This window comes from Actinokineospora iranica (genome assembly GCF_900101685.1).
In the GTDB taxonomy this organism is placed as follows: domain Bacteria; phylum Actinomycetota; class Actinomycetes; order Mycobacteriales; family Pseudonocardiaceae; genus Actinokineospora; species Actinokineospora iranica.
This window is the reverse complement of the sequence record NZ_FMZZ01000001.1, coordinates 1089526-1146341: the sequence shown is the minus strand read 5'-3', so window position 1 is coordinate 1146341 and position 56816 is coordinate 1089526. Positions and strand designations below refer to the sequence as shown.

Sequence of the window (56816 nt, the reverse complement as noted above, 5' to 3'; positions counted from 1 at the left end):
CCGCAGGTCGTCGCGTCACCGGACGGGACGATCCTGTGGGTGTCGGGTGATCTGCCGGGCAGCACGCATGACACCGCCGCGGCCAGGATCTGGAACATCCTCGCCGCCCTGCGCGACGCAGGGTTGATCGCCCTGGCCGACAAGGGCTACCACCGATATAACCCCACCGGCCGGCACGTGATCACCCCGTACAAGGGGGCGGAACAAGCCCGAGTCACAGAAGGACGCCAATCGCGCCCACGCCCGCCTGCGCGGCCCCGGCGAACGCGCCAACGCCCAACTCAAGACCTGGCGCGTCCTGCGCAAAGTCCGCGTCAGCCCACGCCGCGTCGGCCGACTCGCCAAAGCCATCCACGTGCTGCAGAACCACGAGACCACACCAGGATGAAAAGGCTCACTGTGCTGGCGCTGGTGCTGGCGGCAGGGGGTGCGCTCGGTGTCGCGGCGCCCGCTTCGGCTGCGGTCGACTACTGCAGCTTCCGGCCGATCTCCGGCTCGGACGGACATGCGGGCGCTGACGTCCTGTGCAAGCAGAGCAGCAGCGGGCAGTACGCGGCCATGGCCGCGTGCGAGCGCCTCGACAACGGCCACCGGTACATGCACTACGGCAACTCGGTTCGCGCCGGGCAGCGCTCGATCGTGTGGTGCGACCGGTACGCCAGGGTGCTGTGGGCCTCCGGCGTCAGCACATGATTTGGTGATCTGACAGGTCGCGCCTCGGCGGCTTCCTGATCTGGCTGAAGCCGCCGAGGCGCGCCCCTGTGACCGTTGGTCTCGATAGCCGCTGAGACTCAGGGTTGCGCCATCTATATCGACTCGTTCAGCAGTTGCTGGACCTCGTGTGCCCTTGGGTCGTTCATCCTCTGGAACGTGTCCATCGCATCGGTCCAGGCTTGTGTCGCCAAGTCTTTTTGGCCGAGGGCGGTACGGATGTGCCCGACCCAGAGCAAGTGCTTGGCCAGGTCGTACCAGGCGCCGAGTGCGCGGAACTCGGCACTAGCCTGCTCGGCGGTGTCAGCGGCCTTGGCCAGGTCGGCGAGGCCGAAGTAGGACTGCGCGATGTTCACCGCGGCAATCGCGCCGTGGAGACGCTTCCCCAGCGTGTGGAACAGTTTTCGGGCGGCCTGGTTGTGGCTGAGGCCTTCGAGGTATCTGCCGATGGCGTTGTAGCCGTCGCCGAGATTGAGCGAATAGACGGCCTCATCGTCCACTGATCCCGCTTGGCGGGCGAGCGTGAGCGCCTGTTCCAGGTAGTCGATGGCGGCCACGGCGTCACCGCTGTTCACGAGGGAGATGCCGATGTTGTTCATCACGATCGCCGTCTTTTCCAGATCGTTGTCGGCCTGGGTGACGACGAGCGCATCCTGATACAAGGCAATCGCCTCGTCCCACCTCTCCGCCGCCATGTAGGCGCCGCCGAGGCAGTTGGCCGCGTGGAACCGCGCCAGGTGGTCGCCGGTCCGGTCCGCGGCGGACACTCCGAGGCGCCCTATTTCGAGCCAGTCCGCTTTGTGCTGACGAGCCCTGAAGAAACCGTGAAGTAGCCAGGCGAATCGCCAAACGTCGTCGTGCCAGCCGTGCTCGGCGAGTGATTTCACCAAGGCGATGAGGTTGGCCCGCTCCGTGTCGAGCCAGTCCAGCGCTTCGGTGCTTTCCTGGAACTCCGGCCAGGAGGGATCGCCGGAGGAGACGTCCACGACCTCGTGAATCCGCGGGCTGAACATCACCTGACTGCGTGCCCGTCCCGCGACAACCAGGTACATGTCGACAAGCCGCCGGAGTGCGGCGTGCCGCGCGGTTCCGTCGATCTCCTTCGCGAGCTCCGTCGCGTACAGCCGGAGAAGATCGTGCATCCGGTAGCGGTTCGGCAGGGTCTGCTCGACAAGGTAGCCGTTCTCCAGTTCACGCATCGGTGCGCGCAGCGTCTCGACAGGCAACGCGGTGAGGCAGTTGACAGCGGTCAGGCTGATGTCGACACCGGGGGCGAGTCCCAGTGCGGCGAACACCTGCCTGGCCGCGGTTGACAGCGCCTGGTAGGACCAGGAGAACACCGAACGCACATCGGTACTGGGTTCAGTGCCCGCCAGCCCGTCCAAGTCGCCGCCTGCCTCGCGCAGCTCCGCGACGAGTGCGCTCAGCGGGAACGTGGGCCTGCTGGCGGCGCGCGCGGCCACAACCGCCAACGCCAGTGGCAGGCGGGCGCAGCGGTCGATGATCTCGGCTACCGGGCCGGGCTCCGCCGCCACCGACCGCGGCCGAGCCGCCTTGCCAGCAACAGCTCCGCGTCGGCCACAGTGAGCAGGTCCAGCGGGAGCAGGTGGGCATTGTGGGTGGCCACCAGGCTCGCCAGGTGGTTGCGGCTGGTGACCACCACCACGCACCCGGCGGTGCCGGGCAGCAACGGGCGCACCTGGTCGGCGTCTCTGGCGTTGTCCAGCATGACGAGCATGTGACGGTCCGCGACCAGACTGCGGTACAGGCCCACTTGGGCGTCGATGCCCACCGGGACGCGCCGCGGAGGCACACCGAGCGCGTCGAGGAAGCCGCGCACCGCTTCGGCGGCCTCCACCATCGCGCCGCGGGCGTCAAAGCCGCGGAGGTTGACATAGAGCTGCCCGTCGGGGAAGCGGTCCGCGGTCCGGTGCGCCCAATGCAGCGCCAACGTCGTCTTCCCCACCCCCGCGGTGCCCGCGACCGCGGAGATCACCACCGCGGACTGCTCTCGGTCCACGCTGTCCAGCATCGCGTCGAGTCGACCAAGCTCGTCGGCGCGACCGACGAAGCCGACCACATCGGGCGGCAGTTGACGGGGAACCGGGCTCACCTGCTCGGGTGCGCCCGTCGCCGCGGCCAGCAGTTCGCTCTGCGTGTGCGGCGGCAGATCCAGCGCGGTGACCAACTGCCGGACCGAGGCGAGTTGCGGGTTGGGCCGGTTGCCGGACTCGATGGCACGGATGGTCCGGACCGAGACGCCGGATCGCTCGGACAGTGCCTCCTGGGTGAGTCCCGCTCGTCGCCGATGGTGCAGCAGGGCAGCGGCCAGTCGATCCCCCATGCGTCATTGGTACCAGCCTGACCGGTCACAGGTTGCCGGTCGGCGACCTGTTCAACCGATCGGTCGAGCACCAGGATCAACCGTGTGGTCCTCCACATCGCTCCGGCGAACTGATTCACTTCGCTTCCGAAGACAGGGGATTCGAGATGGGCACGTTGCGCAGCAGGCTGAATTTGCGTTCGGTCAAGAAGGTCGGGAGCCGCATGGCTTTGGCCACCGCTCTGGGAGCGGCCGCGATTGTCGGCGGCCCCGGCGCGGCTTCCGCGGCCGATGTTCAGCCCCAATACTGGAATTACAAGTGTGACGATGGGAGGGCGTGCGTCTATCACGTCAATGGGGACGTCTGGAACGTCGAGCACTGCGGAGTGACCGGCCTCGACGACTTCTACCGCTACGCCAAGGCACACGGCAATGCTTTCACCATCTTCTACGCGAACATTCCCTCCGTCTTCATTCCAGCGTGGAGCGAGAGGTCGGTGCCGTCCTCCCGGGCAACAGGAGTGCAGGTGTACTGCTGAGGGCTGACGATGGCGACGACCCTTTCACAGGCTCGATCCACTGCGAGCCGATAGCCGGGTGCTGTCGCCCGCGCGGCCCCACAGGTAGACCGGCAGCACCGCGACGGCCCGTTCGGTGGTCTTCGCGGCGAGGTCGTCGTAGTCGAAGTCGAGGGGTCTGCCGTCGTCCTGCCACCCGTCGAGCGTGGATCGGCGACGGTGCCTTCATTGCCTCGCGCAGCGACCTGGGGAACAGGCGAGGCTTTTGGCCAGGTCTGCCTCGTGGGGCGGCTTCGAGCCGAGACCAGCGATCATCCCCTTGATCTTCTCGATCGTTTCCTGGGAGACCGGCGTCCACTGGCTCCCTTTGCGGAAGGCTTGTGACCCAGCCGGGCTATCCTGAGGGCTTCCAGGGCGGACAGGGGCCTGCGGTGGGTTTCAGGGGGATGCGGCTCGCGGTCGCGGTGATGACCGCCGCGGTGCTGGTGGCGGGGTGCGAGGACGAGGCGCCGCCCGCGCCGCGGTCCGCCGGGGAGAGTTCGCCCGCGCCGGACGACGCGGCGCTGGCGGCGCGGTTCGCGCCCCTGGTGTGGCTGGCGGGTGGGGAGGCGTTCCAGCCCGGTGACGCGGGCCGGTTCATCGCGGCGTCGGAGCTGTGGTTCCACGAGCTGTGCGGCACCAAGGACCCGCACCACCGGCTCGCCACCGAAGTGGACCCCGCCCGGTTGGGTGGACGTCCTTCGCCGTACACGAAGACGGCGTGTGTGGACGGTGTCCGCGAGTTCTCGTCCACTGAGGACTTGGACGCCGGGCGCGGTGGCGGAAGCGGTTTCTACCTCGAACTCGACGACAACGACGATGCCCGGCGCGGTGATGTCGGGTCGGCGCCGGTGTATTGGGAGAAGTACGACTCCGGTGACGGCCGCACCGCGTTCGTGTACTGGCTTTTCTACCCCTACAACCAGTTCGTCAACCGCGGCAGGACCGTCAACAAGCACGAGGGCGACTGGGAGCGGGTCGCGGTGCGACTGCGCGGCGCCGAGCCGATCGGGGTGACCTTCTGGAAGCACGGCGAACCGCCGTGCCTGGTCGAATGGGGCGACGTCGAGCAGGCCGACGGCCACCCCGTCGCGTACTCGGCACTGGGCTCGCACGGCTCCTATCACCGCGCGGGCGGCTGGGACGCCACCCCGGCCGAGGTGCTGGAGGTCCCCATCCCCGAGGGCGCGCAGCCCATCACCGACATCACCTCCCCGGGCACCCGATGGCCGACCTGGGAACGCGCCCGCTCGGTGGTGGACGAACCCTGGTGGGGCTACAGAGGCAAGTGGGGCAGCCAGCCTGGCCGCGCAGGCGCCGACGGGCCGCGCGGGCCGTACCCCGGCCGGTCGGAGGCGGTGTTCGCGACGGAGCCGTGCGCGGACCCGCTGCCGCTGCCCACCGCGTCCCCTGGTCCGCCCGTGCCGACCTCTTCCGCGGCGCCCGCGGTCATCGATGGGGCGTACCTGGGCACGTGGCGGTCGCCCGAGCCGGTCGACCAGCCCACCACGGACAAGGAATACCGGGTCGAACTGACGCTCCGGCAAGGCGCGCTCGGCGAGCGTGTCGGGGACATCCGCTATCCGGGTCTGGAGTGCAGTGGATCGCTCAGCCTGGTGGAGGTCCGTCCGACAGAGCTGGTCGTGGCTGAACGCATCGACGCCGAGCCCGTGCACCAGTGCGTCACCGAGGGGATCGTCACGCTGACCCGGACCCCGGACGGCCTTTCCTGGGCCTACATCAGCATCGGCGGGGTCATGGCGAGCGCGAAGCTGGTCCGTTCGTAGGGCTTCGGAACTGGCCAGCGGGGGAGACCGCGGTGGGCGGCTCGGGCAGGGTGAACAACCCCTCGTCCGTGCGGAAGCCTGAACGTCCAACCGCGGCCACACCTGCCACTGCCTCAGGCCTCGCCCCGGTATCCCTCGGACGCCATATCCTGGAGAATGGCGCTCTCAAGCAGTTCCACGGAAACATGCTGGCGTCAACGTCGGTTCCGCATCATCGAGGGCCAATTAATGGGCTTCCGGCGAGCGTCCTCATGACCGAGCGGGTCCTTCACCGTCAGAGAAGGAGTACCGCGCGCGTGTTCGCGGGATGGGACTGGGCCACCGGGTCGGACGATGTGACCGTCATCGACCAGGCCGGGAAGAGGACCGATCGGTGGGCGTCGGCCCACACCGAGACCGGGATCGCAACCATCCTGTCGCGGCTGTGCGGTCACGGCGACCCCGCCGGTCCGCCCGTGGCCATCGAGACCACCAGGGGCCTGGTCGTGGACCGGCTGCTGGCCGCCGGTCACCCCGTGATTCCCATACATCCCAACGCGTTCAACGCGATCCGCCCCCGCTGGGGTGCTGCACGGGCCAAGAGCGATCCCGGTGACTCGTTCAAACTGGCCGACTACCTGCGCACCGACGGCCACCGGTTGCGCACGCTGGCCCCGACCCTGCCCGAGACGCTGGAACTGCAAGCACTGACCCGGCAACGCGCCGACCACATCGAAGCCCGCGTCGCGGCGATCAACCAGCTCGCCGCGCTGCTCGACGAGCACTGGCCCGGCGGCAAAGCGGTGTTCGCCAGCCTGGACTCCGACATCGTTCTGGCCTTCCTGGACCGCTACCCCACGCCGCAGGACGCGGCCGGGCTGACCGCCGTCCGGCTTGAGGCGTTCTGCAAGCGCCACGGCTACTCCGGCAAACGGCCTGGCAGCGTGCTGATCGAGCGGCTGCGCACCGCCCCGGTCACCGCATCCCGGCTGGGCCTGCCAGTGATCGCACGGCTCGTCGGCGTCCAAGTGCGACTGGTGCGGTCCCTGCGCGCCACCATTCGCGAACTCGACACCGCCATCGCCGAAGCGATCAAGACCCACCCCTGGGCCGAGCTGATCGCCGGACTGCCCCGAATCGGCACCGTCAACCTCGGCCAGGTCATCGGTGAGATCGGACCCATGCTCGAACGCGCCACCAGTGGCACGCAACTGGCCGCCGAGACCGGCGCCGCACCGGTCACCAAGGAATCCGGCAAACACCGCACTGTCAACTTCCGACACGCAGTCAACCGACGCGCCCGCCAAGCCCTCACGACCTGGGCCGACAACAGCAGACACGGCAACGACTGGGCCGCGCGGATCTACAACGACGCCCGCGCCCGCGGCAAACGACATCCCCACGCCGTCCGCATCCTCGCCCGCGCCTGGCTGCGCATCATCTGGGCCTGCTGGCGCGACAAAGCCTGCTACGACCCCAACCTCCACCACGCCACCAACAAGATCAACACAACCCAGGGGTTGACTTAGGAAACTCACGCCGCCACCCTACGAGACGAGTCCGCCGTGTGTCCCACTGCGATTCGGGGCTGTCACCTGTGATTCGGCTGCACTCCCAGTGCGGCCAGGTGCACGACGGCGGCGAACCCACGCAACGGGTCCACTGTGATGTCGGCGAACAAACCGCCGACGACGTCGTGGCCCGCATCCGCGAGGACGGCCCCAGACAACCTTGGTGGCCTCTCAGGAGAATCCGCACAAGCTGGGCCATAGGCGCGTGTAGGCAGGTGAAACAGGTCGGCGCCGAGCGGCGAAACGCTCGCACTACGCTGGATCGCGTGGTTTCCCGAGCGCTGCAGGAGCTATCCGACGAGCTGGTCGCTGTCGCTGGTCTGCCGCAGGTCGTGGAGGCGACCCCGCTGACCGGTCGCGGTTTCGAGAACACGATCGTGGTGTTGACCTTCGCGGATCGGTCCAAGGCCGTCCTGCGCGCGTTCAGAGAGCCCCGGATGCCCGAGACCCCTAGGGCGGTCTTCCTTGCCCAGCAGGGTGTGCCCGCCCCCGCGCTGCTCGCCGCGAACGACCGCGCCTCGCTGGTGGAGTTCGCCGAGGGCGCGCCGCTCGGCGACCACATCGAGAATCGGACCGACACCGAACAGGTGTGGCGTCTGGTCGGCGCCGCGTACGCGCGGGTGCACGCGGTCTCCTTCCCCACCGGGCTCGCGGGCGAGGACCTCGGCCCGGCGCGGTTCGTGCTGACCCCTCGCGACCCGGCCGCCGAACTGCACGAGATCGTGGACGAGTCAGTCCCCGGCTTGCGCCGACTGGCGCCGGACTTGGTTCCGCTGCTGGGGGAACTGCACCTGGCGATCGACGCGGTGGCCCCGTCGTTGCGCGAAGCGCGGTCGGCGCTGGGGCACGGTGACATCAACATGTGGAACGTGCTGGTGTCCCAGGACCGCGCGACGCTCATCGACTGGGACTTCCCCCGCGTCGGCGACCCGGCCAAGGAGGTCGCGCTGCTGGACAAGCACGCCTCCCTCTACAACGGGACCGGTCTGCCGCCCGCGTTCTTCGCCGGGTACGGCAAGACACAGGAGCCCAACACCACGCTGCACCGGGTGGTGCAGACACTCGGCTGGGCCACCAGTGGCGACTTCACCCAGATCGACCGCGACCCCGACCTGACCGAGGACCTCAAGCAGCGGGCCAAGAACTGGCTGCCGAAGCTGGTCGCGCACGTGCGCGAGATGCCCGCGCACCTGGAACGGCTGCGCGCGCTGAGCTCGCGCTGACCCACCCGCTCACGCTGATCTACCTGAGGATCGCCCGCGTCTGTCAGCATCCCTGCCATGGCGGCAGTCCCCACCAGCCCGCGCACGTCCGACCGGTGCTGCTCATCGCCGTCATCGTGACGGTGGCGCTACGGCTACCACGGTGACGAGCCGTGCTTCATCTGGGCTGGGCGCAATCCCGATTGGTCCTATCCGGACCAGCCCGCCCTCGTCCCGCTGCTGGCCGCCGCCCTTGGCTGGTCTTACCCCAGTGAGGGGGAGGTTCCCGACCATGTGGCTCTCGATGGTGCTACGGAACAACGGGCACCGCCCGCGGCCCTCGTCCATCGCCTCACCACGACCGCGGATCGCCACCGCATTGTCCTCCGAGCCTGGGAGCGAGGCCGTGCGGGCCGTTCGGTCGAAACGTGTCCTAACTGGAGGGATGGCGGCCCGGTATTCGCTGCCGACCCGGTTCGTGGTGGCGCTTTCAGCGCGTCGCCGCGGGTGGAAGAGGTGAGCGGGCTGGGTTGCCTTCGCCCGGGATTCGTAGCCGTAGTCTCGTTCGGCGTAGTGACGCCGGTCGCTGAAGGGGTTTTGATTACTCGCCGTTTGTGAAGCGGTCTGTTATACCAGCGCGAGTTGCTGCCGTTCGCCGAGGTCGTGTCCCTGGTTCGCGGCAACCAGATCCAGGACGCCGCCAGCGTGATCGCGGTCCTGTTCCATCTGGCCAACCAACGAGGAGTTGATCAGCGTGCGAATCGGCTACGTCCTGATGGAGTTCCCGCCGCTGACCGAGACGTTCATCCGGCGTGAGATCGCCGCCCTGTGCGGGCGGGGCGACAGCGTCGTCGTCTACGCCGAGGCGCTGGTCGACCACCCGCTGTCCGTCACCGCGCCCGGCCCCGGTCTGACCGTCCGCCACGTTCCGTTCCAGCGACGACCGGGCGACCTGTCCGCGGCAGCGCGCCGGGACGGAGTCGCCCACCTCCACGGCAGCCTGAAATCCGACTCGCACCGGGCGACCCAGGCCGCCGCGAACGCCCTCGGCCTGCCCTACACGATCACCGCCTACAGCGGCCGGGACATCTTCACCGTCAGCGAACCCGAGCTGTACCAAGGCATCGCCCGGGACCCGGCCTGCCGGGCGATCGTGGTGGAGGACGAGTTCATGGCAGGCTGGATGGTCGACCGGTTCGCCATTCCCCGGGACCGATTGGCGCTGGTGGCGAACCCGATCGACCTGGAGGTCTACCGGCCCGAGATCCCCCGGCGCGGGATTCCCTCGTCGTCCTCGCCATCGCCCGGTTCATCAGGAAGAAAGGACTGTTCCAGCTCATCAAGGCGTTTCAGCTGCTGTCGGCGGGCCGCGACGACGTCGTCCTGTGGCTGGTCGGACGGGGGCCGCACGAGGACGACCTCCGCGGGCTCGCGGGCGACCACCCGAAAATCAAGTTTCTCGGGGCGATGACCGAGGCGCAGACCGGGAAGGTGTACGCCGACGCCGACATCTTCTGCCTGCCCTGCGTCCAGACCCCGGACGGCAACGCCGACGGCGTCCCGACCGTCGCCCTGGAGGCCATGGCGTACGAACTGCCGATCGTCGCCTCCGACCTGTTGTCGATGCCCTACTACGTCCGGCACGAGCAGGAGGGCCTGCTGGTCCCGCCCCGCGACGTCCCCGCCATCGCGGCGGCCCTGGACCGGCTGTGCGCCGACAGTGAGTTGCGCCACCGGCTCGGCCGCGCGGGCCGCGTCCGCGTCACCGAACTCTGCGACGTCGACCGAACGTCTCGATACTGCGGTCGCTGTTCGGGGAACCCCCGGCCAGAGCCGAGTTCCTGCCCTTCGGGGAGCCATGCCTTGGCGAAGAGGAGGCCACGGAGGTCCTCGACACCCTCCGCTCGAAATGGATCGGCATGGGCCCGAAGGTCGCGCGCTTCGAGCGGGAGTTCGCGCGCTACGTCGGCGCCCGCCACGCCATCGCGGTCGACTCCTGCACCTCGGCCCTGTTCCTCAGCCTGCTGGCCAGCGGCATCGGGCCGGGCGACGAGGTGATCACCACCCCGTTCACCCTCGCCGTCACGGTCAACGTCATCGAACACCTCGGCGCCACACCGGTTTTCGCCGACATCGACCTACCGACCCTCAACCTGGACCCCGACCTCGTCCGCCGCGCGATCAGCCCACGCGCCAAGGCGATCCTGCTGGTCCACTTCGGTGGCCTGGCCTGCGACCTGGACGCCATCGGGTCGATCGCCGACTCGGCCGGGCTGGCGCTGATCGAGGACGCGGCGCACGCGGTGGGCACCCGCCACCGCGGCCGCATGATCGGCGGCACCGGACGGCTCACCGCCTTCTCCTTCTACTCCAACAAGAACCTCACCACCGGCGAAGGCGGGATGATCACCACCGCGGACGACTCGCTGGCCGGGAAACTCGAAACCCTGCGGCTGCACGGCCTTACCAGCGACGCCTGGAAGCGCTTCACCGCCCGGGGCGACGCGGGCTACGAAGCGGTCACCCCGGGCTACAAGTGCAACATGACCGACCTGGCCGCGTCGCTGGGCATCCACCAACTGCGCAAACAGGAAGCGTTCCTCGCCGTCCGCGCCCGCTACGCGCGGTGCTACGACGACGCCTTCGGTCGCGAAACGCCACACCTCCTGACCTGGTCTTTCTGACGCTGGAGTCGGGATTCGAGCGGACCAGCGTCTGGGCGGCGTCAGCGCATCAGCGTGCTCCGCCCGAATCGCTCACTTGCGCGCGTGCTCACCCTTTTGGCGATCGGACACCCGGTGAGGTTGCTTGGCGAAGTGTCCGTCGGCGCGGGCTTTGGTGGTTTTCCGACAGGTTCCCGCGGGTGCGACTCGATCGGCGGCAGGGCGGTGACCGTGGGTGAGTACTGGTGGTGTGCGGTGGTTTTCCGAGGGCTGACGACTCCGCTCCCGGGCCGCTACGGTCGGGTTGTGCCGTTCATCGACATTGTTCCGGTCGGCCCGGCGGGGTCGGGCAAAACCTCTCTGTTGGCTGCGATGCAGCAGGGCCTTGAGGAGTGTGACGCGGGGCTGGCTCCGGTGGTCAGAGCGGACCCGGTGACCGCGGTCCGACTCGCGCAGGTGTGGCGGTCGATGCGGGCCGACGGTCCGGGATGGCCCGCGCGCACAGACCCGGATGCCTTGGTGGACTTGCGTTTCGCTGCGGAGACGGACGGCGAGGAGCCGTTGTACGAGACGCGGTTGGTCGACTACGACGGTTCCCTGGTGACCGGCGATCGGCGGCAGGCGAGCCGGTCGCTGCTCGCCCGGGTCCGCCGGGCCGACGCGCTGTTGTGTGTCTTGGACGGCGGGCGGATCGCGGATCTGCTCGACGGTGACCGCGGCTATTTCGAGCACACCATGGCCGGGGTGTGGCGGTTGGTCGCTGTCCGGGGCAAGGCAGTGCGGTTCGTGGTGACCAAGTGGGATCTGCTGGAGGGGCGGACAACGCTGGCCGAGGTGCGGGACGCGCTGCTGACCGTGCCCGGTTTCGCGGCGGCGGCGCGGCGGCGTGCCGCCTCGGGCTCGGTCGGGCTGATTCCGGTCAGCGTGCTCGGTGAGGCTCCGGTGCGGGATGCGGTGGTGCCGTTGTGGTCGGTGTTTCCGCACGCGTTGCGATCGGCGGCGGGCCGGGTGGGTCAGGCGACCGGCCGAGGCGGCTCGGTGGCCACCGACGTGGGGGCGCGTCTGCTGTCCCAGGCGGTGACCGCGGTGGCGGTGCGGCAGGTGCTGCAGCGGGTCGTGCGCGCTGTGCCGGAGAGGCGCGCGGCGCGGCGGTATGCCGGGCACGCCGCGGTGGGCGTGTCGATGCTGGTCGAGGCGGCGGTCAAGGCCTGGTGTGACCGGACGACGCGGCCCGATGACGATGACGGGGCGCGGGCGCGGCTGCTGGTGCGCGCGGCCGAGGCGTACGAGTGGGAACTCGACGGCTTTCGCCGCAGGTACCCGGACTCGGATCTGACCAGGGCGGTGTCATCGGAGCGGGCGCGTCGCCGGGCTGACTGAACGCCGCCAGGCGCGTGCGCCGAGCAGTGCGCAGGCGAGTGCGCTCGCACCCGCCACGGCTTTGCGCCGGGGTGTCATCGGAGTCAGCGCCGGTCGGCGTCCGTGTCGGCCGGTCCAGGTCGTCAGCCTGCGGCCGAGCACCCATTCGCGGAACAGCCACCACGCGGTCAGTGGCCCGGTGAGGTACTGCAGGGCCAGCCAGCTGGGCAGGCACTTCACCGTCGTGCGCCACCCAAGCTGCCGCGCGGCCACCGCGACGGAGGCGACGGCGATGACGACCCACAGCGGGCTCCACCAGCTGCGCAGTCCGCGCACCACTCCGTGCCGGGCGAGATAGGGCGCCAGCGTGCAGGTGGCCAGTCCGCCCACCAGTGAGTCGACCACCTGGGAGGCGACCACGATGAACGAGCCGCTGTCCATCATCGGGGCGCGGTGCTTGACCATCGTCTGGGCGAACCCGGCGGTCCAGCGGTGCATCTGGGACAGCAGTTCGGCCAGGGACGTGGGCTCCTGGGTGTAGACGAACGCCTCGGGCGTGAACTCGACCCGGTAGCCGCGGCGGTGCAGCGTCCAGGTGAGGTTGAAGTCCTCGGTGATGTTGTCGTCGGGGAAGCCGCCGACCTCGCGCAGGACGTCCATGCGGTGGCAGTTGGCCATGCCGCTGAGGACAAGTTGCCTGCCGAACACATCCTGCAACGGCCGGACCCAGCCGTTGGCGATCGCGTGGTAGAGCGTGCGGTACCGGCTGTAGAAGGTGTCGGTGTCGCGGGGCAGCGCGGACGGGCAGGTTCCCGCGTAACCCCGGCGCAACGTGTCCATCATCTGCTCCACGGCGCGGGTGCTCAGGGTGGCGTCCGCGTCGAGTGCGACCACCGCGTCGCTGGTGATCACCGGCAAGGCCATGTTCTGCGCCGACGCCTTCGAGCCGCCCTTTCCCTCGATCACGACGACCCCCAGTTCGCGGGCGATGTCGGCGGTGCGGTCCGAACAGTTGTCGGCGACCACGATGATCTGGTCAATCGGGTAGCTCTGCGCGCGGCACGACCGAATGGTCGTGGCGATCGACGCCTCTTCGTTGTGCGCCGGAATCACCACCGACACGGTGTCGGGAAACCGCGACCGCCGGGCTTCCGAGGGACCTTCCGACGTCATCCCTCCTGCGCCCGGGATCATGTTCTGGCGGATTTCCGCTGCCCCCATTTGATGCCGCTCCCAATCCGATACGCACCAATGCTGAAACTGTGAGAATGACCACGCCGATTCCGGTGCCGGCCAGCAAAGACATACGCCTCCCCGAATCCCGATCCCACGTCCCAGCATTTGGCACGGCGCCCCGGGTTCACAATGCCACTTTCGGGTGAGGCCGCCGAGCAGGCGTTGAAGTCGCACACAGTGAGAATAAGGGTGTAATCCTGCTCCAGCCTGGTCATCGCACCGATCAGATCTCACCGACATGGCGGAGTTTGAGCTGCGAAGATCATCTTCACTGGCTCGGACAGACTTATCGAAACCGCTGTGCGGGTGATTCCCGGTGAGTGGAATGCAATCGCCGAAATAAACACTTTCGGCTGACAAGCCGGACTGGTTATTCCGTTGTGGGTCCTGAGTCGCAATCCTCGAAGGGAAGCACTGCAAATCAGGGAGTTCAACTCCCGGACGAGGAGGCGCTACACCATGCCCGCGACCACGAATCTGTCCCCGTCGAACATCGAGCTCGCGACAAACCCCGACTCGCTCGACAGCCACCAGGAACCGGTACAGGTGCACCTGGCGGACAGCGGCGTGATCCCCAAGATCGATGTCTATTTCCTGTCAGACAGCACGGGCAGCATGGGCAGCATCATCGCCGCGGTCCGCGCCCGGGTCGAGGAAATCCTGAACAAGCTCGTGGCCGCAGCGAACCAGGTGAACGCCGACGTGCACTTCGGCGTCGGCAACTACCGGGACCTGGACTTCCCGACTGCCGAGCGTTTCCAGAACCAGGTTCCACTGAGCCCGAGCCCGCAAGCGGCCGCGGACGGCATCCGCGCCTGGAGCGTCGCGGGCGGCACGACCACCGCGGAAGGCCAGTTCTACGCCCTCGACCAGCTCGCGCAGCCGCCGGGCGGGTCCATCGGCTGGCGCGCCGAGGCCAAACGGATCATCGTCTGGGTCGGCGACGCACCCGGCCACGACCCGATCAGCCAAGCCGTGTCCGGCTTCGCCTACGACATCACCGAGCATTCGGTCACCGCCAAGCTGCAGGACCAGGGCATCTTCGTTTTGGTGATCAGCACTCCGTCGGGCTCCAGCGGGCCTGGGCTGAACGTCGACCCCGTGCCGTTGTCCAACGGCACCCCTTATGAGGGCAGGGGGCCTATCGGCGGCACAGCGAACCAGGGCTCCAGGGTCGCGGTCGCGACCGGCGGCACGTACCGGGACGGCATCACCCCGGACACCGTCGTCGATACGATCATCGACCTGGGCACCGCGGGAATCACCACCATCGGCAACGTCAGCCTGGCGCCGAACGCCGCGATCGCGCCATTCGTGCGGATCAGCCCGGCAGGGGGGTATGGCCCCTTCACCCCGGGAACCCACCCGGCCACGCTCGACTTCCAGTTGGATTTCCCCGCCGCGAAGACCGTTTCCGGTGCGCCGGTGACGCGAGAAGTCGCCGTCGAAGGCGTGGTCGACGCGGTCGTGGACGGCGTGCGGGCCGGGTCGACCGCCGTGAAGATCATCGTGCCGGACCTGGCAGGCACCTACAAGATCCAGTGCACGCTGAGCGGACTGTACCTGCAACTGGACGACCCCGGGTGGACCGGCGACGGCGGGAACGTCGACCAGAACGTCTACAGGGGCCTGGCCGCGGAGCAGTGGGAGTTGATCCCCATCGCGGGCGGCGGCTACCGCATCAAGAACCTCGACCCCGCTCGCGACCGCTACCTCGAAGTCGTCGGCATGTCCCGGGAAGAGAACGCCGAAGTCCTCACCCGATCCGACCCCAGCGGTCAGCACAAGGAATGGCTGCTCATCCCCGCGGGCTCTTCTGACTCCAGGGGGCCGGTGTTCCGCATCCAGAATCTCCACAGCGGCAAGGTCCTCGACGTCCGCGGTTGCAGTATGGAACCTGACGCCAAGGCGGTCCAGTTCCACTACTGGGGTGACTACCCGACCTACCACGAAGAGCACAACCAGCACTGGCGGCTGGAACGCATCTGACATGACGCTTCCGCAAGACGGGCGACTCGGGCTGGTGAACACCGCCAGCGGCAAGGCTCTCGCAGCAGACGGGCACCGAATCCGCCAGGCCTGGCCCGACAAAGGCGATCCGGCCCAGCAGTGGCGGCTGCGGCCCGCTCATGACGGCAAACACACCGTCGTCGTGGAGAACGCGGCCAACGGCCTCGTTCTGACGGTCACCGGCGGGGACAACGGCGCCGAGGTCGCCCTGGAAGCCGTCCGGGGCACCAGACACCAGCACTGGCGTCTGGTGCCCCTGCGCTCCGGTGAGCACGCGCTGGTCAACCTCGCCAGCGGCAAATACCTGGACCTGTGGAACGGCGACGCAGGGCATGAGGCACGACTCGCCCAGTTCGACTTCTGGCACGGGCCGCAACAGCGGTGGTCGCTGAGACCGGCCACCTGCCACCGCAACACCCGCGCCCTGGTGACCCTCTTCCGCGATGAACCGGACTTCTTCCCCATCTGGCTGCGCTACTACTCCAGATTCTTCGCCCCCGAGGACATCTACGTCCTCGAACACCAACCCGCACCCGACCGCGCACCGGACGACCGCTTCGTCCACATCCCCATCCACCACGACGAGTTCAGCAGCGACTGGCACCGGGACATCGTCCAACGACACCAACACGATCTCATCGACCGCTACGACGTCGTCCTCAGCACGGATGTCGATGAGATCGTCGCCCCCGACCCGCGCTTCTGCGACCTCGGCCAGTACATCGACCAATTCGACCAGGACTTCGTCAACTGCACCGGCTACGAAGTCCTCCACCTCAACGACCGCGAATCCGCGTTCGACCCCGACCAGCGGGTGCTCGCACAACGCTCGACCTGGTTCGCCAACCCCCTGTACTCCAAACCACTGCTGGCCCGCGTGCCGATGACCTGGCTGGGCGGCTTCCACGAACGCCCCGACCACGCCACCAACCACGACCCGAACCTGTACCTCATCCACCTGCACCGCATGGACTACGGCATCTGCCACCGCCGCCACCTCCTGCGCACCACCCACCAGACCGCACAGGACGACATCGACAACTACCGCGGCTACCAAAACCGAATCGTGGAACCAGAACAGTTCCACCACTGGTTCTACCAGGACAGAGTCAACGGAGACCCCATCCACCCCGAACCCGTGCCAGAGCACTGGCGCACCATCGTGTGATTCCGGCTTGCCGAGTCGGTATTCGTAGACGCGGGCACGTTCGCAGATCGGTCTCCTTGCCGTCGGAGGTCAAGAGAGTCCGCCGCCGCTCGCCCGCGCCATCGGTGGTCAGAGCGTGAGCATCGCCGCGGCGACCTCGTCAACGGCCGCGTCGGGGATCGCGGTGGCGGCCTGTTCGAGCACGAGCAGCCGCGCGCCGGGGATCTCGCGGGCGAGCGCCTCGCCGTTGCCGACGGGGAAGAACCGGTTGTGGCGACCGTGCACCACGAGCGCCGGTATCGCGAGTTCGGGCAGGCGCTCGCGCCAGCGTGGCGTGCAGTCGAGCTTGGCGAACACCATGCCGAGTTGGTTGGCCATGTGGACAGCGGGTTCCGAGCCCGGCGTGCGGTCGAAGACCCGCTCGGCGGTCGCCCGTGCCGCGCCGGGGTCGTCGCCGAGGGTTTCCGCTCTGGCTGCGCCGAACTCCGCCACCGCGGCACGGTCGGACCAGTCGGGCGTCGGGAGCGCGAACAGCCGCTCCATCGTCGCCTTGTCGTGGTCGGGCAGGTCGTCGTCGACCGGGCCTGGTGCGACGGGCCGCGTTCCGGCCAGGGTCAGCGCCGCGAACGCGCCCGGGTGGTCGAGCGCGGCGACCTGCGCGACCATCCCGCCGACGCCGACGCCCGCCAGGTGCGCGGGCCGCTCGCCGAGCCCCCGGGCGAGCGCGGCCGCGTCGGCGGCGAGATCGCGCAGCGTGTAGGCAGGCGCCCCGGGGTCGACGGTTGTCGACGCGCCGGAGTCGCGCAGGTCGTAGCGCACGACGTGCCGTCCGCCGCGGGCGAGCGCTTCGCACAGCTTGTCCGGCCAGGAGAGCATGGTCGGGCTGCCCGCGAGCAGCACCAAGGGCGCCGCCGCATCGCCGAAGTGCTCGATCCCCAGCGTGACACCGTCAGGTGTGCGGAACGAGCGGACCGCCGAGTGCATCGCCAACCTCCAGGACAGCTTGGGACCGCGGCCACGCTACCCCGTGACCTATCTGCCCGGCGCCGTCGGTCAGCGGATCGTTCACCACCCGGAGGAGAAGCCGCTCTATGAGTTGCACTATGCCGCCGATCAAATACAACATCTCTCCTGATCGTCGCCGTCCGTGACTTCACTCTCGACAAGGAAGGCGCTGCAGGGCATCGTGATCGGACCATCCGGCGGGACCGGCCAAGGCGCCACGCGGGCGGCGGACGAGGTCTACGCGCTCATCGGTCTACGGTGAGGAACGGGGTGTTCAGGAGATGTGGTGTTTCGCTGCGAGTGGAAGTTCGCTCTCGGCGACCTCGGTGATCACGGCGACCGCACGTCGGAGCGGTGATGCTTGACGAGCACGTCCAAGGCTTGACCGCGGTGCACGGCGAAAAGCTCCAGGGCGGCCTCGCGGTCACGGGCTCGCAGGGACGCGGCGAGTTCGCGGTGCTCGACCGGGACGCAGGCGAGGTAGCCGTCGGTGTTCAGTCCGATCCGGGTCAGCAGGAACAGGTGAACCTGGGACCGGATCGCCTCCCACGCTTCGAGTAGGCGCCGGTGACCCGCGGCGGCGTAGACGGCGTCGTGGAAGTCGATGTCACAGCGCACCATCTCGTGCTCGTCCGCCGCGCGGTCCATCCGCTCGACGGCCTTGTCGATCGCGGTCAGGTCCTCGTCCGTGGCGTGGTCGATCACCAGTCGGACAGCAAGCTGCTCCAGCGCGGCCCGCAGGCTGTCGAGTTCGGTGACGTCTTCGCTCGACAGCGTCGTCACCATGGCGCCGCGGTGCCACTCGCTGCGGACGAGGCCTTCGCGCTCAAGCCTGTGCAGCGCTTCACGCACCGGGCCGCGGCTGACTCCCAGCGCCACGGACAGCTCCACCTCGCGTAGCTGGCTTCCTGGCTCGTAAGAACCGCTGAAGATGGCGTCCCTGATCCGGTCGGCGACCTCGTCGGCCAAGCCGCGGCGCCGCGCGGGCGCCACCCGTCCAGGTTCGCTCATGGTCCGCCTCCATCCGCAACGCCCATAGTAACTTCAGGCTTGCCGCCCTCAGCGGCTGTCAGAGCAGCGCTCAACGGCTTGCCCCGCACGCCGTGCGCCGCGTCACGGGCCGTGCCGGACTCGAACAACTTGTCTGAATGTTAACATTCAGACAAGTTGTTCGACTGCTTCGACCCAAGGGGAAATGCGTTGGAGACGTCCGTGCTCGGCTCGCCCATCCCGCGGTTCCACCTGGCCATGCCGGTCGACGACCTGGCTGCCGCCCGTCATTTCTACGGTGAGGTGCTCGGCCTCGACCAGGGCCGCAGCGCCGAGACGTGGATCGACTGGAACCTGCACGGCCACCAGTTCGTCACCCACCTGGCGCCGAGTCGCGCGCGGCGGACGCGCAACCCTGTCGACGGCCACGACGTCCCGGTTCCGCATTTCGGCCTGATCCTGACCGTCCCGGGATTCCAGAGGCTCGCCGACAGGCTGCGCGGCCTGGAGGTCGAGTTCGTGATCGAGCCGTACGTCCGTTTCGAGGGACAGCCCGGCGAGCAGTGGACGATGTTCCTGCTCGACCCGGCTGGGAACGCCCTGGAGTTCAAGGCTTTCGCTGACGACTCCCAAGTCTTCGCGTCCTGACGGCAGGCCGGTTCACCAGCCAAGCCCCGCCCCGTCAGCGCAGAACGGGTCCGCCCACCGACGTCCAAGCCGACCACTGGCCGCTGGGAGCAAGCTGGTAGCGGCCGCCGAGTGCGCCGTGGGGTGAACCGGTGAGGACCTCCATCCTGCCGTCCACATTGGTGCCGACGTCGAGACCGGACACGCCTGGGCCGAACCTTTCCCAGGCTGACCAGCCGGAGCCGTTCTCCCAGCGATGCTGGATCGTGGCTCCGTCGCCAGCGAAGACCTCCATCCTGCCGTCGGCGTTTCGTCCCAAGTGGATGGTCGAGCGTGGTGGTCCGCCGAAACCTGACCATGGCGACCAAGGGCCGTTCGGGCCTTGCTGGACGCGGTGGATGACGCCGGTGGCGTCTGAGGCGACCAGTTCGAGCGCTCCGTCTGGTCGCCTGTTGACTGCCAGGCCGGTCAGGCTGGGGGCCGTGCCGAACACCTCGAACTCCGGTTGCCATCCGCCGCTCGCCGTGGTCTGGGCGCGTCGGCGCACGGTTCCGTTCGCCGCGGCGAACACCTGGAGCCTGCCCGCGGCGTCGCGTCCGGTGGTGATGGTCGAGTCGGCCGGGCCGCCGAACGCGGTCCAGTCCGACCAGTCGCCGCCAGGTGCGGTCTGCCAGCGGTGGAAGATCCCTATCGGGCCGCTGGCCAGGATCTCCAGCCTGCCGTCGGCGTTCTGGGCCAGGGTCATGCCGTGCGCCGCTGTGCCGAAGGACTCCCAGTCGCCCCAGGCGTTCGGCGCGGACTGCGCCCTGCGGTCCACCCGCCCCTCGCCCGCGGCGAACACCTCCAGCCTGCCATCGGTGTTGCGGGCCGCGGAAAGCACAGCCGAGCGGGGGCCGCCGAACGGGTACCACTGAGACCAGGACCCGTTGGGCGTCACCTGGTAGCGGCCCCACACCTGGTCCGAGCCGCCCGCGAACACCTCCTGCCTGCCGTCCACACCGGACACGACCACCACCCGGTCCGCGGCGGGAGAACTGGCCTCCACGGCGTACTGGCCACTGCCGTCGCCGAAGTCCAGCCCGGCCAGCCACACGCCGCGCTGGCCCCAGCCCGCGTGGCTGACCCACCACCGGCCGCCGTCGGCGACGACTTCCGCGGCGTGCGCGAACACGTGGCCGCTGAGCTGGTCCGGGGCGAACCGGAACGGGTCCGCGCTGGTGAACACGTCGGTGCCCACGTAGCCGCCGCGCGGGCCGAGGAACAGCCGCCAGGCGCCGTCGGCGAACACCACGAACGGGGACTCGGTGTTGCCCGCGCTGGACCCGGACGTCGGGTCGGTGAACGCCACCCCGCGCTCGCTCCAGCGCACCAGGTCGGTGCTCGTGCGGTAGGCCACGATGTGGTTGCCGCCGCTGGGAGAACTCGTCGCCGTGTAGTACATGACCCAGCGGTCGCCGATCCGCACCACGTGCGGATCGCGGGCCACCGCGCCGTCGCGGAACAGCGGCCCGCTGGGCAGCCGGGTCCACGTCTGGAGATCGGTCGACGTGGCGAGGTTGATCGCGTGCCGGGCCGGGTCGGCGCCGCCGCCCGCGTAGAACATGTAGTAGGTCGAGCCGTGCCGGATCACCTGCGGCGCCCACAAATGCGTCTCGCCGTAGGCCGGGTCCGTGCGCAGCGCGGGCGGGCGCTTGGTCCACGGCCCGTGCAAGGCCGGCGCGGTGGCGTGGGCGAAGGAGTCCTCGTCCTCGTCGTCGGCGGGCTCGGCGTGGGTGATGCCGAACAGGTGCCAGGTTCCCGCGCCGTCCTGGATGAACGTGTGGTCGTTGATGTACCAGGCTTGCGCCTCGCCCACGCTGGGGTCGTAGACCTGGACGAACGGCGCGGCCCCGACCTGGCCGGACCGCGCGGCCGCGGCGGACGGCGTCACCGAGGTGAGCGCTGTGATCACCGAGACCGCCGCGACCGCGCAGACGAACACTGTCGACCTCATCGGATCGCCGGCCCCGCCGTGCTGTTGAGCCAAATCCAGTTCGACCAGGTGGTGAAACCGGTCTGCCACTTGTGGAAGACCCCGGCGTTGCCCGCGCCGAACACCTCGACGCGGCCGTCGGCGTTGCCGCCCGCGGCGATCTCCGCGCCGCCGGTGCCGAAGGTCTCCCACGACGAGTAGGGCGCGTTGCGGTTGGTCTGCCAGATGTGCGCGGCGGTGTCCGCGTTGATGGCGAAGACCTCCACCCGGGCGTCGACCGTGCGGGCGCTGGTCAGCTCCGCGTTGGCGGGACCGGCCGTGCCCTCCCAGCCTGACCACGACGTCGGTTCGGGCTGCCACCGGTGGAACACGCCCACCGGGCCGGAGGCGAACACTTCCAGCCTGCCGTCGGCGTTGTGGCTGACCGCGAGATCGTGCCCGCCGCCGCCGAAGTCCTCCCACGCCGACCAGCCGCCGTTGACCGCGGTCTGGAACAGGTGGCCGAACGTGGTGTCGGACAACGCGAACACTTCCAGCCTGCCGTCCGGCGCGGCCTCCATGGCCAGCCGCGAGTTCGCGGGCCCACCGGTGCCCGCCCAGCCGGACCAGGTCGCCGGGCCGGTCTGCCACTTGTGGAAAACGCCATTGAGGTTGGAGGCGAACACTTCGACGCGCCCGTCGGCGTTGTTGCCGACCGCAACGCGGTATCCGCCGCCGCCGAAGTTCGCCCACCCGGACCACCCGGCGCTGGGCGCGTTCTGCCACATGTGGTCGAAAGTGTTCCCGGACAACGCGAACAGCTCCAGGCGGCCGTCCTTGTTGGCCGTGATCGCCAACTGGGCGTCGCGCGGGCCGCCCACGAACTCCCATTCCGACCAGCCGCCGTTCACCGCCGTCTGCCACGCGTGTGAGACGCCGTCCGCGCCCGCGGCGAACACCTCCAGCCGGCCATCGGCCGACCGCGCCGACACCACCCGGCCGCTGGGGTGCGGATGCGCCCCGCGGCGGGACCCGTTCCACAGCGCGTCGGCGATGATCACCGCGTCGCCCGCCTCCACCTCGTACCGGTAGCGTTCCGACTCGAGGTTTTTCTGGACCTGCCCGGCGACCCGGCCGATGGACTCGGTGTTCCACGACCCGCCGGGGAACTCCCGCTCCATGCCGTCGAGGAAGCTGTTCGTGGCGTAGACCGGGTCGACGCACTGCGCGGGCTCGCACCAGCCCATGCTCGGCCGCTGCTGGAACAGCCCGAGCGAGTCGTAGTCGACAGCCTCGGCGTAGTTCCTGATCGTGGACTCGACGATCGTCGTGGAGATCGCGATGGCCGCGGCCTTGGGGTTCAGCCCGCGGTCGCGGACCGCCTGGACGACAACCCGGGCGCAGGACATGCGGTAGGCGTCGAGATAGCCCGCCATGGTGTTGCGCAGCCGCGGATTCAGCTCGCCTGCGAGCTGGGCGTCCGATGTGGACGGACCGGCTGGGTCGCAGGGAAGAGTGGCGATCCGGGCGGACACGCTCCGCGGCGCCAGTTCCGGGTCCTCCGGCGGCGCGGTGGGCGCCGCCATCGCGACCGACGCGGCGAGCGCCGTGATGGTCACCGCGATCCCCCCGACGACACCGGATCTGGCTAAGGCGCCTCTGGTGGAGCCCATGGTGTTTCCCCCTTGTCGTCTCACTGGACCGCCGGTCCCGCCGTGCCGCTGACCCAGAACCAGTCGGACCAGGTGGCGAAACCGTTCTGCCACCGGTGGAAGACGCCCGCGCCGCTGGTGGCGAACACCTCCAGCCGCCCGTCGGCGTTGGTGGCCGCGGTGATCTCCGCGCCGCCTGCGCCGAAGTCGGCCCAGTCGCTGTACGGGGCGTTGATCCCGGTCTGCCAGGCGTGTTGGGCCACCTCGCCGTTGATGGCGAAGACCTCGACCCGCCCGTCCGCGGTGCGCTCACTGGTGAGTTGCGCGTTGGCGGGGCCGCCCGTGCGTTCCCAACCCGACCACGAGGTGGGGTTGGTCTGGTAGCGGTGGAACACGCCGACCGGGCCGGACGCGAACACCTCCACTCGGCCGTCCGCGTTGTGGTCGACCGTCAGGTCGTGTCCGCCGCCGCCGAAGTTCTCCCACGCCGACCAGCCGCCGTTGACCCCGGTCTGGTACTGGTGCTCGAACACGTCTCCGTTGAGCGCGAACACTTCCAGGCGGCCGTCACGGGCCTTCTCCATCTCCAGGCGGGCGAAGGCGGGGCCGCCGCCGGTGGGCTCCCAGCCGGACCAGCCGCCGTTGACCGCGGTCTGGTACCGGTGGAACACCCCGACCGGTCCGGAGGCGAACACCTCGATCCGGCCGTCCGCGTTGGCGCCAGCGGCGATGTCGCGCCCGCCGCCGCCGAAGTCCGACCAGCCGGACCAGCCGCCGGAGGGGCCGGTCTGGTACATGTGCTGGAAAATGTCGCCGTTGATCGCGAGCAGTTCCAGCCGCCCGTCCGCGTTCGGCGCGATGGCCAGTTCCGCCCCGCGCGGCCCGCCCGCGAACTCCCAGTGCGACCAGCCGCCGTTCACCTGGGTCTGCCAGGCGTGGTGCACGCCGTCCGCCCCGGCCGCGAAGACCTCAAGCCTGCCGTCCGCGGACCGGGCCGAGACGACCCGGCCCGACTCGGCCGGAAACGCGCCGACACTAGGTGCTGCGTCGATGACTTTCTTGTAGCGGTAGGGCTTCGCGGTGAACTGCCCGCCGCTGGTGGTGTAGTTGATCGGCCGCTCGTAGCGGACCGCGCCCGCGCCGCCCATCTCCTCCATGGTCGAGAAGCGGGTGTGCCCGGCGTTGGCCCAGCCGGTGAACAGCACCACGTGCCCGGCGTCGCCGCCGGTGCCAGCGCCGAGGGTGCCCACGACGTCGCCGGGGCGCAGGTCCTCCCAGCCGATCGGGTCGAGGAAGTCGGGCAGGCTCACCGTGTTGGGGGACCAGGACAGGTGCAGCGCCATGGACACGAAGCCGGAGCAGTCCGTCCGGTAGAACTTGCCCTGCGGGTCCGGGTGCTTGCCGCCCATGTCGTAGGGGACGTTCTGGTCCACCCAGAACTCGGCCCGGCTGAGGATCTCGGCGCGGGTGATCGGTCCGTCCACAGCGGACTCCGCGGTCGCGGTGGGCGCGGCGGCGACGGTGAGGCCAGCCAGGCCGAGCACCACCGCCAGCAGCGCGGAAACCGGGCGTGCGGCGCGAGACCGCACGCGTCGGGTGATTCGGAGTCTCATTTTTACCCCAGAGGTGAAGGCGGCGTTCCGCGTCGCGGAACGCCGCCGGTCGGAAGGAAAATTGTCACGGGTGCCAGAGAACGTTCATCATCGTCGGAAGCTCATGGCCGATTCCGTTGCGCGCCACGCAGTCGATCCAGTGGCCGCAGTCGTACTCGACCATCCAGCTGTTGCCGATCCCGCTGCCCAGCAGGTGCTGGTGGAACTCGTAGGTCAGCCGGTGCGCCTGCGCCTCAAGCGGGTCGTCGTGCCGGGTGCCCGCGTACAGCACGGTGTGCACGCCGCCGAGGCCGCTGACCCGGTGCCACGGGTTGTTGAAGCCCCACGACCCGTCCCACGGCGCCCCGAACGGCCCGTCCAGCGGGAAGTTGTGCAGCTGCATCGAACCGGTCACCGCGGTGCGCATCCGCGGGTCCTCCAGGTGGTAGCCGCCGGACATGCCGATCGCCATCCGGAACAGCCACGGCCGGTGCGTCGCGTGCCGGATCGCGGTGAAGCCGCCCATGGAGAAGCCCGCGATGGCGCGGCCCTCACGGGCTCGGATCGTGTTGAGGTTCTCGTCCACCCACGGGATCAGCTCGTCCAGGTGGAACCGGTCCCACTGTTGCGCGCCCGCGGACTGGTTGACCCAGTTCGCGGCCCAGCCCGCCAGGCCAGCCTCGGCCGCGATGGTGATGATCGGGTACCCGTGCGTGACCTCCTCGATGCGCGCCTCGTTGTGCCAGGCGCCCGGCCCCTGCCCACGCCCGTGGAACAGGTACAGCACCGGGTAGGCGAGGTTCGGGTTGTAGCCCGAGGGCAGCGTGACGACCACGTCGTGGAACTGCCAGCCCAGGGCCCGGGTGTCGATCGAGTTCGTGTGGATGTTGACCACATAGGTGCGGTCCGTGGTTCGCATGACATTGCGCACTTCGATTCCGTGCGCGGAGAAGAAGTTCGGCGGGGCTGCCGCTGCGGTCGACGTCGTCGTCAGCGCGGCGACCAGGGTGGCGAACAGGGCGAGCACAAGCGTGATCGCGCCACGTCGTTTCATGGGTGTTCCTTTCGCGGAAATCCGGGATCAGGGGTGCTGGAGGCGGGCCATGATCAGCGACACGAAGTGGTCCATGTCCGCTTGCAGGCACGCTTGGTTGTTGTGCTCGCCCAGGCACCCGGGCGCCCACTGCTCGCCGCCGCGGTAGTTGACGAACTCGTGCGCGATACCCGCGCTGGTCAGGAACCGCGAGGTCACGATGGCGGTTTCCACGGCCCCGACCTCCACCTCGGCCAGCACCCGGTCGGCGGCGGGGTTGGTGCCGTCGCCGGTGTAGATCGCCACCCCCATGCCGCGCAGCGGCGCGACGTGCTGCGCCGGGCTCTGCGCGTTCCATACCCCGTCGAGCGGCCAGACCGGCGGGCCGAAGATCGCGGCCGGGTCGACGGTCGGCGTGCCGTACGAGGCGAGCTGCGTGGTGCCCACGACAGCGGCGCGCAGTTTCTGGTTGAGCAGGTCCAGCCCGCCGGAGAAGCTGCCGACGTAGCCGAACAGGTCGGGCCGGTGCTCGGCGTAGTGGAAGGCGCCGAAGCCGCCCATCGAGTGGCCCGAGATGGCCCGGCCTTCCTTGGCGGGGATGGTGCGGAGGTTGGCGTCGATGAACGGGATCACCTGGTCGAGGTGGAAGTTCTCCCAGTTCTGCTTGCCCAGCCCGCCTGGGTTCACCCAGTTGGAGTACCAACTGCGGCCGCCGCCGTTGGGGGTCACGGTGATCACCGGGACGCCCGCGGTGGCCCGCTCGACGATCTCCTTCTGGCGGAGGCTGTTCGGGATGTCCCCGCCGCCGTGGAGGGTGTAGTGCACCGGGTACCGGGTGACCCCGTCGTAGCCCTCCGGGAGGGTCACCAAGATCACGTGCTCGCCCGAGACCTGGCCCGGCAGCACCGTGAACTCGGGCACCTCGGCCGTGCGCACGCTGAACGCGAACGTCCGCTGGCTGTCCGCCCACACCGGCTGGCGGACCACCTGGAGCCCGAAGCCGTCGGCCAGTGGCGGCGGCGCGGTGTCGGCGTGCGCGGCGGGTACGACGGCCGTCAGCGCGACCACGAGGCCGCCGAGCAGCGCCCAGCGGATTCTGTGAAGTCTCTTCATATGTCCCCCTTGTGTCGCCCGCACCGGGCGGGCGGACCTGACGTCAGCCGAGCATTCGGATCAGCGGGCGCCGCTGCCAGGCCACGGCACCGGCCATTTCTGGCCGGGCCCCGCCACCAGGGAAAACAGTCGCCGCTGCCGCCCCGGCGACCCCTGGCCGCTGGCGCGGACACCGGCCCGCCGCTAGGTTTCGCCCATGGCGTGTCGGATCAGTGAGCTTGTGCTCAGTTGCCGCGACCCGGAGGCGCTGGCGCGCTTCTGGTGCGCGGTCCTGGACTTCGTGGTGCTCGACCGCGAGGACGACGGCTCGGTGGAGATCGGGCCGCGCGAAGGGTTCGGCGGCCCGCAGCCGACGATCATCCTCAGCCGAACGGATGAGCCGGAGCAGGCGAAGCCCCGGCTGCACATCGACGTCAACGCGACCGACCGCGATCAGGACGCCGAACTCGAACGCCTCCTGAAGCTCGGCGCGCGCAGGGCCGACGTCGGCCAGACCGGACAGGAGTCCTGGCACGTCCTGGCCGACCCGGAAGGCAACGAGTTCTGCCTGCTCAAGGCCCGCATCGACCCAGTCTGACCTCGCCACGCCGCCGCGGCCTCAGCTGACTGCGACCTGGCGCGCCCCGGGTTCTGCGCCCCTTGCCGAAGGCGGCCAATCCGGGCCGCGACCGGCTCCGAAGCACCAGCGACGACGCATGTCGGTCGTCGACGGGGCAGAGAGGAACGGGATGGCAGGGCGGGAGCGCAAGCTGCGGTCCGTGGCCGCAGCGGACGAGGTCTCGGCGGAGGAGTTGCTGTGCCGGGTGGCGCGCGGCGACGAGACGGCGTTCGAGCGGCTGTACGACGCGGTGGCGGGCAAGGTGCTGGGCCTGGTCCTGCGGGTCCTGCGCGATCACGCGCAGTCCGAGGAAGTCACCCAGGAGGTGCTGGTCGAGGTGTGGCGCACCGCGGGCCGCTACGACCCGGGTCGGGGCAGCGCCCTGGCCTGGGTGCTGACGATGGCGCACCGCCGGGCGGTGGACCGGGTCCGCTCCGCGCAGGCCGCGACCCGGCGGGAGGACATCGCCGCCCGCCGCGACGCCGAGACGCCGTTCGACGCGGTCAGCGAGCAGGTGGCCGCGCGGATCGAGCGGCGGCAGGTCCAGCGGTGCCTGACGACGCTGACCGAGGTGCAGCGGGAATCCATCCTGCTCAGCTACTTCCGCGGCCACACCTACGCCGAGACCGCCTCCGTGCTGGGCATCCCGCTGGGCACCGTGAAGACCAGGATGCGCGACGGGCTGATCCGGCTCCGCGACTGCCTGGGGGTGACCCGATGACCGAGAACACCACACCCGAGGACACCGTGCCCGAGGAGACCACGCCCGCCGAGGCCCACACGCTGATCGGCGCGTACGTGCTCGACGCCGTCTCCGACGCCGAGCGCCTGCTCTTCGAGGAACACCTGGCGGGCTGCCCGAGTTGCGTGCGGGAGGTCGACGAACTGCGCGAGACCAGCGCGCTGCTGGGCGGCTCGGCCGCGGTCGAGCCGCCTGCCGAGCTGCGCGCGCGGGTGCTGGCCGCGGTGGCGCGCACTCGCCAGCGTCCGCCGCGGACCGATCGGCGCCCCGACGGCGGCGACCGCGGCCGGTCCGCCCGCCAAGCCGGGTGGCCGCGTCGGGTGGCGGCGGCCGCCGCGGCGGCGGGTATCGCGGCCGCGGTGGCGCTCGGGGTCCAGGCCGTGGACGCCAACCGCCGGATGGAGCGCCACCTGCAGGCCATCGAGCAGGCCGACGACCAGAGCGCCCGGATAGCCCGGCTGCTGGCGGCGCCGGACGCCACACTGGTCCGCGGCGAGGTGACCGGGGGCGGCACGGGAACCGCCGTCGCCTCACCAGCCAAGGGGGAGGTGCTGTTCCTCGCCCAAGGACTGCCGCGGCTGCCGGCGGACCGCGCCTACCAGCTGTGGCTGATCGGCGCGGACGGGCCGCGTTCGGCCGGACTGCTCTCCGCTGCCGACGGGCAGCCCAGTCCGCTGCTGGCGAGCGGTTTCACCGGCCGGGAAGCCGTCGGCCTCACCGTCGAACCGCGAGCGGGGTCCGTGCTGCCCACGACCCCGACCGTCGTGGTCCTTCCCTTGGTCTGAGCAATCCGCGGCGGCGTCGGCTCCGAATACCGGGTGTGACCGCACCCAGGCAGAAAACCGATCCCGAGGCGCGGCGGCTGCCGCGGTGGGCCGCCGCCGCCGTCGGCATCGTCGCGGTGGCGGCGGCACTGGCCGCCGGGCACCTCGCCGCCGCGCTCATCGACCCGTTCGCCTCGCCGCTGCTGGCGGTCGGCAACACCGCGATCGACCTCACGCCGCACCCGGTGAAGGACTTCGCGATCCGCGCGTTCGGCGAGAACGACAAAGCCGTCCTGCTGGCGGGCATGGCCGTCGTCATCGCCGCGGCGGCGGTGATCGCGGGGCTGCTGTCCCGGCGCGGCCCGCTGCCGGGCATGGTCCTGGCGGCCGCGCTCGGCGTGCTCGGGATCGCCGCGGTGCTCGCCCGGCCCACCCTCGGCCCGCTCGCGGTGATCCCGCCGTCGGCCAGCCTGCTCGTCGGCGTCGCCGTCTTCCGGTGGCTGCACACCCGCGCGCCTCGGCTCACCGCCGAGCCGGACGCCCAGGTTCGCCCGGTTGACTGGCCCGTCCCCGGCCTGGGCCGCCGTCGGTTCCTGGTCACCTCCACCGCGGCCGCCGCGGGCGCGGGCGCGGCCGCTGTCGCCGGGACCGTCATCGGCGGCGGAGCCGACGTGGCGGCGTCCCGCGGTGCGATCCGGCTCCGGCCTGGCACGCCCGCGCCGCCCATTCCGGCGGGCGCGGACTTCGTCGGCGACGGCACCCCCGCCTTCATCACCCCGAACGCCGAGTTCTACCGGGTGGACACCGCGCTGTCGGTGCCCCGGCTGCCCGCGCGGGACTGGCGCCTGCGCGTCCACGGCATGGTCGACCGCGAGCTGGTGCTCACCTACGACGACCTGCTGAGCAAGCCGTTGGTGGAAAAGACGATCAGCCTGTGCTGCGTGTCCAATGAGGTCGGTGGGCCGTATATCTCGACCGCCGACTTCATCGGCGTGTCCCTGCCCGACATCCTCGCCGAGGCGGGCATCCGGCCCGGCGCCGACCAGTTGGCGACCGGCAGTGTGGACGGCTGGACCTGCGGGACCCCGGTCGAGGACATCATGCGGCCCGGCAGCGGCGCGCTGCTGGCCATCGGCATGAACGGCGAGCCGCTGCCCATCGAGCACGGCTTCCCGGTGCGCATGGTGGTGCCGGGCCTGTACGGGTACGTCTCGGCCACCAAGTGGCTGGTCGACGCGGAACTCACCACGTTCGCCGACTTCGACGCCTACTGGGTCAAACGCGACTGGGCACGCCGAGCCCCGATCAAGACCATGTCCCGCGTCGACCGTCCCCGGGCCTTCGAGCAGGTGCCCGCGGGCAGGTTCGTCGCGGCGGGGGTGGCGTGGGCGCAGCGCCGGGGAATCGACCGGGTGGAGGTTCGTCTCGACGGCGGTCCCTGGCGCCCCGCCACGTTGAGCACGGAAGTGAACATCGACACCTGGCGCATGTGGCGCGCGGAGTTCGACCTCGCCGCGGGACAGCACACGCTTGAGGTCCGGGCCACCGACCGCACCGGCCACACCCAGACCAGCGACCGAGCCGAACCGATCCCCGACGGCGCCAGCGGGTGGCACACGATCGCTTTCACCGCCCGGAAATGACCGAGGTTTTCTCGGGAATCACCCAATCCGCCGCGGCGGCGGCGACGAATCACCCATGACAAGCCCGGAAGCACAGTTCCCGGCATTCGTCCACAAAGGAGCGAACTCCATGCGCACCACCCGGCTCGTGTCCGCGTTCGGCGGCATCACCGCGGCCCTGATCTCCGTCGCCGCCTGCGGCGGCGGCGAGCAGGCCGCCTCGACCACCACCGCAGCGGCGGCGCCCACGACCACGACCGCGACGACCACCACCGCGGCGATGGGCGACGGCGTCACCACCACCGGCGATGTCTTCGGCGCGGGCTGCGCCAGCCTGCCCAAGGACACCGAGGGCTCGCTAGACGGCATGGTCGACGACCCGGTGGCCACGGCGGCGGGCAACAACCCGCTGCTCACCAAGCTTGTCGCCGCCGTCAAGGCCGCTGGCCTGGTCGACACGCTGAACAAGACCGACGCGAAGTACACGGTCTTCGCGCCCTACGACCCGGCTTTCGAGGCGCTGGGCCAGGACGCGCTGAACGCCGTGCTCGCGGACAAGGCGAAGCTGACCAGCATCCTGACCTTCCACGTCGTGCCGCAGCGCATGGACAAGGACGGCATCGTGTCCGCCGCGAGCCTGCCCACCGTCCAGGGCGGCGCCCTCAAGGTCGAGGGCGCGGGCGACGACATCACCGTCAACGGCGCCAAGGTGCTCTGCGGCAACATCCCCACCGCCAACGCCACCGTCTTCGTCATCGACAAGGTCATGATGCCCGCCTCCTGACCCCGCTCGCCGGAGGGGCCGTGGCGCACGTGGCCACGGCCCCTCTTTCCGCGATGCGCGGGCGGTCGGTTTCGTCGCCTGGCGGCGGGATGCTGTGCGCGACCGACAATGCGAACTCCCGGTGTTGTGCCGCGGCGATAGCGTTCACCCCGCTCCCGCGTTCACCAGGACGCCCGATACGCGTCACCGGTCCATGAATGTCTCAGGTCCCGCCGGATAACAAGCGCCGAACGCCGTGAACTGGCATGGACTGGGCGTCACTCGGAAGGGCGACGGAAACCCGGCGGGACGCCGACACGAAAACGGCGGGGATTCTCATTGGCTTGTCTCTTTCCACCGCACTGGGTACTGTCCCGCCATCGGTCGTCGAAAGCGGGAGTTCGGCGGCCTCCCACCGCCAAAGGAAAATGAGGAGACATGGCACAGCGCACGATCGTCGAACTCGTCGACGACCTCGACGGCAGCGTCAGCGACGACATCAGCACGGTCAGCTTCGGCCTCGACGGCGCCCAGTACGAGATCGACCTGACCGCGGCCAACGCCGAACTCCTCCGCAAGACCCTGGACGACTTCACCGCGGCCGCCCGCCGCGTCGGCGGCCGGATCAAGCGCGCCGCGCACACCCCGGCCCCCAATCCGGACGCCCGCAGCAAAGAGCAGACCAAGGCCATCCGCGACTGGGCCCGCCAGAACGACTACGACATCTCCGAGCGCGGCCGTATCCCCGCCACGATCATCGAGGCCTTCGAAGAGGCGCACAAGCCCAAGACCCGCAAATCCAAGTAGGTCCTGGCGACCCGGGGCGGGCCGCGCCCGTCCCGGGACTCTATTCACGTCGCGCTGACCGGCGCGGCGCTTCCAGCATGGCCGGAAACGACGGGCCCGCCGGGGCGATTCACGGCTTCGGCGGTGTGTCCTGGAGTTTTCCGGTGAGGACCGAGGTGAGCCCTTCGGTGAATCGGCGGTCGCGGTCACCGGTCATGATGGCGATCGAGTCGGCGCTCTGGTCGACGCGGGGTGTTCACTCGCGGCGATGGCGCTGACCAAGGAGTCCCATTCGCCCGTTGGCCGCCTTCGTCACGACCGGCGTCGAGCCCGAACTCGCGGGCCTCGCCTCCGGCCTGCTGAACACGGCACGCCACATCGGGGCGGCCGTGGGACTGGCCGCCCTGACGACCATCGCGGACACGGCCACCACCGGCGGGCACCCCGACGCCCTGGTCCACGGCCACAACACCGCGCTCACCGCCACGGCAGGCGTCGCCGTCGTCGCGGCGATGCTGGCGTTTCTGGCGCCCAGCACCTCGGGGAATCACCGGTGAGCGCTCTCGGGCAAGCGGCCGCTGGGATACTCCGACCTATGGACGCGGGCCAAGGCGAGACGCGGTCGGGACAGGCGGCCCGCCGTCTCGGGGAATGGGTTCTGCGCTCGGCCCGGCCCGCGGACGTCGAGCCGATCGCCGAGTTGCGGGCGACGGTCCTGCGCCCGGATCTGCTGCGGTTGGGGCGGTTTGACGAGCATCGGGTCCGGCAGCGGTTTCGGGACTCCTTTACCCCGCGGCACACATCGGTCGTCGTGGTGAATGGGGACTTCGGGGGCTGTGTCGCCGTGCGCCCGGCCGAGGACGGGCGGTGGCTGGAGCACTTCTATCTGGTCCCGGAACTCCAGGGCCGGGGGCTTGGCTCGGCAGTGCTGCGGACGCTGCTGAGGCGAATCGACACCGACGGCGTGCTCGCCCGGCTGAATGTCCTGCGCGGCAGCAACGCACAGCGGCTGTACGAGCGCCACGGGTTCACTGTGTGCGCTCAAGACCCGATCGACGTCTATATGGTGCGACAGCCGGGCACGGGCGCCACCGGAAAAGGCGCGCGATCGGATCGGACCGGAACGGTCGGGTGCGGTGGGGGTTCCTTCGGCCAGGGTTGGTGGTGGAAGGAGACCTCATGATCTCGGCACTCAACCGGCTTGTCGACTTTGTCGAGGGGCACCTTGGCGCGGAGTTCGACGTCGAGGAACTGGCCAGGATGGCAGGCACGACCGAGTACCACCTGCGCCGGATGTTCTCGTCGCTGGCGGGTATGCCGTTGTCGGACTATGTGCGGCGGCGGCGGATGACCGTCGCCGCGGGCGATGTCGTTCGGGGGCAGGACGACCTGCTGACCATCGCCGTCCGGCACGGGTATGGCTCGACCGAGGCGTTCGGCCGCGCGTTCCGGGCGGTCCACGGTGTCGGCCCGGGTGACGCGCGCCGGGACGGAGGTCCCCTTCGGACACAACCACGCATCAGGTTCCGCCTGACCGTCGAAGGGAGCAACCCCATGGACACCCGCATTGTCGACCGCCCCGCGTTCCGGCTCATCGGCCACGCGGCCCGGGTCCCGCTCATCTACCTGGGCGCCAACCCGCACATCGAGCGGCACATCGCCGCGCTGCCGCAGGAGGAACACCCGCGGCTCAAGGCTCTCGCCAACACCGAGCCGGGAGGCCTGCTGCAAGTCTGCGACGACATCGATTCCGACCGCGCCGAGGGCAGCGAACTGACCTACCTGCACGGCGTCGCCGTCACCGGGGACACACCGGTCCCCGACGACCTCGACGCCATCGAGGTGCCGGAGGGCAGGTGGGCGGTCTTCCGCACGGCGGGCCCATATCCGCAAGCCCTCCAGGAGACCTGGGCCGCGACCGCGAGCGAGTGGTTCCCGGCCAACCCGTGGCGGCTGCGGCCGGGTCCCGAGATCGTCGCGTTCCTCGACCGGGCAGCCGACTTCAGCACCGCGACCTGCGAACTGTGGGTCCCCGTCGAACCGGCGTAGCGGCGCGGGCGCACGTGCGCGGGCAGCGCCCGGAAGAAGGGCCTGCCCGCGCCTTCCGGTGGATCAGGACGAATAGCCGGGTGGGGACCGCCGCCGGTGTCCCGCGGCGCGCGAACTTCGGCGGGATGGTGTGCTCGGTCGTGCGCCCGCTCGACGTCATCGGGGAGCCCTGGTCGCCGCAGGCCCCGCGTCAACGCCATAGCCACATGGCGAGCGTTTCGCCGTTGGCGGAAAACAGGTTCGCGGCCCGTCCCGCTGTCTACAGTGGCCTGGGAGTCCAGGAAAACGTGGGGGAGCCAATGGAAACCATCACCGGGTCCGCAGCGGGTGTGCCGTTCACGGCGCTGCCACCGGCAGGCGTGGCCGCAGGCCCCGCGCCGCTGATCGTGACCTGGCACATGCTGGACGCGCCCCGCACCGACGCGGCCTTCGCGGCCGCGCTGCCCATGGCCAGGGTGCCCGCCTGGCGGGTGCACCTGGGTATGCCGATGTGCGGGGCGCGGATGGCCGACGGCCGCGTCGACGCCGTCGTCGACCTCATCCGCGCGGACCCGCTGATGGCGTACCTGGCCCCGTTCCTCCGCCAGGCGGCCGATGAGTTCCCGGCCGCGCTGGCCGCTCTGCGCGACCGGTTGCCGGTTGACGACGGGCCGGTCAGCGTCCTCGGCGGTTCGCTCGGCGGGGCCGTGGCGCTGGAGGTGCTGACCACGGGGCGGGTTCCGCTCAAGGCGGTCGCCCTGGTCAACCCGGCTGTGCGGATGCGCTCGGCTGTCGAGGTCATCGAGGCCGGGTTCGGACAGCCATACCCGTGGACCGCCGAGTCCCGCGCGACCGCGGACGACCTGGACTTCGTCGCCCGCGTCGCCGCAGGTGTCCCGGCGCGACCGCCGCTGCTGCTCGTCAGCGGCGAACTCGACTACCCCGCGTTCCGGACGGACGCGACCGCGCTGGTCGACGCCCTACGCGAGCGGTACCCGCACCCGGACGATGTCGAAGTGACGACCGTGCCGGACTTGCCGCACCCGCTGGCCGAGGAACCCGGCCTGGAACCGGCGCCGCAGTCTCCCGCGGCCAAGGCGGTGGACGACATCCTGACCCGGTGGTTCCTGCGGCGGCTCACCGCGGCATGAGCGCCGGGCCCGGCGGAATCGAGAGGGGGTCAGCGCCTAGCCAATGTGCTTGCGGAAGCGCCGTTCGAGTCGTCCCGAAGACGGGTTCCGCTGCGTCTCTCCGGTGCCGACCCAGCCCGCTTTTTCGTAGACACCGACAGCGCGCTCGTTGTCGTTGATCACCCACAGTTCGAGCGTGTCGCGACCGATCTCCCGGGCGTGGTCCTCCGCGCCGCGAAGCAGGCGACCCGCCACCCCGCCACCCCACGCGGCCGGGTCGACGCCGAGATAGATCTCCAGAATCCGCGGACCGGGGGCGAACAGGGTGAAACCCACGGGCTGGCTGTTTCGCCACGGAATTGGTGTCACACGCACGTATTAACCGGGTAAACGTCATCACCGGGACAACATGTTTCGGCTCCGAGCCCGGTCAGCGAAGCGGTCATGGCGCCGATCTCGCGCTGTTGTTCGGCGACCATGACCGCGGCGGTGTCGCGGACCTGGGGATGCGCGGCGTGCCGGGTGGCGGCCTCGGCCACGGTGAGCGTGCCCCGGTGGTGGCGGATCATCAGCCGGAGGAACCAGACGTCGAACTCCGGCCCGGTGAACTCGCCGAGCCGGTTGAGCTCGGGCATGGGATGACCGAGTCCATGCTGAGACTGGACTGGGCGGGCGCGAGCCCGGCGAGTCCGACAGCCAGTGACCAACCCCTCCGGCGTGATGTCGGTGGCGGCGTCCCGATCGGCGGTAGCGTGGCCCCAAGGGGGTTCTATGAAGATCGTGCTGCCCGGTGGCACCGGGAACGTCGGCGGGTTTCTCGGGCGGGCGCTGGCCGCGGCCGGGCACGAGGTCGTCGTGCTGAGCAGGCAGGACGGGGGCGGTCGCGGGGACGGGGTCCGCCGCGTGCGGTGGGACGGGCGCGCGCTCGGCCCGTGGGCGGCCGAGATCGACGGTGCCGACGCGGTGGTCAACCTCGCCGGACGGAGCGTGAGCTGCCGGTACACCGAGGAGAACCTGCGGGAGATGATGGACTCCCGGGTCGACTCCGCACGGGTCGTCGGCGACGCGATCGCCGCGGCCGCCGCGCCGCCGCGGGTGTGGCTGCAGATGAGCACCGCGACCATCTACGCCCACCGGCACGACGCGGCCAACGACGAGGCCACCGGGGTCGTCGGCGGTGCCGAGGCGGGCGTGCCGGGGTACTGGGCGTTCAGCGTCGAGATCGCCAAGCGGTGGGAGTCGGCCCAGGAACAGGCGCCGACGCCCGCGACGCGGAAGGTCGCGCTGCGGACCGCGATGGTGATGAGCCCGGACCGGGGGAGTGTGTTCGACGTCCTGTCCTGGATGGCCCGGCTCGGGCTGGGCGGGCCGGTGGCGGGCGGGCGGCAGTACGTCTCCTGGATCCACGGCGGCGACTTCCTCCGGGCCGTGGACTTCCTCCTGGCCCGAGACGACCTGCGCGGGCCGGTCAACCTGGCCGCGCCCGGGCCCGTTCCGCAGCGGGAATTCGTCCGGACCCTGCGCCGGGCGTGGCGGATGCCGGTGGGGCTGCCCGCGACGAAGTGGATGGCCGAGATCGGCGCGTTCGCGCTGCGCTCGGACACCGAGCTGCTGCTCAAGAGCCGCCGGGTCGTCCCGGGACGGCTCCTGGACGCCGGGTTCGCGTTCGACTTCCCGCGCTGGGCGGACGCGGCGGCCGACCTGGTGCGCGCGACCCGCGCGCGGCGCTGACGCCGCCGGGGCTCCGGTTCACCGGCTCGCTGGCTCGTGGTGGGGCGGGTCCTCGCGGGCGGGCATGTGCCTGATCGCGAGCAGGGTGATGTCGTCGGTGCCGGGCTGGTCGCCGACCAGGGCGGACATGATCCGGACGCAGGTCGCCTCGGCCGGGGCTGGGGTGACGACCTGGCGGAGCCTCTCCAGCCTGCTGTCCAGGTCCAGCTTGCGCCGCTCGACCAGGCCGTCGGTGTAGAGGACGACCACCGCGCCCGGCGGCACCTCGACGCTGGCGCTTCTGCGGCCGGTGAGGGCCAGGCCGAAGCCGATCGGCGGGCCGAGCGGGGTGTCGACGAACGCGGCCTCCCGCCCGGGGACGGCGATGACGGGCGGGAGGTGGCCCGCCGAGGCGAGGTCCATCCGGCCGGTCACCCGGTCGATGATCGCGTAACCCACGGTGGCCATGGTGTGGCCCTCGAAGTGGCTGGCCTTGCGGTCGAGTTTGTTGAGCACCTCGGCGGGGTCGGCGGACTCCAGGGCATAGGCGCGCAGCGCGCTGCGCAGTCGCCCCATGACGATCGCGGCGGACAGGCCGCTGCCCGCGACGTCGCCGATCACCAGGCCGACGCGCTTGTCGGGCAGGTCGAACACGTCGTACCAGTCGCCGCCGACGCCGGTGTCCGCGCCGAGGACGTAGCGGGCGGCCAGCTCCCAGTCCGGGGTGGCGGGCAGGAGCCCGGGCAGCAGGCTGTCCTGCAGCATGGCGGTCGCCGCCCGCTCCGACCGCGACCGGTGCATGTGCGCGGCCAGCGCGAGCCGGTCGGCGACCAGCTGCAGCAGGTCGGTCTCCTCGTCGGTGAACCGGCGGACCGTGGTGCTGCCCACATGCAGCACCCCGACCAGGTCGCCCTGGGCGACCATCGGCACCCCCAGCAGGACCCGCAGCCCCCGCTCCCACAGCAGCGGATTGACGACGGTCGACGGGTCCACGTGCTCGATCCGCACCGGCTCCCGTCGCAGCGCCACCCGCCCGGCGAACCCGGCCCCCACCGGCACCCGGACCCCCTGGAAGACCTCGGCCTCCAGTCCGGAGGTCGCCCTGGCCACCAGCTGCTCACCACGCGGGTCGATCAACAGAACGGTCACGGTGTCGACGGCGAACAGATCGCGCACCCGCGCGAGCATCGCCGCGAAGAGCTCATCGAGATCCAGTTCCCGCAGCGAGCTGTCGGTGACCGCCTCCAGCACCCGCAGCCGCAGCTCCGGATCTCTCCCGTCATCCATCGATCAACCCGCCTACGCCCTTCCACGCCTGCCGACTCCAACAGCACGAGCGCGTGACGGTTGCCAGATGAGCCGGTGCCGGAGAACCACCGTACCCGGGACCGAGCACAACCACCGATAGCGCGCCGGGACCACCGCCGTTCGCCCCGTGGGGAGATGGTGGCAGCCGGTTACCAACCCAAACCACCCCCCAGCCGACAAGCCACCTCGCGAACCAGACCTGCCCCCGCCAAGTGCCCGGGAGAAGCAAGGAACGGCCACCCAAGCCTTGCCCTGTCAGCTGCTCGATAGGGCGAAAGAACACCCGCCCCCTGCCAGGCCGCACCAGCGCCCGCCAAGTGCTCGATGGGCGCGGGACAGCACACCCGCCCCCCACACAAAGCCGTACTCGGCCCTGCCAGGTACCAGCCGGGTAGAGCAGACCAACACACCCCAGCCCTCATAGAAGCCAGCTCAAGCAGAAGCAACAGCGACGAAGACCACACCGCGTTCGGCGGACGGGGTCGCTACAGTGCCCGGGAGCCAGTCGTGCCCAGCGATGGGTCAGGGAATCCGGTCGGAAGCCGGGGCTGACGCGCAGCGGTAGGAGTGACAAGCGGAACAGTGCTTTGTGGACCAGTGCCCACGAAGCCCCGCGACCACTTGAGCCCGAACACCTGCTGGCTCCCGGTCCGCGCACTGGGTGCGGCACCGGACCACCTCGTATGGGCTTCGCGCATGAGCCCAGGTGAAGGACAACGATGTCGCGTCGTGCCCGGTTGCCGCTTGCCTGTCTTGCCTCCCTCATGGTTCTCACCGGGTGCGGGTCGACCGCCGCCGACCACCGCGGCGCTCCCGCGGGGGTGGTGCTGGACAACTGCGGTCGCCAGACCGCCGTCGAACAACCGCCCCGGCGGGCGGTGAGCCTCAACCAGGGGTCCACCGAACTGCTGCTGGCGCTGGGCCTGGCCGACCGGATCGCGGGCAGCGCGACCTGGACCGAGCCGGTGCGCGCCGACCTCGCCGAGGCGAACGCCCGGGTGCCGCGGCTGGCGGACGGCACGCCGTCGCTGGAGAGCGTGCTGACTGTGGAGCCGGATTTCGTGATCGGGCTCTACCACGCGATGTTCACCGACGAACGGGTCGCGACCCGGGACCGGTTCCAGGAGTTGGGTGTCCCGACATATCTCTCGCCGACCAGTTGCCTGCCCGAGTCCGCGGTGCTCGACAAGCCGGTCGAGCTGGCCGACATCTACCGCGAAGTCCTTGACGTGGCGCGGATTTTCGGTGTTCCGGAGCGCGGCGACGCGTTGGTGGCGCGGTTGCGGGAGCGGGTCGCCCGCGCCCAGGAACGCGTCGCGGCGCTGAAGCTGCAGGCGGACTTCTCGGCGGTGTTCTGGTTCGGACAGACCGAATCCCCGTATATGGCCGGGTCCACCGGCTCGCCCGCGATCATGGCGCGCGCGTTGGGCATCCGCAACGCCTATGCCGACGTCGCCTCGCTGTGGCCGCAGGTGAGCTGGGAGGACGTGCTGCGCAGGGACCCCGACCTCATCGTCCTCGCCGACCTGACCCGGGAAGGCCCCGGCCAGAGCATGAAGTCCAAAGTGGACTTCCTCACCGCCGATCCCGCGGTGCGCCAGCTCGGCGCGGTCCAGGCCACCCGGTGGCTGCCGATGCGCGGCACCGAGCTGAACATCACCATCAGCACGGTCGACGGCATCGAGAAGCTGGCCGACACCCTGGTCCGGCTCCACGGCGCCCCGTGAGAGCCGGAGTCCTGCTGGCCGTGGGGATTCCGGCGCTGATCGCCTCGCTCGCGGTGGCCACCGCCATCGGGCCTGCGGACCTCTCGCCCGGCGACGTCGCCGAGGTCGTGCGCGCCCGGCTCGGGTTCGGCGACACCGGGCTGTCCCGGATCGCCCAGGGCATCGTGTGGGACCTGCGGCTGCCGCGGACCCTGCTGGCCGCGGTGTGCGGCGCGGGCCTGGCGGTGTGCGGCGCGGTGTTGCAGTCGGTGCTGCGCAACCCGCTCGCCGACCCGTTCCTGCTCGGCATCTCCGCTGGGGCGTCCACCGGCGCGGTCGCGGTCGTCGTGCTCGGCCTCGGTGTCGGGACGCTGGGCCTGACCGCGGGGGCGTTTCTCGGCGCCGCCGTGGCCTTCGGCGTGGTCGTGGCGCTGGCGGCGGTCGCTGGCGGCGGGCCGGGCCGGGTGGTGCTCGCGGGCGTCGCGGCCACCCAGCTGTTCAGCGCGGTCACCTCCTACGTGGTGATCACCTCCGCGGACGCCGAGCAGACCCGCGGCGTGCTGTTCTGGCTGCTCGGCTCGTTGTCCCGGGCGCGCTGGGGCGACGTGGGCGTGGCCGCCGCGGTGTGCGCGGTGGCGATCGCGGTGTGCCTGGCGCGGGCGAACGACCTGGACGCGTTCGCCTTCGGCGCCGACGCGGCCGCGTCGCTGGGGGTGGCGGTGCGGCCGCTGCGGGCCACGCTGCTGGGCGTGACGGCGCTGCTGACCGCGACGCTGGTCGCCGTCGCGGGCGCGATCGGGTTCGTCGGGCTGGTCCTGCCGCACGCGGCGCGGCTGCTGGTGGGGCCGGGGCACCGCGCCGCGCTCCCGGTGACCGCGCTGCTCGGCGCGCTGCTGCTGGTGTGGGTGGACACCCTCGCCAGGACAGCGGCCGCGCCGCTGGAGGTCCCGGCGGGCGTGGTCACCGCGCTGGTCGGCGTGCCCGCGTTCGCCGTCCTGCTGGCCAGAAGGCGGGCGGCGGTATGAGCCTGCGCGCCCAGGACGTGACCTGGTCGGCGGACGGCAGAGTCATCGTCGACCGGGTGAGCGTCCGCGTCGAACCCGGCTCGACGCTGGGCCTGCTCGGCCCGAACGGCTCGGGGAAGTCCTCGCTGCTGCGCCTGCTCGCCGGGCTGCGCAAGCCCACCGGCGGCGCGGTCCTGCTCGACGGCGTGACCGTCACCGGCAGCGCCGCTCGCGGCCGCCGTGGGTTCGCCCGCCGCGTCGCGCTGGTCGAGCAGCAGGTGAGCACCGAGGTGGACCTGACCGTCGCCGAGGTCGTCGCGCTGGGCCGCGTCCCGCACCGCGGCGGCTGGGGCGCGCTGTCCGAGCCGGACCACGCGGTGGTCGCCCAAGCCCTGGACCGGACGGGCATGGCGCACCTGGCGCGGCGGCGCTGGCACAGCCTCTCCGGCGGCGAACGCCAGCGCGCCCAACTCGCCCGCGCCCTGGCCCAGGAGCCGCGCGAGCTGCTGCTGGACGAGCCGACCAACCACCTGGACATCGCCCACCAACTCGACCTGCTCGCCCTGGTCCGCCGCCTCCCGGTCACCGCGGTCGTCGCCCTGCACGACCTCAACCTGGCCGCGGCCTACTGCGACGACCTGCTCGTGCTCGCCGCTGGCCGGGTCGTCGCCGCTGGCGCGCCCGCCACCGTGCTCACCGCCGACCTGGTGCGCGAGGTCTACGGCGTGCGGTGCGTGATCACGCCGCTGGACGACCGGGGAACACCGCACATCCGTTTCCTGCCCCCGGATCAGTAGGTCCACTGTGGACTGATGGCCGCCGGAAGCCGCGCGGTGGTGGGGCGCGTTCGGCGGCGCGCCCCATTTCGCCCAACAGGCTAGGGAGAAACCCGGGTTCCTCGGGGCGGTCGTTCGACCCGCAGTCGCTACAGCTCGTCCAGCCGCACCAGGCCGTCCTGGATCGCGCGGGCCACCAGTGCCGCCTTGGTCGAGGCGGGGCGGCCCGCGTTGGCGTAGCGGATGCGGACCCGGTCGATGTAGCTGTTCACCGTGCGCACGGACAGGCCGAGTTTGCGGGCCACCATTTCCTTGGACTCGCAGGCGAACCAGTTGACCAGCACGTCGATCTCCCGCGGCGTCGGGCGCGGCCGGTCGGGCCGGTTGTCGGTGGTGATGGCGCGCGCCATGGACGGCGGCGTGTAGGGCAGGTGCTGCCGGGCGGCGTGGATGGCGTGCACCAGGTGCCCCGGGCCCTCGGTCTTGGCCAGGTAGGCGAACGCGCCGATGTCGAGGCAGGTGAGGATGGCGTCGCGGTCCTCGCGCATGGTGTACACGATCACCTGGCGGCCCGCGTCGACCAGCCTGCGCAGGTCGGAGAAGGCCGGGACCTGCCCGGACAGCTGCAGGTCGAACACCACGACGTCGGCGGCCAGGCCGGGTCCGGTCCAGGCGGCCGCCGGGGTCGCCCCGGAGTCGACGACCTCGACCGGCGGATCGGCCTTGGCGCACCAGGCCTCGACCCCGGCGATGATCGCCGGGTGGTCGTCGACCAGCACCACCGTGGTCACTCCCGCGGCCGCCACGTGGCCTCCATCCAGACTCTGGACCCGTCCACGAGCCGGGTCACGGTCACCGTGCTGTCGTTCGCTGCGCTGTCGTTCACTGCGCTGTCGTTCGCTGCCCTTTCGTTGACGGCAGCGGGTTCCGGGTCGTTCCCCTCGGCGGGGCAGGCGTCGGCCAGCACGCTCACCGTCACACCGGTCGGCGACCCGAGCACCGTCACCCGCGCCTCGGTTGCGGCTGTGGCCAGGGTCCGCAACGCCGGTTCGGTCAGCGCGCGGCGCACCGGCAGCGGCGGGGTCGGGTAGTCCCCGCAGGCGCCGAGATAGACCGAGACCCCTTTGCGTTCCGCCAGATCCAGACATGCCCGCAGTTCATGCAGCAGCGGGTCGTCCACCTCGTCGTGCTCGGCGAACAGCCTGCGCAGCCGGGCCGCGGCCACGGCGTAGGCGGCGCGCACGCCCGGGTCGGCCAGGTCCGCCGAGCCGGTCGTCAGGTCGGTCAGCAGCGGCACGGCCGTGGTGGCGAGGTCGGCGTACCGGGACCGGCGGTCGGCGTGCAGGTGCTCGGCGATGGCCTCCGCGGTCCGCACCCGCTCCGCGCGCTCGGCCGCGGCGGCGGCGGTGGCGGTGAGGCGGCGCGAGGCCATGGCTGCGGCCAGGACCGGCAGCTCGCAGCCGAGCACGACGGCGGTGACCACGACCAGGTCGGCGACCTCGTGGTGCTGCCCGACCAGGATCAGCTGCGCGAAGCTGCCCGCCGTGTGCGCGGCGAGGGACGCCACCGTCGCCGCCGCGCTGTGGTCGGCCAGCACCAGCAGCACGAACCAGCCGATCACGCCGTAGGACCACTCCGCTTCCGACATCAGCTCGGCCGCCGGAATGCCCGTGGTGGCGAGGACAGACGCGGTGAACACCGCCGCCAGCAAGATCCAGCGCGGTTTTCCGAGCCCACGGTCCCGCAGGACCTGGACGCCCGCCGCGACCGCGACCGCGGTCAGGATCGCGAACGCGAGCACCTCCTGGGGCAGGCTGCGATAGGTCCGCGAGTTCGCCAGCAGCAGCGGAAGGGCGAAGCAGAACAGGGTGACGACCGTGATCGCCAACGTCGCCAGCCGCAGCCCGCGGCGGAGGTTGCCCGCCATGAGGTCCCGACTCGGCTCAGCCATCAGGGCCCGGTCTCGAAATGCCGGTGCGGGCCGGTTCCTGGCGTTGCGGCCGCGACGCCGCGCATACCGGTGTCGTGCTTGGGCGTCGTGGCCGTGCCGTCCGGCGCGGCTGGCGGGTGCCGGTGCTTCGCGACAGGGCCCGGCAGCTCAAGGCGGACCCGGGCGCCCGCGCCGGGAGCGCTCGTCACGATCGCCCGCCCGCCGACGCGCGCCATGCGCTCCGCGATCGATCCGGACACCCCGCGCCGGTGCGGCGGCACCGTCTCCGGCGCGAACCCCCGGCCCCGGTCGGCGACCTCGACGGTGATCAGGCCGCCCGCGCCTGCCACGACCAGTTCCGCGCGGTCGACCCCGGCGTGCCGGGCCACGTTGGCCAACGCTTCCCTTGCCGCCGCGGCGATCGCCGCGGCCTGCGGCGCGGGCGCGGGCATGGTCGGCGGCGAGCGCAGGTCGACCGCCACCGCGGCGTGCCGCGCCACGTCGCCGAGCAGCCGCACCAGATCCGTGGCGCCGTCGGGTATTTCCGGCCGCGCGGAGAGGATTTCCAGGTCCCGGGCGGCCCTCGCGGCGAGCCACGGCTCGGTCCCGGACACCATGCGCGCGCCGACGGCGAGCAGGGTCGCCGCCGCGGTGTCGTGCAGGGTCGCCAGGTGCTCGCGCTCGTCCGCGCGCCGGGCCGCCGCGACCGCGGCCGCGCGCCGGGCCCGCTCACCCGCCGCGACGGCCTGGTCGGCGCGCCGGGCGGCGGCCCGCACCATCAGGAACAGCACCCGGGACAGGCCCGCCTCGGCGAAGGTCCACAGTCCAGTGAGGACGAACCCGGTCTCCGGCGCGACGCCCGCCTGATACGCCGCGACGACCGCCGTGGTCAGCAGCACCGCGCCGGGTGTGGTGGTGAACCACTGGTGCGCGACCGCGGTGACCGAGACGACGGCGAGGACCCAGTTCGTGCTGTCGGCCAACGAGTCCGGCGGCACGGTCCACCGCTGGGTCAGGCACAGCAGCACGACCACCGCGGTGTCGGCGGGCAGCACCCACCCCCGGGCCCCCAGCCGGGTGTAGACCACGCTCCACGCGCCGAGCCCGGCGACGACCGCCATGACCAGCGGGCGCTGCGCGGGAGAAGCCTGCGCCAGCGCCGCGCCGCCCGCGCAGGCCATCGCCGCGGTGCGCATGACGACGGCGTAGCGGCGGCCGTACCGGTGCGACTCGGCTTCGGTCGCGGCGCCCGCTGGCTCCATGCCGGTGATCGTAGTGGCCCCCGGACACCCGGTGATCGGTTTCCAGCGTCGGCGAGTGACGGCTTCTGCGTCTTTCTGGGTGAACATGATCCATTCGGCCGGTTCCGGTCACCCGCGGTCCTAACGTCGTCGGTGTCGATGCTGGGGGGCATACGGTGAGCCGGTGGGCAGGGCGCCAAGCGCGCCTTCTGGACGTTCTCGCGACCAAGGGGTCCCGCACGCGGCGGCGGGCCGAGGTGCTGTCGGTTGTCGGTGACCACGTGACCCGGATCGCCCTTGCCGTGCTGGTTTTCCAGCAGACCTTGTCGGCGGCGTGGACCGCTCTCGCGTACGTGGCGACGTGCGTTCCCGCGTTCCTGCGCGGCGTGTTCCGCGGGCAGGCCTCCGGTCCAGCGCTGATCACACCGCGCGCGGCGCCGCGAAGCGGATCGGGAACGCCGCCCCGGCGAACCCCGGCAACGCCATGCCCGCCGCCCCGATCGCGCCGAGAACGGCGGCGCCTGGGGTGGCTTCGGGCGCGCGGCGGAAACCGCGGCCCCCAGGGCGGGACCGAGTTCGTCCAGAGTGGACGGCAGGGTGAGCGGCGGTCGAGGGCGATCTCGCACTGGGCGATCTGGGCGCTGCCGCGCAGGGTGACGGTCTTCCTGCTCGCCGTGGAGGGGATCACCGCCGTGCTCACGGTGATCATGGTGGCGCACAGCGAGGTCGACGGTCCCGCGCTGGTCACCTTCGGCTGCGTCGCGGGCCTGGGCCTGGTGATCGGCGAGATCACCCGGCACGTCGAACGCGCCCGGCGGCGGTTCGACGACACCCCGCACATCAACCTCACCTCCGTGTGGACCCTCGCCGCGGCGCTGCTGTTGCCGCCGCCGCTGACGGTCCTGGTCGTGGTTCTGCTCTACCAGCACCTGTTCTGGCGCAGTTGGGCCCATGTGGCGGGCGTGCACGCCTACCGGCTCGTCTACTCCGCGTGCACCGTGATCCTGGCCGCGTCGGCGTCGGGCGAGATCTGCCGCGTGCTCGGCTTCACGCCCAGCGACCTGAGCGCGTGGCGTGAGCCCGGGTCGGTCGGGGTCGTCCTGGCGGCGATCTTGGCGTATTCGATCGTCAACTCGGGTTTGGTGGAAGCCGCGATCGTCTTGTCCGATGGCGGCTTCGACGTTCGCCGCGTGCTCGGAACCACGCGGGAGAACGCGCTGGAGTACGGAACCCTCGGCCTCGGCGCGACCGGGGCGCTGCTGCTCACGCTGTACCCGGCGTGGGTGCTGCTGATGGTGCCCGCCCTGCTGGTGCTGCACCGCAGCGTGCTGATGCGGCAACTGGAGGAAGCCGCGTCGACCGACCCCAAGACCGGCCTGGCCAACCCGGCGGGCTGGACGAACATCGCGAACCGGGAACTCGACCGCGCCACCCGCGACGGCGGGACCGTGGGCGTCCTCATGGTCGACCTGGACCACTTCAAGAAGATCAACGACACGCACGGCCACCTCGTCGGCGACCAGGTGCTCAAGGCCGTGGCGCAGACCCTGGCCAAGGCGGTCCGACGGCACGACCTGGTGGGGCGCTGGGGCGGCGAGGAGTTCGCGGTCCTCTGCCCGGACGTGTCCGGGGCCGAACTCGTCCGCATCGCCGACCGCGTCTGCGACCTCGTCCGCCACCTCGACGTCCCGGTGTCGTTGGCGGGCGACCACCTCGTCGTGGACCACCTGACCGTCTCGGTCGGCGCCGCCCGCTACCCCGAGAGCGGCCCGACCCTCCAGGACATCCTGCTCGCCGCCGACGGCTGCCTCTTCGCCGCCAAGAACAACGGCCGCGACCAGGTCCAGTCGGGCCGCACCCCCGTCGACGAGCGGGACCACGCCATCCGGCCGTGACCCGGGCAGCGCTTCCCGCGCCTTCGGGCGGCCCCGGCGGGCAGCGCGTGTCAGTTCTGGGGCATCTCGTAGGGCTGGACCGCGTCGTAAGCCGTCTTGGCCTTGTCGCCGTAGTCGGAGAACCGCTCCAGCGCCTTGATCAAACCGGACATCTTCTTGGTCAGGTCGCCGATGCGCTCGCCCATCCGGGTCATCGCCTGGACCAGCTTGGCGAGCCGCCGGGCCATCTTGGTGGCCAGCATCGACGCGCGCACGCCCGCGTACCCGGCGAAGGTCGCGACCGAGCCGCCGCAGGTGGGCACCGCCGCCGCTGCCGCGATCAGCGCGCCCGCGATCAGTTCGCCGATGAACTCGGAGATCCAGTCGAAGATCATCGCCCGGAGCTCGCAGACCAGCGCGCCGGACAGGGCGTAGATCGCCGCCGTTCCGTCCATGGTGCTGCCCAGCGCCTCGTACTCGGCGGCCATCTGCTCCATGTTCGCCCGGAACGCCTCGCTGGACTGGCCCTCCCACGACTCGCCAACCGACGCCAGGTCCTCGCGGTGCTCCTGGGCGATCATCTTCATTTCCAGGGCGGCGGTCTTGAGCTGGTCGGTGTTGGCGTTGATCTCGTCCGGGTTGCCCAGCAGCGCGTCCAGCGGCTCGCGGATGAAGCTGATGTGCTCCATCAGCCAGCCGACACCGGCGGAGAACACCGCCGCCAGCGGGTTGGCCGCCGAGGACACCAGGTCCACGACCATCCCCACCCCGCCGAGCGTGGCGTCGATGACGTCGACGCCCTCGCCCTCGGAGTCGGCCACCAGCGTGTCGACGAATCCGGCGACGCTCTCGACGGCCCCCGCGCCCTCGTACCACTCGGTCACAGCCCAGCCCCCGCTTTAGTCCCGGAAAATCGATTCGTCACTGAAGTCGTCGTCGTCCCGCACGGGCCGCGCCGGGCGGCGGGGCCGGGCCGGGGGAGGGGGCGGCGGATCGTCCGGCTCGGCCTGGGGCGCGAAGCGCGCCTGCTCGGCGCGGGCGGTTTCCGGCTCGGGCTCGTCGTCGGGGGGCAGGTACTCGGTGATCATCTTGTAGGTCTCCGACCCGGCCCCGCCCACGGCCGCGAACGTCTCCGCGACGTGCGTCGCCGAGGTCCGCTGCGCCGCGCGCGCGGTGGCCATGATCTCCGCGGCCAGCGCTTGCGGCGACTTCGTCATCGCCGCGGCGGTGAGCCGCAGCTCGCTCAGCGCGCCGTTGGGGGCGACCGCGACGGTGATCGCGCCGTCGGCCGAGGACGCGCTCGCGCCCGCGCTCTCCAGGCCCTCCTTGATCGCGGCGGCCTTCGCCTGCGCGTCCGCGATCTTGCCCTCGAACTCGCGCAGCCACTCTTCGGGCGTTTTCACCTGGTCCCCTGTCGACGCACTCCGGCCGGGTGAGCAGAGTGTCATACCGACCAGCGGCGCATGGCCGGAACGGGTCAAATCACGCCTCTTGTGAGTCGAACCACCTTCGGACGGGAATCGTCAAGCGCTCAACTAAGTTGTGGGGGAGTGACGGCGAACTTCTCAGGGGAGTGTGTGATGAGCGTGGCGCAGGGCACCCAGGATCTTCTGCTGGCCGAGGCGGCGCAGGACCTGCTGTTCCGGGAGGCGCGGACGGCGAACACGTTTTCCGACGAGCCGGTGAGCGAGGAGCGGATCCAGGCGATCTACGACCTGGTGAAGTGGGCGCCCACCTCGATGAACGTCCAGCCGCTGCGGGTGCTGCTGGTGCGCTCGCCGGAGGGCCGGGAGCGGCTGCTCAAGCACATGTCGGAGGGCAACCGGGCGAAGACGGCCGCGGCGCCGCTGACCGCGATCCTGGCCGCCGACGTGGACTTCCACGAGCACCTGCCGACGCAGTTCCCGCACGTGCCCAACGCGAAGGACTTCTTCACCGACGAGGAAGGCCGGATCGAGACGGCGCGGTTCAACGCGCTGCTGCAGGTCGGGTACTTCGTGCTCGGCGTGCGGGCCGCCGGGCTCGCGGCTGGCCCGATGAGCGGGTTCGACGCGGACGGGGTGAACCAGGAGTTCTTCCCGGACGGCCGGAAGAAGTCGCTGCTGGTGGTCAACATCGGCAACCCCGGCGAGAACGCCTGGTTCGCGCGCAGCCCGCGACTGGCGTACGAGCAGGTCGTCGAGACGGTCTGAGAACAGGCGGGGGCCCCGCGGGGCCCCCGCCTTCGGCTAGCGCCCGAACGGCGTCTGGGTCTGGGCGTTCAACTCGGTCGACTTGAACGCCTTGGCGATGTCGGTGCGTGGGTCGTTGATCGCGAGCACGTCGAAGCCCTTGCCCAGGTCGGACGAGTAGATGTGGCCGTTGTAGTAGTACGCCGACCACGAGCCGCCGCCCTCGTTCGGGTCGGCGGCGGGCCCGCGCTCGAAGAAGCCGATCTCCTGGGGCTTCTTCGAGTCGGTGAAGTCGATCACCTGCAGGCCGCCCATGTACCAGGCCTGGACCATGATGTCCCGCCCGGGAATCGGCAGCAGCGAGCCGTTGTGCGCCACGCAGTTCTCGTCGTCGGTCTGGTGGCGGTCGATCTTGTAGAAGCCGCGGAACTCCAGTTTGCGCCCGTCGCCGCGACCGGTGATGTCGTAGATGCCGTCCGCGCCCCGGGTCGGGCCGATGGCCGCGTTGCAGGTCGGCGCGCCGCCGCCGCCGAGTTCGTCGGTGAACACGACCTTGGTGCCGTCGTTGTTGAACGTCGCCGAGTGCCAGAACGCGAAGTGCGCGTCGTCCTGCACGCGGTTGATCACCCGGGGCTTCTCCCGGTCGGAGATGTCCATCAGCACGCCGTCGCCCATGCACGCGCCCGCGGCGAGGTTCTTCAGCGGGTACACGGTGATGTCGTGGCAGCCGCTGGTCGCGGTCACGTAGCCGGACTCCACGCTGCCCGGCTTGCCGGGGTGGCCGCCGTCCGGGAACAGGTTCGGGGTCGCCACGACGGCCGCGTCGGCCGGGTTCTTCAGCGGCACCTTGATGATCGAGATCTTGTCGTGCGGCGGTGTGCAGTTCGCGATCGAGTCTGCCGGGCCATAAGAGGAGACGTACAGGTAGACGTTCTTACCCTGTCGGTCCGGCACCAGCGTGTGCGTGTGCGACCCGCAGGCGGTCTCTATCGCCTTGAGGTAGCGCGGGTTCTTCTTGTCGCTGATGTCGAAGATCTTCATGCCCTCCCAGTACGGCTTGCCGCCGTCGGGCTGACTGGCAGACGAGCAGGAGTCGTCGGTGCGCCGGGAGTCCGTCGAGAGGAACAAGAGGTTCCCGCTTACCGACACGTCGTTTTGCCCTCCGGGGCACAAGACCTGGCTGGTGATCGCGGGCTTCTTGGGGTTGCTGATGTCGTAGATCGTGAAGCCGAGGTAGTTGCCGGCGATCGCGTAGTCGCCGGTGAACGCGAGGTCGGTGCCCACGGAGTCGGGGCCGGACAGCGGAGCCGTGGCCGGGATGTTCGCGAGGTGGACGATGTTGGGGCTGCTGACGATCTCGTCCGCGGCCGGGAACGCGTTCCGCGCGGACGCGGACGGCACGCTCGCCAGCGCGGAGGCGACGACCGCCGCCGCGATGACCGCGGCGGACGCTGTGGCCCGTCGGCCACGCCTGGATGTTGGCACGCTCGGTACCCCCTCTTGTGGATCGAAACCGCAGTATGCCCATTCTGGTGCGGAACAAGCACCCTCTTTAGTTACCCGTTTTCACCAGTTGAACGGAGTCTGTTGCCGGGCTCGCGCTCGCGGTAGGTTCGGAAATCCGGCTGACGAGAGGAGCACCCCGGATGTCCTGGCTGCGGGTTGCCTGCGGTGCGGTCGTGCTCGTGTTCGCCGCCGGAGTGGCCGGATGCGCGAACGAGGCCGCCCCGCCGTCGCACCCTGTCGTGCAGCCGGGAAGGCCGGGTGAGCCGAACAAGACCCTGTCCGCGGAGGAAGCGTCTTCCGGCGTCCCGGTAGTCCCGCCCAATCAGGCGGACGTCGAGTACGTCCAGATGATGGTGGTTCACCACGGGCAGGCGCTGACCATGGCGGAACTGGCGCCCGACCGCGCTCAGGACGCCGCGCTGAAGGGACTGGCCGATCGCATTCTCGACGCCCAACGGGTCGAGATGGACATGCTGAACGGCTGGTTGGAGCGAAACGGCAAACCCAAGGCCGACCAGAACGGGCACGGCGGCCACGCGGACATGCCGGGAATGGCGACGCCGGACGAGTTGGCCGCGTTGCGCGCGGCGACCGGCGCCGAGTTCGACCGGTCGTTCCTGCGGTTGATGATCAAGCACCACGAGGGCGCGGTGGCCATGGCGAACGCCGTGCAGAAAGGCGGCGCGGACGTCAAGGTCCAGGAGATGGCCGACCACGTCATCGCCGAGCAGACCGACGAGATCGGCCGTATGCGGGCCATGCTCGGCCCCTGACTCCAGGTCACGGCCGGATTCCGAGTTCAAGATCCGAAGTTATCCACAGGCCGGGGAAACCGGGGAGCGAGCCGTCCGGACGGCTCGATAGCATCGTTGGTGTCCAGGTCACACCCGTCGTGACCGCCAGCGCACCCGAGGAGTCACCGTGTCCCAGCCGCAGCCCGCAGCCCTCGCACCCGCCCCGAGCGTGGTGGTGCGGGCGGGCACTACGGCGGGCGCGGCCGTCCGCGAGGCCGGGCTGCCCGGCAAGGGCCCGGACGCGATCGTCGTGGTCCGCGACCCCGATGGCAGGCTCCGCGACCTGTCCTGGTCCCCGGACTCCGATGTCACGGTCGAAGCGGTCGCCGCGGACACCGAGGACGGCCGCTCGGTGATCCGGCACTCCTGCGCGCACGTGCTCGCCCAGGCGGTGCAGCAGCAGTTCCCCGAGGCCAAGCTCGGCATCGGGCCGCCGGTCCGCGACGGCTTCTACTACGACTTCGACGTCGAGCGCCCGTTCACCCCTGAGGACCTGCAGGCGCTGGAGAAGCGCATGAAGCAGATCATCAAGGGGGCGCAGCGGTTCTCGCGGCGCGTGGTCGAGTCCGTCGACGCAGCCAAGCAGGAGTTGGCCGCCGAGCCGTACAAGCTCGAACTGGTCGACATCAAGAGCGACGTCGACACCAGCGAGGTCATGGAGGTCGGCGGCGGCGAGCTGACCGTCTACGACAACCTCGACCCGCGCAGCGGCGACCAGGTCTGGGGCGACCTGTGCCGGGGGCCGCACGTGCCGACCACCAAGCACATCCCGGCGTTCAAGCTCACCCGCGTGGCGGCGGCGTACTGGCGCGGCAACGAGAAGAACCCGCAGCTCCAGCGCATCTACGGCACCGCGTGGGAGTCCCAGGAGGCGCTGGACGCGCACCTGGAGAAGATCGCGGAGGCCGAGCGGCGCGACCACCGCCGCCTCGGGGCTGAGCTCGACCTGTTCAGCTTCCCCGACGAGATCGGCTCCGGCCTCGCGGTGTTCCACCCCAAGGGCGGCATCATCCGGCAGGAGCTGGAGGACTACTCGCGGCGCAGGCACGTCGAGGCGGGCTACGAGTTCGTCTACTCGCCGCACATCACCAAGGGCGCGCTGTTCGAGACCTCCAAGCACCTGGAGTGGTACAAGGACGGCATGTTCCCCGGCATGCACCTCGACGCCGAGCTGAACGTCGACGGCACGGTCCGCAAGCCAGGGCAGGACTACTACCTCAAGCCGATGAACTGCCCGTTCCACAACCTGATCTACCGCTCCCGCGGGCGTTCCTACCGCGAGCTGCCGCTGCGGCTGTTCGAGTTCGGCTCGGTGTACCGGTACGAGAAGTCCGGCGTCGTGCACGGCCTCACCCGGGTCCGCGGCATGACGCAGGACGACGCGCACATCTACGTCACCCGCGAGCAGTTGCTGCCCGAGATCCGCTCGCTGCTGGCCTTCGTGCTCGACCTGCTGCGCGACTACGGCCTGGACGACTTCTACCTGGAGCTGTCCACCCGCAACGACGAGAAGTACGTCGGCACCGACGAGCAGTGGGCCGAGGCCACCGCCATCCTGCGCGAGGCGGCGGAGTCCAGCGGCCTGGAACTGGTCCTCGACCCCGGCGGGGCCGCGTTCTACGCGCCGAAGATCTCCGTGCAGGCCAAGGACGCCCTCGGCCGCACCTGGCAGATGTCGACCATCCAGATCGACTTCCAGCTACCCGACCTGTTCAACCTCGAATACACCGCCAGCGACGGCTCCCGCCAGCAGCCGTACATGATCCACCGCGCCCTGTTCGGCTCCATCGAACGCTTCTTCGGCGTCCTCACCGAGCACTACGCGGGCGCCTTCCCCGCCTGGCTCTCCCCAGTCCAAGCGGTCGGCATCCCCATCGCGGAAGACCACGTCGAACACCTCCAGCAGATCGCGAAGTCCCTGCGCGCCAAGGGCATCCGCGTGGACGTGGACACCTCAGACGACCGGATGCAGAAGAAGATCCGCAACCACACCCTGCAAAAGGTCCCCTTCCTCCTGGTGGCGGGCGCCAAGGACGTGGAAGCGGGCTCGGTCTCCTTCCGCTTCCGCGACGGCTCCCAGGTGAACGGCATCCCCGTCGACCGCGCCGTGGACGCCATCCACCACTGGATCCAGCGCCGGGAAAACACCTCTCCCACCGCCGAGACCTTCACCCTCGACTAAACCGTCCACCCCCGCCGCGGGTCCTGGGCCCACACTCCCAGGGCCCGCGGCCAGCCATCCCGCGTCGGAGTGGCCACCGGCCGCCGGGAGGGACCAGGGCTTCGTCAAAGTCGGGTTTGGCAGGTCAGGAGGCTGCTGGGACCTCGACTGCGGTGTCTCGGCGACTTAGTGCGTGAGTAGGCGGGTGAGCTCGTTGACACGGTTCGCCGTCTGTCCCTATGGGACAGGGATGGTCCGCCGGTCATGTCCGCGCGTGGGTATCTCGACCTGGGATTGTTCGGCTTGACTGTGGTGGTCGCAGGGCGGGGGCTGATCGACTTTGACGGACCCCTGCCCGGAGGGACTGGCCCGAGTCCTCCAGCCTCACCGCCCGCCCACAGCGCGGTAAGTGTGCCGACCGCCTTCCCGCACTCAGCGAGCCCATGGCACCGGCCTCCGATTCCCTGCCGCCCTCGCCTATCGCGCCAGGCGGCCGGTCAGGGCGGTGATCAGCGGTGCGCGAGACGCGGGCCGGTGACCATGGGCGGTCCGGGGCGGGGAGGGGGCCACTAGGATCGGGGCCATGGCCGCCTTCGTGCGCTCCGAGGAGCCCGAACTCGTCGCCCAGGACGGGGTGGGGATTCCTGATGCCCTACAGCGGTTGTGGACACCGCACCGGATGGCCTACATCCGCGGCGAGGGCAAACCCGAGGGCGACGACCGGGCCGGGTGCCCGTTCTGCGGCCTGGTCGAACTCGACGACGCCGACGCGCTGATCATCGCTCGGGGGCGGCTGGTGTACGCGGTGCTCAACCTGTACCCGTACAACCCCGGCCATCTCATGGTCGTGCCCTACCGGCACGTCGCCGACTACACGGACCTGACCGACGACGAGACCGTCGAGTTGGCCGTGTTCACCCAGCGCGCCATGCGGATCGCCCGGCGGGTGGCGGCGCCGCACGGGTTCAACATCGGCATGAACCAGGGCGTCGTCGCGGGCGCGGGCATCGCCGCCCACCTGCACCAGCACCTGGTGCCCCGGTGGGGCGGCGACGCCAACTTCATGCCGGTGGTCGGCCACACCAAGGTCCTGCCCCAATTGCTGGGCGAGACCCGCGCGCTGCTGGCCGACGCCTGGTCCTCGGCCGACTAGGTCACGCCTCCGGCTGGCGCAGCACCGCCTCCAGTTCGATGTGCACGGAGATCTTGTCGCCGACCACGGCGATGCCGTTCTGCACGCCCTCGAAGTTGACGCCGAAGTCCTTGCGGTTGAGTTCGGCTGAGCCGGAGAACCCGACGCGGGTGCCGCCGTAGGGGTCCGGGCCGAAGCCGTTCAGCTCGAACCGCAGCGGGACGACCTTGGCGACGCCCTTGAGGGTCAGTTCGCCGTCGAGCACGTAGCCGTCGCCGGACTCGCGCACACCGGTGGCGCGGTAAGTCATCACCGGGTGGGTGGCGACGTCGAAGAAGTCTGCGGACTTGAGGTGCCCGTCGCGCTGCTCGTTGAAGGTGTTGACCGTGCTGAGGTCGATGGCCACCTCGACGCTCGCGGCGGCCGGGTCCTCGGTCGTGACGATGTGCCCGCTGACCCCGTCGAACCGTCCCTTCACCTTGCTCACCACCATGTGGCGGACGGTGAAGCCCACGTCCGAGTGCACCGGGTCGATGTCCCACGTGCCCGCGACGAAGCCGGGAATCTGAGTCAGTGCGGCGGTCATGTCGTCTCCTCGGTTAGTTGAACGCTTGGTTGTTGAGTGCTCAACCAGGACGCTACACGCGCTCTGTTGAGAGTTCAACCAGAGGGGTAGACTGGGGACATGGCTGAGCCCCGGTGGTTGTCCGACGCGGAGCAGGACGCGTGGCGCACGTTCGTCACGATGCTGGGCGCCCTGGTCGACCACCTGGACAGGCAGCTTCAGCGCGACTCGAAGATGCCCTACACCTACTACGAGATCCTGGTGGTCCTCTCGCACGCCCCGAACCGGGAACTGCGCATGAGCGAACTGGCGGGCCTGCGCAACTCCTCCCGCAGCAGGCTCTCGCACGCCGTCGCCCGCCTTGAGGAAGCAGGCTGGGTCGAACGCCGCGAATGCCCGACGGACAAGCGCGGCTCCCTGGCCGTCCTCACCGACGCGGGCTTCGCCGCCCTGGCCGCCGCCGCCCCCGGCCACGTCGCGGCCGTGCGCGAGGTCCTGTTCGACCGCCTCACGCCCGACCAGGTCAAGTCCCTCGGCGAGATCAGCGCCATAGTCCTCGAAGGCTTGGACCCGGACAAGAAGAACCTCCCCGGCTCTCCCGAACCCGGCCGCTGACGCACACCCGCCCAGCCCCGAGGCGCAGCCCCGTCCCACCCGTCAATGGTGCCGCGCGCCCCAGTTGTCCACAGCCGACGCCCTTTTCCGTCCCCCGAACGTGTCGCCCAATGGCCACTTATCCACAGATTTCGAACCCCCCTTCCTTTCCCGCGCAGAGCCGATAGACTGGAGCGGGGCGGCCCCCCGGGATGGGTGGGGTATGCCACGCGCGCGCGAGTGAAAGGCCGAGCGCGGGACTGGCGCGGAGGGGCTCGCCACGCGCCTGCCTCATTGGACGCGGCCAGATGATCGCGCCGCAGACTCGACCGGACCTGAATCGGGTGCGCTGATCAGCGGAAACGTCACGACCGCGCCGCGCCTGCCCGACTTGGCTCTCAGTGTGGCCGGTAGTCGAGCCAGCGGACCGCCGTGACGTGTCGCTCGGCCCGGCCTGAGCGGTCCCCCTCACGACAACCCGAGCGCCCGGTGGGCATCGGGGGTGGTGCGCGAGGATCGGGCACGCGGGCGGTTAGGCTGCGCTCGCCAGGTCGTCCCGCCGGTTAGGTGCCTTTCACAGCCTCATGCTGAACATCTTCGCTCGTGCCTCGGTCTCGCGCGTCACCGATCCGGTGGGGGCGCGGTTGGTTCGCATCGGTCTCACCCCCAACGCCACGACGGTGGTGGGGACGGCGGGGGCGGTGGCAGGCGCGCTGTGGCTGTTCCCCGCCGGGCATCTGTTGGCCGGGACGCTCGTGGTGTGGGGGTTCGCCATGTTCGACCTGCTCGACGGGGCCATGGCGCGCGCCCAGGGCGGGGGGACGCGCTACGGGGCGGTGCTCGACGCCAGTTGTGACCGGATCGCGGACGGGGCGCTGTTCTGCGGGGTCACCTGGTACCTGTTCGAGGTCGCGCACGACCGGGTCACGGCTGTCGCGGCGTTGGTGTGCCTGGTGTCCGCGCAGGTGATCTCCTACATCAAGGCGCGCGCCGAGGCGTCCGGGCTCAGCGCGAACGGCGGGCTGGTCGAGCGGGCGGAACGGCTCATCATCACCCTGGTCGGTGCCGGGCTGAGCGGGCTGGGCGTGCCGTACGCGCTGGAGACGGGGCTGTGGGTCCTCGCGGTCGGGTCGGTGGCGACGGTGGCGCAGCGGCTGGTCGCGGTCCGGCGCTCGGCGATGGAGGAGACAGCATGAACTGGGGCGACATGAACTGGGGCGACCGACTGCAGGCCACTGGCTACGGCCTGGGCTGGCGCCTGGTCCGGACGCTGCCCGACGGGGCGGCGCGCGCGCTGTTCCAGGCTGGGGCGGACCTCGCCGCCCGCCGCGCGGGGCCGGGCAGCCAGCGGCTGCGGGCGAACCTTGCCCGGGTCGTGCCGCAGGCCGGGGTCGCCGAACTCG

At 70.6% G+C, this 56816-nt stretch carries 52 protein-coding genes, 2 pseudogenes and 1 riboswitch (1 of these 55 running past the window's edge); of the genes and pseudogenes, 34 read left to right on the top strand and 20 right to left on the bottom strand.

Annotated features, from left to right (window positions below; all coding sequences use genetic code 11):
- Positions 1-39 precede the first annotated feature (39 nt).
- Positions 40-388, top strand: a pseudogene (locus BLS56_RS05315) (transposase family protein).
- Positions 385-693, top strand: coding sequence for a hypothetical protein (locus BLS56_RS05310; RefSeq protein ID WP_139190520.1), 309 nt, complete (start codon positions 385-387; stop codon positions 691-693). Before BLS56_RS05315 ends, BLS56_RS05310 begins: the two are co-directional and overlap by 4 nt.
- A gap of 113 nt (positions 694-806) precedes the next feature.
- Here the strand turns inward: BLS56_RS05310 and BLS56_RS05305 are convergent, their stop codons facing one another.
- Both BLS56_RS05305 and BLS56_RS05300 read right to left on the bottom strand, forming a co-directional pair.
- Positions 807-2246, bottom strand: a complete 1440-nt coding sequence (locus tag BLS56_RS05305; RefSeq protein ID WP_091448612.1) for a tetratricopeptide repeat protein — start codon at positions 2244-2246, stop codon at positions 807-809.
- Entirely contained in the window at positions 2222-3055 is an 834-nt protein-coding gene (locus tag BLS56_RS05300; RefSeq protein WP_091448610.1) for a helix-turn-helix domain-containing protein, read from the bottom strand. Before BLS56_RS05300 ends, BLS56_RS05305 begins: the two co-directional genes overlap by 25 nt.
- 32 nt (positions 3056-3087) lie before the next feature.
- Between BLS56_RS05300 and BLS56_RS05295 the strand changes: the two genes are divergently transcribed.
- From BLS56_RS05295 to BLS56_RS05265, 7 genes and pseudogenes are all read left to right on the top strand, one after another.
- Positions 3088-3573 (top strand): hypothetical protein, encoded by a 486-nt coding sequence (locus BLS56_RS05295; protein WP_228771365.1) that lies wholly within the window; start codon positions 3088-3090, stop codon positions 3571-3573.
- A 410-nt stretch (positions 3574-3983) separates the two neighbouring features.
- Positions 3984-5378: a Vps62-related protein gene (locus tag BLS56_RS05290; protein ID WP_139190519.1), complete on the top strand. Its 1395-nt coding sequence runs from the start codon at positions 3984-3986 to the stop codon at positions 5376-5378.
- Positions 5379-5674: 296 nt separating this feature from the next.
- Positions 5675-6886: an IS110 family RNA-guided transposase gene (locus BLS56_RS05285; RefSeq protein ID WP_091448605.1), complete on the top strand. Its 1212-nt coding sequence runs from the start codon at positions 5675-5677 to the stop codon at positions 6884-6886.
- 308 nt (positions 6887-7194) lie between these two features.
- Positions 7195-8151: a phosphotransferase enzyme family protein gene (locus BLS56_RS05280; protein ID WP_175482666.1), complete on the top strand. Its 957-nt coding sequence runs from the start codon at positions 7195-7197 to the stop codon at positions 8149-8151.
- Between the two features lie 807 nt (positions 8152-8958).
- Positions 8959-9825 (top strand): annotated as a pseudogene (locus BLS56_RS05275) (glycosyltransferase); the annotation flags it as partial.
- A 77-nt stretch (positions 9826-9902) separates the two neighbouring features.
- Complete coding sequence (locus tag BLS56_RS05270) at positions 9903-10814, top strand: DegT/DnrJ/EryC1/StrS family aminotransferase (RefSeq protein ID WP_091448600.1); 912 nt, start codon at positions 9903-9905, stop codon at positions 10812-10814.
- A 411-nt stretch (positions 10815-11225) separates the two neighbouring features.
- Positions 11226-12173: a hypothetical protein gene (locus tag BLS56_RS05265; RefSeq protein ID WP_139190518.1), complete on the top strand. Its 948-nt coding sequence runs from the start codon at positions 11226-11228 to the stop codon at positions 12171-12173.
- On the opposite strand, the gene BLS56_RS05260 is transcribed toward BLS56_RS05265, so the two are convergent.
- Complete coding sequence (locus BLS56_RS05260) at positions 12141-13325, bottom strand: glycosyltransferase (RefSeq protein ID WP_175482665.1); 1185 nt, start codon at positions 13323-13325, stop codon at positions 12141-12143. The two genes, BLS56_RS05265 and BLS56_RS05260, sit on opposite strands and share 33 nt — an antisense overlap.
- A 522-nt stretch (positions 13326-13847) precedes the next feature.
- On the opposite strand from BLS56_RS05260, the gene BLS56_RS05255 reads away from it, so the two are divergent.
- Positions 13848-15377 (top strand): RICIN domain-containing protein, encoded by a 1530-nt coding sequence (locus BLS56_RS05255; RefSeq protein ID WP_091448594.1) that lies wholly within the window; start codon positions 13848-13850, stop codon positions 15375-15377.
- A 1-nt stretch (position 15378) separates the two neighbouring features.
- Complete coding sequence (locus BLS56_RS05250; protein ID WP_091448592.1) at positions 15379-16566, top strand: RICIN domain-containing protein; 1188 nt, start codon at positions 15379-15381, stop codon at positions 16564-16566.
- Between the two features lie 108 nt (positions 16567-16674).
- Here BLS56_RS05250 and BLS56_RS05245 read toward each other — a convergent pair whose 3' ends face one another.
- Positions 16675-17529, bottom strand: coding sequence for an alpha/beta fold hydrolase (locus BLS56_RS05245; RefSeq protein ID WP_091448590.1), 855 nt, complete (start codon positions 17527-17529; stop codon positions 16675-16677).
- A gap of 351 nt (positions 17530-17880) precedes the next feature.
- On the bottom strand, positions 17881-18561 hold the full coding sequence (locus BLS56_RS05240) for a GntR family transcriptional regulator (RefSeq protein WP_091448588.1): 681 nt from the start codon (positions 18559-18561) through the stop codon (positions 17881-17883).
- Positions 18562-18750: 189 nt separating this feature from the next.
- Here BLS56_RS05240 and BLS56_RS05235 point away from each other — a divergent pair, with 189 nt between their 5' ends.
- Complete coding sequence (locus BLS56_RS05235; protein ID WP_407640477.1) at positions 18751-19188, top strand: VOC family protein; 438 nt, start codon at positions 18751-18753, stop codon at positions 19186-19188.
- Positions 19189-19222: 34 nt separating this feature from the next.
- On the opposite strand, the gene BLS56_RS32075 is transcribed toward BLS56_RS05235, so the two are convergent.
- From BLS56_RS32075 to BLS56_RS05210, 5 genes are all read right to left on the bottom strand, one after another.
- Positions 19223-21160 (bottom strand): hypothetical protein, encoded by a 1938-nt coding sequence (locus BLS56_RS32075; protein WP_228771362.1) that lies wholly within the window; start codon positions 21158-21160, stop codon positions 19223-19225.
- The gene (locus BLS56_RS32070; RefSeq protein WP_228771361.1) at positions 21157-22737 is read right to left on the bottom strand and encodes a hypothetical protein; all 1581 of its coding nucleotides are present in this window, start codon (positions 22735-22737) and stop codon (positions 21157-21159) included. Before BLS56_RS32070 ends, BLS56_RS32075 begins: the two co-directional genes overlap by 4 nt.
- Positions 22738-22811: 74 nt before the next feature.
- Positions 22812-24359 (bottom strand): hypothetical protein, encoded by a 1548-nt coding sequence (locus tag BLS56_RS05220; RefSeq protein ID WP_228771360.1) that lies wholly within the window; start codon positions 24357-24359, stop codon positions 22812-22814.
- 88 nt (positions 24360-24447) lie between these two features.
- Positions 24448-25416 (bottom strand): alpha/beta hydrolase, encoded by a 969-nt coding sequence (locus tag BLS56_RS05215; protein WP_091448586.1) that lies wholly within the window; start codon positions 25414-25416, stop codon positions 24448-24450.
- Positions 25417-25443: 27 nt separating this feature from the next.
- The gene (locus BLS56_RS05210) at positions 25444-26508 is read right to left on the bottom strand and encodes an alpha/beta hydrolase (RefSeq protein WP_091448584.1); all 1065 of its coding nucleotides are present in this window, start codon (positions 26506-26508) and stop codon (positions 25444-25446) included.
- A gap of 196 nt (positions 26509-26704) precedes the next feature.
- On the opposite strand from BLS56_RS05210, the gene BLS56_RS05205 reads away from it, so the two are divergent.
- The 10 genes from BLS56_RS05205 to BLS56_RS05160 all read left to right on the top strand — a co-directional run bounded on the left by BLS56_RS05205 (position 26705) and on the right by BLS56_RS05160 (position 34962).
- Positions 26705-27085, top strand: coding sequence for a VOC family protein (locus BLS56_RS05205; RefSeq protein ID WP_091448583.1), 381 nt, complete (start codon positions 26705-26707; stop codon positions 27083-27085).
- Between the two features lie 151 nt (positions 27086-27236).
- The gene (sigK, locus tag BLS56_RS05200) at positions 27237-27827 is read left to right on the top strand and encodes an ECF RNA polymerase sigma factor SigK (RefSeq protein WP_091448581.1); all 591 of its coding nucleotides are present in this window, start codon (positions 27237-27239) and stop codon (positions 27825-27827) included.
- Complete coding sequence (locus tag BLS56_RS05195) at positions 27824-28633, top strand: anti-sigma factor (protein ID WP_091448579.1); 810 nt, start codon at positions 27824-27826, stop codon at positions 28631-28633. The genes sigK and BLS56_RS05195 overlap by 4 nt, the downstream gene beginning before the upstream one ends.
- Positions 28634-28668: 35 nt before the next feature.
- Positions 28669-30255: a molybdopterin-dependent oxidoreductase gene (locus BLS56_RS05190; RefSeq protein ID WP_228771359.1), complete on the top strand. Its 1587-nt coding sequence runs from the start codon at positions 28669-28671 to the stop codon at positions 30253-30255.
- A 109-nt stretch (positions 30256-30364) separates the two neighbouring features.
- Positions 30365-31018 (top strand): fasciclin domain-containing protein, encoded by a 654-nt coding sequence (locus BLS56_RS05185; protein ID WP_091448577.1) that lies wholly within the window; start codon positions 30365-30367, stop codon positions 31016-31018.
- A 417-nt stretch (positions 31019-31435) separates the two neighbouring features.
- The gene (locus BLS56_RS05180) at positions 31436-31804 is read left to right on the top strand and encodes a histone-like nucleoid-structuring protein Lsr2 (RefSeq protein WP_091448576.1); all 369 of its coding nucleotides are present in this window, start codon (positions 31436-31438) and stop codon (positions 31802-31804) included.
- Positions 31805-32082: 278 nt separating this feature from the next.
- Entirely contained in the window at positions 32083-32340 is a 258-nt protein-coding gene (locus tag BLS56_RS05175; protein ID WP_091448573.1) for an MFS transporter, read from the top strand.
- 38 nt (positions 32341-32378) lie between these two features.
- Positions 32379-32966 carry a GNAT family N-acetyltransferase gene (locus BLS56_RS05170; RefSeq protein ID WP_091448821.1) on the top strand — a complete coding sequence of 196 codons (588 nt, stop codon included), beginning with the start codon at positions 32379-32381 and terminating at the stop codon, positions 32964-32966.
- A complete protein-coding gene (locus BLS56_RS05165) occupies positions 32963-33832 on the top strand; it encodes an AraC family transcriptional regulator (RefSeq protein WP_091448571.1) in 870 nt (289 codons plus the stop codon). The genes BLS56_RS05170 and BLS56_RS05165 overlap by 4 nt, the downstream gene beginning before the upstream one ends.
- A 299-nt stretch (positions 33833-34131) precedes the next feature.
- A complete protein-coding gene (locus BLS56_RS05160; protein WP_091448569.1) occupies positions 34132-34962 on the top strand; it encodes an alpha/beta hydrolase family protein in 831 nt (276 codons plus the stop codon).
- Between the two features lie 36 nt (positions 34963-34998).
- On the opposite strand, the gene BLS56_RS05155 is transcribed toward BLS56_RS05160, so the two are convergent.
- Both BLS56_RS05155 and BLS56_RS05150 read right to left on the bottom strand, forming a co-directional pair.
- The gene (locus BLS56_RS05155; RefSeq protein ID WP_407640476.1) at positions 34999-35310 is read right to left on the bottom strand and encodes a GNAT family N-acetyltransferase; all 312 of its coding nucleotides are present in this window, start codon (positions 35308-35310) and stop codon (positions 34999-35001) included.
- Complete coding sequence (locus BLS56_RS05150) at positions 35307-35576, bottom strand: DUF305 domain-containing protein (RefSeq protein ID WP_091448564.1); 270 nt, start codon at positions 35574-35576, stop codon at positions 35307-35309. The genes BLS56_RS05155 and BLS56_RS05150 overlap by 4 nt, the downstream gene beginning before the upstream one ends.
- 136 nt (positions 35577-35712) lie before the next feature.
- Between BLS56_RS05150 and BLS56_RS05145 the strand changes: the two genes are divergently transcribed.
- Complete coding sequence (locus BLS56_RS05145; RefSeq protein ID WP_091448563.1) at positions 35713-36672, top strand: epimerase; 960 nt, start codon at positions 35713-35715, stop codon at positions 36670-36672.
- 18 nt (positions 36673-36690) lie between these two features.
- Here BLS56_RS05145 and BLS56_RS05140 read toward each other — a convergent pair whose 3' ends face one another.
- Positions 36691-37938 (bottom strand): PP2C family protein-serine/threonine phosphatase, encoded by a 1248-nt coding sequence (locus BLS56_RS05140; protein ID WP_091448561.1) that lies wholly within the window; start codon positions 37936-37938, stop codon positions 36691-36693.
- 506 nt (positions 37939-38444) lie between these two features.
- Positions 38445-38616: riboswitch (cobalamin riboswitch) on the top strand.
- Positions 38617-38678: 62 nt separating this feature from the next.
- Here BLS56_RS05140 and BLS56_RS05135 point away from each other — a divergent pair.
- From BLS56_RS05135 to BLS56_RS05125, 3 genes are read left to right on the top strand one after another with little or no spacing between them, the layout of a single operon-like run.
- A complete protein-coding gene (locus BLS56_RS05135) occupies positions 38679-39686 on the top strand; it encodes an ABC transporter substrate-binding protein (protein ID WP_091448559.1) in 1008 nt (335 codons plus the stop codon).
- Positions 39683-40690: a FecCD family ABC transporter permease gene (locus tag BLS56_RS05130; protein WP_228771358.1), complete on the top strand. Its 1008-nt coding sequence runs from the start codon at positions 39683-39685 to the stop codon at positions 40688-40690. The genes BLS56_RS05135 and BLS56_RS05130 overlap by 4 nt, the downstream gene beginning before the upstream one ends.
- Positions 40687-41466 (top strand): ABC transporter ATP-binding protein, encoded by a 780-nt coding sequence (locus tag BLS56_RS05125; RefSeq protein WP_091448556.1) that lies wholly within the window; start codon positions 40687-40689, stop codon positions 41464-41466. The genes BLS56_RS05130 and BLS56_RS05125 overlap by 4 nt, the downstream gene beginning before the upstream one ends.
- A gap of 128 nt (positions 41467-41594) precedes the next feature.
- Here the strand turns inward: BLS56_RS05125 and BLS56_RS05120 are convergent, their stop codons facing one another.
- From BLS56_RS05120 to BLS56_RS05110, 3 genes are read right to left on the bottom strand one after another with little or no spacing between them, the layout of a single operon-like run.
- Positions 41595-42251: a response regulator transcription factor gene (locus tag BLS56_RS05120; protein WP_175482663.1), complete on the bottom strand. Its 657-nt coding sequence runs from the start codon at positions 42249-42251 to the stop codon at positions 41595-41597.
- Positions 42233-43396: a hypothetical protein gene (locus tag BLS56_RS05115; RefSeq protein WP_091448555.1), complete on the bottom strand. Its 1164-nt coding sequence runs from the start codon at positions 43394-43396 to the stop codon at positions 42233-42235. The genes BLS56_RS05120 and BLS56_RS05115 overlap by 19 nt, the downstream gene beginning before the upstream one ends.
- Positions 43396-44637, bottom strand: a complete 1242-nt coding sequence (locus BLS56_RS05110) for a sensor histidine kinase (protein ID WP_091448553.1) — start codon at positions 44635-44637, stop codon at positions 43396-43398. Before BLS56_RS05110 ends, BLS56_RS05115 begins: the two co-directional genes overlap by 1 nt.
- 260 nt (positions 44638-44897) lie before the next feature.
- Between BLS56_RS05110 and BLS56_RS05105 the strand changes: the two genes are divergently transcribed.
- Positions 44898-46511 carry a GGDEF domain-containing protein gene (locus BLS56_RS05105; protein ID WP_139190516.1) on the top strand — a complete coding sequence of 538 codons (1614 nt, stop codon included), beginning with the start codon at positions 44898-44900 and terminating at the stop codon, positions 46509-46511.
- Positions 46512-46561: 50 nt separating this feature from the next.
- Here BLS56_RS05105 and BLS56_RS05100 read toward each other — a convergent pair whose 3' ends face one another.
- Complete coding sequence (locus BLS56_RS05100) at positions 46562-47374, bottom strand: WXG100 family type VII secretion target (RefSeq protein ID WP_091448549.1); 813 nt, start codon at positions 47372-47374, stop codon at positions 46562-46564.
- Between the two features lie 15 nt (positions 47375-47389).
- The gene (locus BLS56_RS05095; RefSeq protein ID WP_175482662.1) at positions 47390-47893 is read right to left on the bottom strand and encodes a YbaB/EbfC family nucleoid-associated protein; all 504 of its coding nucleotides are present in this window, start codon (positions 47891-47893) and stop codon (positions 47390-47392) included.
- Positions 47894-48067: 174 nt separating this feature from the next.
- Here BLS56_RS05095 and BLS56_RS05090 point away from each other — a divergent pair, with 174 nt between their 5' ends.
- Positions 48068-48682, top strand: coding sequence for a malonic semialdehyde reductase (locus tag BLS56_RS05090; protein ID WP_407640475.1), 615 nt, complete (start codon positions 48068-48070; stop codon positions 48680-48682).
- 36 nt (positions 48683-48718) lie between these two features.
- On the opposite strand, the gene BLS56_RS05085 is transcribed toward BLS56_RS05090, so the two are convergent.
- Positions 48719-50146, bottom strand: a complete 1428-nt coding sequence (locus BLS56_RS05085) for an LVIVD repeat-containing protein (RefSeq protein ID WP_091448543.1) — start codon at positions 50144-50146, stop codon at positions 48719-48721.
- 161 nt (positions 50147-50307) lie between these two features.
- Here BLS56_RS05085 and BLS56_RS05080 point away from each other — a divergent pair, with 161 nt between their 5' ends.
- The 3 genes from BLS56_RS05080 (at position 50308) to BLS56_RS05070 (ending at position 54275) form a co-directional block, all read left to right on the top strand.
- Positions 50308-50940: a DUF305 domain-containing protein gene (locus BLS56_RS05080; protein ID WP_091448541.1), complete on the top strand. Its 633-nt coding sequence runs from the start codon at positions 50308-50310 to the stop codon at positions 50938-50940.
- A 190-nt stretch (positions 50941-51130) separates the two neighbouring features.
- Positions 51131-53143, top strand: a complete 2013-nt coding sequence (gene thrS / locus BLS56_RS05075) for a threonine--tRNA ligase (protein WP_407640486.1) — start codon at positions 51131-51133, stop codon at positions 53141-53143.
- Between the two features lie 562 nt (positions 53144-53705).
- Positions 53706-54275: an HIT family protein gene (locus BLS56_RS05070; protein WP_091448538.1), complete on the top strand. Its 570-nt coding sequence runs from the start codon at positions 53706-53708 to the stop codon at positions 54273-54275.
- A 1-nt stretch (position 54276) separates the two neighbouring features.
- On the opposite strand, the gene BLS56_RS05065 is transcribed toward BLS56_RS05070, so the two are convergent.
- On the bottom strand, positions 54277-54840 hold the full coding sequence (locus tag BLS56_RS05065; RefSeq protein WP_091448536.1) for a YceI family protein: 564 nt from the start codon (positions 54838-54840) through the stop codon (positions 54277-54279).
- Between the two features lie 99 nt (positions 54841-54939).
- Here BLS56_RS05065 and BLS56_RS05060 point away from each other — a divergent pair, with 99 nt between their 5' ends.
- The 3 genes from BLS56_RS05060 to BLS56_RS05050 all read left to right on the top strand — a co-directional run.
- Positions 54940-55434, top strand: a complete 495-nt coding sequence (locus tag BLS56_RS05060) for a MarR family winged helix-turn-helix transcriptional regulator (RefSeq protein WP_091448534.1) — start codon at positions 54940-54942, stop codon at positions 55432-55434.
- A 563-nt stretch (positions 55435-55997) separates the two neighbouring features.
- A complete protein-coding gene (gene pgsA / locus BLS56_RS05055) occupies positions 55998-56609 on the top strand; it encodes a phosphatidylinositol phosphate synthase (RefSeq protein WP_091448533.1) in 612 nt (203 codons plus the stop codon).
- Positions 56606-56816: the 5' portion of a phosphatidylinositol mannoside acyltransferase gene (locus tag BLS56_RS05050; protein ID WP_228771357.1), read on the top strand. The gene runs 740 nt beyond the window's last position; only the first 211 of its 951 coding nucleotides appear in the window; it begins with the start codon at positions 56606-56608; the stop codon falls past the right edge of the window. Before pgsA ends, BLS56_RS05050 begins: the two co-directional genes overlap by 4 nt.

Bases quoted from the DNA above. Each gene is read 5' to 3' on its own strand.
- BLS56_RS32075 (WP_228771362.1), bottom strand. From the start codon at position 21,160: ATGAGGTCGACAGTGTTCGTCTGCGCGGTCGCGGCGGTCTCGGTGATC.
- BLS56_RS05110 (WP_091448553.1), bottom strand. From the start codon at position 44,637: ATGGAGCCAGCGGGCGCCGCGACCGAAGCCGAGTCGCACCGGTACGGC.
- sigK (WP_091448581.1), top strand. From the start codon at position 27,237: ATGGCAGGGCGGGAGCGCAAGCTGCGGTCCGTGGCCGCAGCGGACGAG.
- BLS56_RS05160 (WP_091448569.1), top strand. From the start codon at position 34,132: ATGGAAACCATCACCGGGTCCGCAGCGGGTGTGCCGTTCACGGCGCTG.
- BLS56_RS05195 (WP_091448579.1), top strand. From the start codon at position 27,824: ATGACCGAGAACACCACACCCGAGGACACCGTGCCCGAGGAGACCACG.
- BLS56_RS05210 (WP_091448584.1), bottom strand. From the start codon at position 26,508: ATGAAGAGACTTCACAGAATCCGCTGGGCGCTGCTCGGCGGCCTCGTG.
- BLS56_RS05185 (WP_091448577.1), top strand. From the start codon at position 30,365: ATGCGCACCACCCGGCTCGTGTCCGCGTTCGGCGGCATCACCGCGGCC.
- BLS56_RS05115 (WP_091448555.1), bottom strand. From the start codon at position 43,396: ATGGCTGAGCCGAGTCGGGACCTCATGGCGGGCAACCTCCGCCGCGGG.
- BLS56_RS05060 (WP_091448534.1), top strand. From the start codon at position 54,940: ATGGCTGAGCCCCGGTGGTTGTCCGACGCGGAGCAGGACGCGTGGCGC.
- BLS56_RS05135 (WP_091448559.1), top strand. From the start codon at position 38,679: ATGTCGCGTCGTGCCCGGTTGCCGCTTGCCTGTCTTGCCTCCCTCATG.
- BLS56_RS05180 (WP_091448576.1), top strand. From the start codon at position 31,436: ATGGCACAGCGCACGATCGTCGAACTCGTCGACGACCTCGACGGCAGC.
- BLS56_RS05245 (WP_091448590.1), bottom strand. From the start codon at position 17,529: ATGCACTCGGCGGTCCGCTCGTTCCGCACACCTGACGGTGTCACGCTG.
- BLS56_RS05150 (WP_091448564.1), bottom strand. From the start codon at position 35,576: ATGCCCGAGCTCAACCGGCTCGGCGAGTTCACCGGGCCGGAGTTCGAC.
- BLS56_RS05080 (WP_091448541.1), top strand. From the start codon at position 50,308: ATGTCCTGGCTGCGGGTTGCCTGCGGTGCGGTCGTGCTCGTGTTCGCC.
- BLS56_RS05070 (WP_091448538.1), top strand. From the start codon at position 53,706: ATGGCCGCCTTCGTGCGCTCCGAGGAGCCCGAACTCGTCGCCCAGGAC.
- pgsA (WP_091448533.1), top strand. From the start codon at position 55,998: ATGCTGAACATCTTCGCTCGTGCCTCGGTCTCGCGCGTCACCGATCCG.
- BLS56_RS05300 (WP_091448610.1), bottom strand. From the start codon at position 3,055: ATGGGGGATCGACTGGCCGCTGCCCTGCTGCACCATCGGCGACGAGCG.
- BLS56_RS05125 (WP_091448556.1), top strand. From the start codon at position 40,687: ATGAGCCTGCGCGCCCAGGACGTGACCTGGTCGGCGGACGGCAGAGTC.
- BLS56_RS05310 (WP_139190520.1), top strand. From the start codon at position 385: ATGAAAAGGCTCACTGTGCTGGCGCTGGTGCTGGCGGCAGGGGGTGCG.
- BLS56_RS05250 (WP_091448592.1), top strand. From the start codon at position 15,379: ATGACGCTTCCGCAAGACGGGCGACTCGGGCTGGTGAACACCGCCAGC.
- BLS56_RS05170 (WP_091448821.1), top strand. From the start codon at position 32,379: ATGGACGCGGGCCAAGGCGAGACGCGGTCGGGACAGGCGGCCCGCCGT.
- BLS56_RS05205 (WP_091448583.1), top strand. From the start codon at position 26,705: ATGGCGTGTCGGATCAGTGAGCTTGTGCTCAGTTGCCGCGACCCGGAG.
- BLS56_RS05165 (WP_091448571.1), top strand. From the start codon at position 32,963: ATGATCTCGGCACTCAACCGGCTTGTCGACTTTGTCGAGGGGCACCTT.
- BLS56_RS05240 (WP_091448588.1), bottom strand. From the start codon at position 18,561: ATGAGCGAACCTGGACGGGTGGCGCCCGCGCGGCGCCGCGGCTTGGCC.
- BLS56_RS05215 (WP_091448586.1), bottom strand. From the start codon at position 25,416: ATGAAACGACGTGGCGCGATCACGCTTGTGCTCGCCCTGTTCGCCACC.
- BLS56_RS05145 (WP_091448563.1), top strand. From the start codon at position 35,713: ATGAAGATCGTGCTGCCCGGTGGCACCGGGAACGTCGGCGGGTTTCTC.
- BLS56_RS05140 (WP_091448561.1), bottom strand. From the start codon at position 37,938: ATGGATGACGGGAGAGATCCGGAGCTGCGGCTGCGGGTGCTGGAGGCG.
- BLS56_RS05260 (WP_175482665.1), bottom strand. From the start codon at position 13,325: ATGACGTCGGAAGGTCCCTCGGAAGCCCGGCGGTCGCGGTTTCCCGAC.
- BLS56_RS05065 (WP_091448536.1), bottom strand. From the start codon at position 54,840: ATGACCGCCGCACTGACTCAGATTCCCGGCTTCGTCGCGGGCACGTGG.
- BLS56_RS05255 (WP_091448594.1), top strand. From the start codon at position 13,848: ATGCCCGCGACCACGAATCTGTCCCCGTCGAACATCGAGCTCGCGACA.